This window comes from Paenibacillus sp. JQZ6Y-1, from assembly GCF_040719145.1.
Taxonomy (GTDB): domain Bacteria; phylum Bacillota; class Bacilli; order Paenibacillales; family Paenibacillaceae; genus Saccharibacillus; species Saccharibacillus kandeliae.
Map to the genome: position 1 here is coordinate 115,343 of NZ_JBFDUZ010000006.1, position 57,671 is coordinate 173,013.

Consider the following 57,671-nt stretch of genomic DNA (forward strand, 5'->3'; position numbering starts at 1 on the left):
GGTCGGAGACCATATTTTTCGGCTGCTTTTTCATCCTGTGATTGCTTCAAAAACTCCATCATGCGATTAACAGTTGTACGTTCTTCATCCGATAACGGCAAGTTTACGGGTTCCGTTACCTTGCGCAAAATCGGATCGCCTTCGCGTACAATTTCGTCCATCGTTACAAAGGGAAGTGATGATTGATTCAATGTAGCTGATGCCACCTTTTTCCTGGAATTGGGTTGAACATTCTCGTTCAATGTTCGGGATTTCATCGTCCAATCGGCGATATTGATAGTTAATTATAAAAAATGTTCAAATTTACGTCAATGACAACGGTTTTTTGTCTCAATCTGTCGAATTTGCATTGACGGAATACTGGTAACAAATTACTATATTGTTAAGGAAGTTTTAAGAAAAGGATCTCGACGATTTACGATTGATATCGTTATCCTGCATTCGTTACTCTCTATATTGGTATTTTGCTTCTACACATCCTGGCGATCTACATAATTGATTCGTGATAGCCAATCAACTCTGGTTGCTTTCATTATACCAATAATTAACTAACAGTTTTATTTATTTTATTGAGGAGGATTTACTATTGGAAACGTCTGGCGAACTCTTAAAAAGTTATCTCTTGCTGGTGGATCGGATGCCACGAATCATGGAACTGCCTACGCTTATGCGTCAGCTCAAATCAAACACTACCGAAATTTTCATTTTGCATTTTCTGCTCAATAACGGTAGTCAATACGGTACAGATATTGTGAAAGCAACGGGACTCACAACGAGTGCTGTTACCCAAATTTGTGACAAGCTGGAGCATGAGGAGCTGATCGAGCGTACCCGTTCGGATCAGGACCGCCGTTATGTCAGCATCTCCATCACCCGTAAAGGTGGACGCGCTCTGGATAAAATTTTCGGTACGATGGCTCACAAGCTGGTTGAGAATATTCGCGAATTGAGCGATGACGAAGCAGATGAACTGCTGCTGCATCTGCGCAGCGTAGAGCAATTGGTGCTCAAACGTCGTCAACTTGCGGTAAAATAATGGTTATTTTGAAAGAAAGATAATAATGTAATAACGTTGTTATCAACGCAAAAAAGCCCGTACAGAAATCATTCTGTACGGGCTTTTTGTCATGCAGCGATTCTGTATCCAAAGGCGGTGCTGTCTGCGCCTTCCGCCCCGATGGGCTAGTGCGCAGGCAGTACTGCCAATTCCTTATTCGCTGGCATAATCTTCATTCTGTCGATCTGTATTATTTCACGTCAGCCAAATATTCAGCTACTTGAGTAGGTGTTTTCGCAAATTTGCTATGCAAGTGGGCTATCTTCTCGCCATTACGGTAAACAAGCAGACTTGGAATGCCGCGCACTTCATTTTGCTCAGCGAGATCTTGGAACTTCTCAGCATCCATCGCATAGAAGCGCTTGTCTTGATTTTCTTCTATAATGCCGCCCATAAAGCGATCCAGTGTCTTACAGTCCGGGCACCAGTTGGTGTCGAACTTGATTACGGTGTATTCTCCTTCACCAATCAGCTGACGGTATTGATCTTCACTTTCAATGCGTTCCATATCAGAACCGCTCCTTTCTGCGACTATCTTAATTTTAAGAAATCTCTTTCCTTATTATCCGCTTTTGAGGCGAATTTGGCAAGACGGTTTCTTAAAAGAGATACTCTGACAGGCTTCTCACGGTTATTTGAGCAATCGTACCGTATTGCGGGCAAACAGCCAGTCCATCATTTCTGGGAAGCGTCGGTAAAACGAATCCGATTCATGGTCTTCCCCTTCATGACGAATAAAATGAAGCTGATCCGGCTGTAGCTCATTGCCAGATAGAATCAACGCCGCTTCATCGGTTAGTGACTGCATAAACCGCTGACGATTCGTTTTGCTAGTACCTTCCAGCGATCCGATATCCATATAGATGCGCAGATGGTGATCCAATTGGCGCTCCGCCATAAATTCGACGAAGCCCTCATACCAGAGTGATGCCGACATCGCGCCGATACGCCCGAATACTTCGGGATAGACATAAGCCGCAAACAGCGAGACGAGACCACCTAGCGATTTACCAACGATTCCCGTACACTCGGGGCGCGGATCGGTATAAAAGTTGCGGTCGACCCACGGCTTCACCTTATGGGTAATATCGTACAGATACTGGCTCGCTCTGCCGCCAAAGTGATCATAATGCCGCCCCGGCTCCAGCTTTTGCGCTGACCACGGAGTATATTCATGGATACGGTCATTCGGCACAATGCCCACCAGCATCATCTCCGGCAGCGTTCCCGCTGCAAACCGCAATTCCAAATGATAAATGTTGCCGTTCAGCACAGGATCGAATAGATCGCCGCTGTCCTGTACATACACGACTGGCAACGGATACTGCGCCTGATCATACGAAGGCGGCAAATAAATAAGCAGCTCCCGCCCAGCATGCCTCTCCACAAACAATGTTCCCTTCATAACGACTCCCCCTTTTCCGCACACCGATACGAGCTAACTTGTATGGATATGTGGACGACTGGTATGGATGAAATGGATGTGAATGATAGAATGATATACGGTAACACTCTTGCTGTACCTGTATACAGAGATATTCGGCATGGAGCGGCTTCATCCTGCAAAAGGCATTACAACAGAATAGTAACTCTGTCTAAGTCGACTTTAAAGTTATTCCATTTAAACTTTGATAGCTCCAGATAACGCAGGATCAAAAAAAGACGGCCAAATCGTAGAGTCGTCATAGATGGCATTTGTAAATATCGCATCAGAGATTCTCTCACAAAGCATGATCACTCCTTTAAGATTAGCGCCTGTAAAATCCGCTTTCCAAATATCGGCTTGTGTGAAAGTTGATTGAGATAGATTACTACCTTGAAAGTCTGCTCCTGCACATCTTGCCTGACTGAGATTGCTATACTCCAAATTGGCGTGTTGTAAATACGCAGTCATTAATAATGCAGAAGTTAATACAGAATGACTGAGATTCGTTTGGAACAGCTCGGCACCACGTAAATTGGTACAAACCAAACTACTATAACTTACATCCTGATGACTCAAAATAGCTCGGTGTAGTTCAAGCCCATTTAAATTCGCACCTTGAAGAGAAGATATATCCAATTGAATAGAGTCATTCCCTATACAGTTAATTGTGATCATCGGTATATAACCTTTCCAGTGTTTTGAAATACATTCTAAAATAACGGTTACTGTATCACAAAAAACCTTGAAAGACATACAGCCGCTCAAGGTTTTCCATGATTCTCTATATTGCAATGGCTGCCTACAAAATGCAGCTTTCCACATAGATTTTAAATACTCAACACCAGCGCTGCCAGCAAACCGAGTGAAGCGATCAGACCGACAATTGGGCCGCCTTCCTCGTACGCTTCGGGAGCCATTGTGGAGCAGAGCATCGCGATAATCCCACCGCCAGCAAAAGCGCCAATGCCTGCCTTAAATTCCTTCGGCAGCATCTCCAGAAACAGATAGCCTAGCATCGAGGCAGCCGCTGAGATGGCTAGCACGACAATCCACATCCAAAAGATTTTACGACGGGAGAAGCCGCTTTGCTGCATACCGACGGTGCTGGATAGCCCTTCTGGAATATTGCTGACGAAGATCGATACGACCAGTACCCAGCTTACGCCTTGACCAGTCAGTAAGCTGGCACCAATCATAATCGACTCGGGAATCGCATCCATCACGGTTCCGGCGAAGATACCAAGCCCGCTTTCGCTTTTGCCGCCTCCGTCTTTGCCATTTGCCTTCTGGTTGCCTGCATCGCCACGCTTACTGCCCGCTTGAGAACCACGATCTTCATGACGCGCTACGGAAGAAGTTCCTTGTTGCAAAGCTCCGTTAGAATCGCTAGAGCTCGCACCGTTTGCGCCATCACTGACAGCCGCGGCGATTCTGCCGGAAGCGACTTTGGCACGGTTGGATGCAGCTACAGACGTATCATGAAGTGCTGGATCGGTATCGTCATCCTTCGGATTGGAGCCGCGTCCATAATACGAGCGTTTACGGTTGGCACCACCCTTATTGGATATATACAGGTCAAACACAGTATACACCACCGCACCAACAACGAAGCCAATCGCTGTCGACACCAGACCACCATCCTCGATGGCATCCTCCAGCAATTCAAATGCAGCCGCACCGATCAGCGTTCCGGTACCGAACGCCATAATCCAGCCGATGATTCGTTTTGGAATTTTAAAAAAGGCCGCCACAACTGCTCCCAGCAATACTGCCGAGCCAGCGATGGCGCCCCACATTAATGCGCTCCACATCAACATCCACCTCCCGGTTACTTTTTCACTATTCCAGTTATTAACCAGAAAATGGAGTTGTATGTCACATTGCTATTTCTTTTGTTACATATCTTTGAAAGGAGAGCTGGAATGATCTTGCTCTACACTTCCAGTATCATAGGAAATGCGCCCAGTTTATCGGTGCTGCGCATACGTATTGGCTGGACGAAGCGAGCGAATGGCATTTAACTCTCCTTCAGTCAGCAGTGGTGCCGAAGCCGCCTCTACATTATGACGAAGCTGTTCAGACGAACTGGCGCCCGGAATGACTGCACCGACCGCCGGATGTGCGAGCGAATAGCGAATCGTCAGTTGGGTCAAGGTGCGTTCTGGATTGCAGAACTCTTCCAGATGACGACGCAACTTCACAATCTCCTCGCCATCGATGTCCAGATAGCCTTTTTCCGCTTTATCCTGACGACCATGAGCCAGCGCACCACTTGCCACTGGTCCGCGCACGATGGCGCTAATGCCGTTTTCCGCTAGCAATGGCAATACCTCTTCTTCGGGACGACGATCCAGAATGCTATACTGACTCATCACGCTCACCAGATGCGAACGTTTTACATATTCACGGATCACATTCGGGCGGATCGAGGAGATGCCATATTGGCGGATCAGACCTTCGCGCTTCAACTGCTCAAACGCTTCAATCGTCTCGTCGATATTGTCATCCAATGTACCGCCATGCAGCTGGTACAGATCGATATAATCAGTTTGCAGACGACGCAGACTGTCCTTAACCGCCTCCAAAATATATTCCTTCGACGCGTCCCATTCCCAGCCATCTTTGCCCGGTACACGACGATTGCCGACCTTGGTTGCCAAGACGACATCGCTGCGGCGACCTTTGATCGCTTTACCGACAATCTCCTCGTTGCGCCCCTCGTCATACAGATCGGCAGTGTCCAGCAGCGTTACGCCGAGATCCAGTGCCTCATGCAGCAATCGCGTTGCTTGTCGTTCCTCCGAGCCGAGTGACATACAGCCGAGTCCAATTTCACCGACCACTAGATCGGAAGCGCCCAGTTTGTTCTGTTTCATCATGTCATGCCCCTTTCGTTATCCATTGGTGCAGTCTTCAGTTAGAAGCCGCAATAATATGTTTTACCCGTCCTACCTGCCCTGACGCGAGCCGCACCTTGATGCCATGCGGATGATTCGGCGAATTGGTCAAAATATCTTTGACGATCCCGCGCGTTAGCTTGCCGGTACGCTGGTCCTGCTTGAGTACAATATCCACTTCCAGCCCTGCTTTGATATTAGCGCGTGTTTGTCCGTTCATCTGTTCATTTCCTTTCGTGTATATGCTTGCATGATGGGGTGTCAATGAAACGATTATGCCATCATCATCTGCATCGTATCGACTATCGTTGAAGTAAGCCTAACATTCTCATTATATACCTGACTTTGGTTGGGGATAAACATTTCCAGTTGGCAGCAGACAAAACATGCCTTTGCTACAGATATAATTATCTGCGCAAAGGCATGAGCATACTGCTTCTGATTCCTGACTTCTAACTTTGAACTCTAAAACTCTGAACTCTGAACTCTGAACTCTGAACTTCTTCATTGTGATTTCTTACTTCTTACTTCTTACTTCCACCCTCTTATTACGTTTTACCTCTTACTTCTGACTTGCCGACCACTGCTCTGCTCTCGATTGCAGTCGATCCAGCAGTGCTTGCACATCTGGCGAGCCACCGTTGGCAACCTCACTAATATAACCGTTCACTGCTGGCACGATCTCGCTGTTATAAAACGGATCGGCTTCGTCCATGAGGGTCGGCTTGCTGATCTCAGCCATTTTCATTGCATTTTTGATAAAGCCATTGTTGGACTCAACGAAATCTGCATTGGTCAGTGTCGGTGTCATATCAAAGTTCAAATATGCCCACTTCTGTGTATCATAGCTAGCGAGGAATTTCATAACTGCCCATGCTGCTTCTGGATTCTCGGCTTTTTTTGCCATGATGATTGGGTCGACCGCAACCCAGCCTGTGCCGTCTGGTCCCATATTCATGACGGGAATATATCGTTGCAGCAGTGCATCGTCTTTGTTGGCACGATATTCACTCATAATCGTCGTACCACTATTGTCGAGCACCATAGCGACATTGTTTTTGTCCAGACCGAAGTTCTCTGCACCATTACCGTTCACAAATGCAGGCGGTGCCAGCTTGGCAGCTTCGCCCAGCCATTGGACGGCTTTGACCATACCCGGTGTGTTCAGCTCCCATTGAATATCCGCTGGTTTATCCAGTGTACCTTCGCCGCCTTTTGCATCAAAATAATAACTAAGTGCCACCAGCGTTGCCTGATTGAGCGAATTGCCAGCAAAGTACAATCCGTAATTTTGCTCACCCGTTTTTGGGTTGGTGCCTGTCATCTTTTTCGCTTTTTCCAGAATTTCTTCTGGTGTTGGTACTTCGGACAATGGCTCTACGCCCCATTCGTCGAACAGCTGCTTGTCGTAAATGGTGACGCGCTTACCCAGTACTGCCGGAATACCATACTGATTTTTGCCGTCAGGGGAGCGTGTGCTGTAAGAATTGTTCCAGATGCCTTGCAGATAAATGGAAGGGTCGAACTCTTTGTCTTGTTTGATTAGATCGTCGATATTGCGCAGCAATCCTTCATTATAATACTGGGAAGCAAACGCCCCGCCCGTATACAGCACATCTACATCGCCCGACATAAGCAGGGCGCGCTGCTTTGCCTGCGCATTTTCCCACGGAACCTGAGTGACCTCTAACGTGATATTGGGATACATTTTCTTAAACGTATCCTGCACGTACTGGTTGAAGCCCGTCGTCTCCTGTCCGGTCACCGCGTCCATCCCATTTTCAAGCTGCCAACCGGCAAGCGCGACACGCACCGTACCGGAAATGTCGGATACCTTCTGGACATCGGAATTGTACGTTTCTGCTTCCGCACCACTGCTACCACTGCCCGAAGAACCACATGCAGTCAGCAACAGCACTAGAACGACAATAATCGTAGTTTGCCATGGTCTGTTCATAAGATCCCGCCTTTTCTGATTTGAAATGTTCTACCTGTTTATATAGTGGCACAGCATAACGGAGTAGAGCCGCTATCCATGCGAATGGATATACAGTAAACGTTCCCTTTGGCGTAACGAATAGGATGTACGCCGAATATCACATTCTCGCTTTATTGCTTAATCCCAGTAGTAGCAATGCTTTCTACAATGTACTTTTGCAAAAACATATACAGCAGCAGTACTGGAATCAGGCTGACACAGGTAGCTGCCATAATGATCGACGGCATTTGCCGCGTACCATTGTTATAATTGAACATCGCCAAACCGAGTTGGATCGTGTATTTGTTCGGATCATTCAGCGCCAGCAGCGGCCAGATCAATTCATTCCAGACACCGAGAAATTGTAAAATAATCATGGTAGCGACAATGGGCATACAGATCGCGAGATAAATACGCGGGAAAATAGAAAATTCGCTTGCTCCATCAATCAGCGCGGCTTCACGCAATTCACCCGGCAGCCCATCGATAAACTGCTTGCACAGAAAGGTACCAAACGCATAATTCAATGCTGGCAAGTAAAATACCCAGTATGTGTCCAATAAATGGAGTTGATTAAATAGCATATATTGCGGAATCATCGTCATCTCAAACGGAATCATCATCGTACTAAGCGCGAGCACCAACACAATGCCTGCACCTTTAAAGCGGATTTTGGATAGGGCATAACCGGACATCAGCGCCGAGATCAGGCTGATCAGAATCGTTCCGGCAGCAACAAGAAAGGAATTGAATATGTAGCGCAGCAGATCAACATTGGTCAGCGCGGCACGATAGGTGCGCAGCGAAGGATCATCCGGCCAGAAGCGCGGCGGGAAAGGGACATTCAGCCGTGCACCCCAGTCAAAGCTAGTCGTCACCATCCAAACGAATGGAATGACCATCGTAATCGAAACTAGACAGAGCACGAACAGAATGATGGCACTATTCAGACGACGCATGTTGCGATGACTGATACGCAGAGGCGAGGCGGCAGGAGAACGGGTACTTCGATCCATAGCAATGTTCCTCCTCAATACAATGTGAGTATGTCCATTTGTCATTCACGACGTTTTCATCATCGACGGTGTGCTTTCCATCAACTAAGGGGAACTTCTGATCAACTATAATGTAATTAAAATCATTAACAATTCGTTGTTTAAAGAATAATTTTCATTATATAGAGCGATGGAGCCGCAACTGTCTTTTATCAATTAGTCCGTTGCCCCTCGTCGATTCAGACGTAGAATGATCACCGTGAGAATTAGGATGAGAATAAACAGCAGATACGATGCAGCGGTGGCGATCCCCATTTGAGCCGACAGAAAGGCATTGCGGTAAATGTACAGCACCGATGTCATCAGCGAGCCAGCCGGATTACCTGCACTGCCGCCGATGAGCCATACATTGGTGAACTGCTTCATCCCGCTAATCACGCCCATAATAATCATGAAGACGAAGATCGGACGCAGAGATGGAATGGTGATATACCGCCATTTGCCTAGCGAGGACGCTCCATCAATATCCGCAGCTTCGTATTGCTCGCGCGGAACACTTTGTAGAGCAGCAAGGAAAATAATCGTGTTATAGCCAAGCGCTCCCCACAAAATCATAAGCACCACACTGAGGCGAGCAATGGACGGATCGGTAAACCAACCCACCGGATCAATATGAAACCAACCTAGTACATAGTTGATCACACCTTCACGACCGGGATAAAAGAGTAGGCTGAATAATAGACTGGTAGCTACTGCAGAGACGACATTAGGCAGGAAGAAAAGAGCTTTGAAGACATTGCGAGTGCGTTGCCAGGGCAGATGATGCACCAGACTGGCGAGGATAAAGGAGAACACAATACCGAGTGCGGCAGACAATCCACCAATGTAGACGGTGTTGTACAGGGAGTTCCAGAATAGATCGTCTTGAAGGACACGGGTGTAGTTGGACAAACCCACCCACGACGAGGAAGCTGCGCCATTGCCGTGGAAGCTTGTCCACAGTGCAGATAGCATCGGATACAGCGAGAAGCCGAGGACACCGACCAACAGGGGCAAGGCGTAACACCAGCCTGCAATATCTGCGGAGCTGAGCCACTTGCGCTTGATAACAGCCGATGATTTGTGCGTTAGCGATTGTGCATTTTCAGACACGATACTCCACCCTCTTTCAGCAAAAGTTAGGTTCATCAGCATCCTGAAGCATTCCTGGCATCGGTGTAAGGTCTTGATGAAGGACGAAATGCAACATCGTTTATATTGTAATTCATTATAACGTAATCATGAATTTTGACTAGAGGTTTCATACCTCATTTTGTAATTTTTTTTTATAAAAAGATTATTTATATGATTAATTTTATCACTTTCTTTTAAAATAAACAGTATATTCCATAAATTTATAGAGATATGGATAGTATCAAGTTAGTTTATATAACAAACAAAGAAGTACTTATGTAGCAGTTTGATAAGGCGGAAACAGCAAAAACACCGGCATTGCTGCTCCCTCAGGAGTCGTCAATACCGGTGCAAGGTTGCTACTATGCTTATTTGAATTTTTTCCAATCCTGCTTGCTGTTATCCAGCAAATAGGCAAAATCGTTATCGCGTCGCTTCTGCTCTGCTTTGCGCTCCTGCTCCACCTGAAGGCGCTGTTCTTCCTTGCGCTCCTGTTCGGCTTCGCGTAGCTCATTCGCCTGTGCCTTCAACTTGTCCAGCACATCTGCGCTAAGCATATCTTTTAATGTAGCCGGTTTGTCCTGCGCAGCAGCTGCTGGGCGAGCCGGTTGTTTGTTCCGTTTAGCCATATGTTCACCCCGTTGTATCGGTTTCTCCTTACTCATGGTCCGAATGATGCACCATCATCACTCGTTCTTTTATTATATCACGGTTGATCAAGGGCAGCCTTCTCAATCCAGCTCTGGATCTTCAGGATCGATATACGGCTGGACTTCGATTTTGCGAATATGCTGCTGCTCCATCACGGTTACCGTAAATTCAAACCCATCCTCCACAACAGAGTCACCTTCGCGGATATTGAATTTGCGTGACCAGATCCAGCCGCCAATCGTATATGCCTCTCCTGCCTCAATGTCGGTTCCAAGACGGCGGTTCACCTCATGAATGAGCGCCTGTGGCTGCAATTGGTAATGCTTTTCGCCCAGCTTGGTAATGGTCGGAGTAGGAGGCGGCTCAGTGTCAGATTTGGATGGAATATCGCCAACGATCTCTTCGAGAATATCCTCTAGTGTGACCATACCTGCTGTACCGCCGTACTCATCCAGTAGTACCGCCATATGAATATTCTCCTTTTGCATTCTGCCAAGCAGCTCACGCGCTGGTACCGTTTCGATCAATTGCAATACCGGGCGGATAAATGGAGCAATCACATCCTCCGGTACATGCTGCTTGTGGATAACATCGCGCAGCACTTCTTTGACATTGAGCAGACCGATAATTTTATCCTTATCGCCTTCCAATGCAACTGGGATTAGACTATACGGCTCCAACCGAATCACTTCATAAAATTGTGCCAGACTCGCATCCTGCGCGATATATACCATCTCGGTACGCGGTACCATAATCTCACTGCCGACTAGCTCGTCAAAATCAAATACATTGTTCAAATACCGATATTCTGTCGGCGTAATACTGCCGCTCTTGTACCCCTCGGATAATGCAAAACGCAGTTCTGCTTCACTCTGCGCCGCTTCATGCTCGGAAATCGGCTTGATGCCGAATAGACCAGTAATCAGACGCGACGAACGACTTAACACCCAGTTAAACGGATACGTTAACCGATAAAAGACGATCATCGGACGGGCGAAGAATAATGCCATTGGTTCGGCAATTTGAATGGCAAATGACTTCGGCACCAGCTCCCCAATCACCACTTCCAAATACGTCAGTAGTAGGAACGCTAGCAAGAACGACAAAATGGAGGTGAGTGTATCTGGGATATGCAGCAGTACAAACAGCGGATGCAGCAGCTCCTCAATCGTCGATTCGCCCAACCAACCGAGTGCCAGCGACGTTAGTGTCGTACCAAGCTGACAGGCAGATAGAAATTCATCCAATCGACTAATGATGGACTGCACCGCTTTGGCATTTTTATTGCCCTCTTCGGCAAGCTGATTAATACGCGAGATGCGCACCCGAATAATCGAATATTCCGACGCCACAAAAAAGGCAGTCAATAAAATAAGTAAAACAACCAGAATCACGTTCAGTGTTTCCATACGGGTCTATTTCTCCTCTCTCTATACGGACCATGATAAGCTGCCCGATCCTTTATAATATGTACGCTTTTACCCAACTTATTATTATATACCCATAATCACGCTTTTTTGCGAAAAAATACGTGTGGTTGTACGATTTTGCGGAATATCGTATCGTTGACTTCTGCTATCAATTGAATGCGACGTGTGGAATATATTCGTTGTAGCATCACATAGCAAAAAGCCTGACTTTTTCAAGACAGGCTTTTCATGTATGAGTACTCTGCAATTCGGTATATTCAGTCATTCAGCCATTCAGCCATTCAGCCATTCAGCCATTCAGCCATTCAGCCATTCAGCCATTCAGCCATTCAGCCATTCAGCCATTCAGCCATTCAGCTCAATTGTAACTTCTTTGCCTGTATAGGTCGTTACCATAATCTGTTCATTATTCATCTTCACCTGTAACAGCTCCGCAGGCGATTGGGATAGCAGATTGCGCACATGGGCTTCATCGGGAATAGCCGTACCTTTAGCAGGATCACCATGCACAGCAGCGATTAACCATTGAACTCCCGGCTCTACTGTCGCTTTGAGTGTAGGCAATACGGTACGTGGATGCAGCAGATTCGTATTGGCATTGGGCCAGATTAGCTCTGCCTGCTCATATCCACGCAGCCCGACGATACCGCTGCTACCATAAGCCGTCATCACCGCAGTTGCTACAGGCTGCGTATGCGCTTGCCATTGTCCTTGCTGTCCCAATGCGTAACCACCCTCTGCCACATCTAGCGCTCGCCCCGTTTCGATGCGATGAATACGCAGATGCCACGGCAGACCGGCAATCAGCCATGTCCGCACCTCTACATTGTGCCACGGTTGCCAGATCGCATGCAGTACATTGTCGGTAATACTCGTCTCGACATTGCGTCGCCGTACCCGATACAGATTGTCATCATGCTCGCTCAGCGCCAGCACAGAATCAAATGCTCCTTGTCCCAGCCCCCATTCTGACCGCGGTACACTGAATCCGAAGCCTGTAGAATATACGAATTTCTCGTACTTCGCTGAGGTATGCGTATGCTCATTCGTATACCGATGACCGCTATTGAAGGCAGCCACATGTCCCGTAGTCTGTTCACGCACGATCACCAGATGTGCTGGCTGCTGGACATGATAGGTATCCATTTCTGGTAAAGGCTGCTCCTCCTCACTCCAGAACGGATGCTCCTCTGAAAATGCCAAGGGCAAGAATGCCTTCAGCGCCCAATACGGCGAGCCGGGTGAATTGTAATTTTCCGCCATCACCAAATTGGGGTACGCATATCCAATCGTCAACACCCCGCGCCCATCCACAATTGGCTGCTCCATCCACCAACGCAGATGACGCAGCACCAAGCCTTTCAGTACCCCCGCAGGCAGCACATCTACACCTGCATAAGCGAGCGCACTCCAAAACGCCGATTGCGCAAATCGATACGACAAGCTACGCCCATACGGCAACGCCGATCCATCCGGTGCAAACCATGCCAGAAACTCAGTCGCAAACGCTACGGCACGCTGCTTGAATCGCTGACTGCGCTCTGGGTCTTCCTGCTCCATCAGACGCGCGTATACTAACCCATAATAATGAATGGCAAAAGGCACATAATAATCGCTATGCCCATTCACTCCATCGCTATACCATCCGTCTTCCAAATAAAAGGCATCAATGCGCTGTACATTCTGTTCCAATTGCACTGCATCATATTCCAGCCCGGCACGGCGAAACCCCACATTAACCAGCACATTGAAAAACAACCAGTTGCAATCATAGCACGGATGATGATTGATCTGGTTCAGCCAGCGATACAGATGATCCTGCTCCTCCGCCGACAGCGGTGTCCAGATCCGCTCTGGAATCAGTGCCAGCGCAAGCCCGAAGGCAGCCATCTCTACCAGCCGCTGATCATAATCATTCACATCACCCCAATATTCGGGGTGCGCCGGATTCGTACCGTGACGAATCCCCTCTAGCACGGTCTCCCATAACGAGCTGTCTCCGCCGCCCGCTAGCAGCGGTACCAATCCCCACAGTACCCGTGAGAAGCCCTCCATTTCGGCAACATCCGCCGGATAGCTCGCGCCTGTATGCCCGATGCGTAGGCGGGCTTTGCCTTCACTATACAGTGGTAGCAGCGGTTCCGTCAGTTGATGCAGCAGTGCAGCAAGATCATCACGTGTATGTAGCTGTAGCGTAGATTCCGTACCACTTGCCCCATACGTTGTATGCTGCGGTGAATTCTGCGCCGATCGCTCCGATAAGACATGTTGCGAGTGTCCCGATACATAGGGAGAATGTTGCGATGAAGACGTCATCTGTTTGCCCCTTTCTTATTCCCAGTAAAATGGACCTTTATCCTGCACGCGTGCCAATGCCTCAACGTAAAAAAAGTCACCGTAAATGAGCGGCACATCAATATTGCGCTGTTCTGGGTAATGGCTAGTGCCGTGTAGCAGCAAGCCCTGCTCGTTCGGATCATCCCAGCTACCATAGTTGCGATACAGTGATTCCAGCATGCGTAGCCCAGTACGTTTATAAACAAGCCCTTCGGAATCATCCACCAGCTTCGACAGCAGCAGCAGACCGCTGGCGGCGCAGCTACCCGCCGAGGTATCACGAATCTCTCCAATCTCCGCTGGCGCACGAAAATCCCAATGCGGCACATGATCATCCGGTAATCGGGTGATGAAGAAATGTGCTACCCGCTGCGAAGCATGCAAATAATCTACACGTCCCGTATGCTGATATGCTAGCGCCAATCCATACAACGCCCATGCTGCTCCGCGCGACCACGCTGATTCTGGCGCATATCCTTGCCCACCCAGCTTCTCCACGACTTCACCAGTCAACGGATCAAAATTCACAATATGATATACCGAACCATCTGGGCGAATAAAATGCTCCAACACTGTATCCATATGCGCTTCAGCGATATGACGGAAGCGCGGATCGCCACTTTCTGCCGATGCCCAGAACAGTAGGCTCGTATTCATTGAGCAGTCGATAATCGCAACACCGCTATTATCTTCGCCTTCCCGCCACGGGTTCCATGCACGAATATATCTGCCCTGCAAATTAAAGCGCGCTGCCAAATAATTCGCTGCCTTGAGCGCACGCACGCGGGATGGCTCATTGCCAGTCAGCTTGTAATTGGCTACACTGGTCAGCAGCCACATGAAGCCCAAATCATGATCCAGCTTCACATAGCCGTCCAGTACTTCATCCAGCCGCTGTTCACACTGCTCTGCCACATCGCGTAGCTGCTGCTCCCCACTATCTGCATACAATTGCCACAACATGCCCGGCCAAAAGCCTGCTGTCCACCAATGCGGCGGCTCCAACACATACGTCCCATTCTGACTCGCATGCGGAAATTCCGCTCCAATGATACCGCTGTTGATTCTCGTCTTATCTAATGCCTTTCTCCACGCTTCCTTCACCCATGCCGGATGAACTGCATTCATATCAAGCACCCCCTTTATTGAATTGAACGATTGAACGTCAATGGTACAAAACGAAACTCGAAGTGCAATGTTCCTTCTACCCCCAGCTGTATTGCTTCGAAATCCACACTGTACCACGCCGTATCCACACCAAAATGATTCCGATAATGGTGAGGCGTAATCACAACATGGCAGCGCTGCGGATCGTATTCGATTTCCACATGCCCTTTTTCTCCCGGTAGGATCACCTTTCCAGCATCCACCGCGCATTGCGGCTGCCTCCACGTGACAAACCGTTCACGCCAATTACTCGGCGTTCCATCATATCGATAGGAATCGCTCAGCTCCAAATACGGCTGTTCTCCTTTATGCCAGATTAACGAACGTGTCAGCGATTGTAGCTGCGGAATATCGTAAGCTCCGCGCAACTCCATCGTCCATTCATCACGCTCCGCTCCCATCTGTGCATGCAGCACCTCTGCCCGATAGGCAGCACCAGCGCATTGAAGCTGCCCATCAATAATCGGTACACTGTGTCCCTGCGAGCCATTGCAATCATATCCATATCGTCCTTCGCCAAAATAAGAGGCGGTATACTCACCACTACCCAGATCCGCCAAATACACCTCGCCATCTACACACCAGATCAACTGTCCCAGATCATTATGATTGTGCGGTTCATCGTTATCACCGCCTTTGACTGCAAAGCCATACGCATGCCCACTACTATGATGCCGCGAGATGAGCCAGCTCGCATCCTGCAAATGATAACTGCCATCCTGCCAATCTTCTATGATAGGCGCTTGCGTCATCGTCCAAAGCAGATTGCGCAGAGCGGGCGCCCAACGACTGCAATGATCTTCCCTGTACGTGGCCCGCAAATGCTGCGGCGGTATCTGCACATCCGCATATTCCTCTGCCAAATAATGAGACAGCCCCATATGTACATGCACATGCGGCAGTGAATCCGAGAAATTCGCCACCAGACTGCCACTGAGAAAGCATGTTTGCTGAAAAGTAGCGATTCGTGCCACCTTCGCATTTTGAAACCAATCCAACTCTCCATTGCTTCGTTTACGCAATAGATCACTATAATAGACAAAAAATCCAAACCCGTAATTCCAATATCCTACCCCTTCCAGACAAGCTCCATCATCGCCAAAACCATCCAAATAGCACGCCATACTATGCTGTGTTTTGACCAAAATATCCGCCAGCCGCTCCGCGTCATCCAGCAGCAATAACGCCGCTGCCCCAATGGAGCCAGCACATACCGCCGCCCAGTTGTGACGAGCTTCCTGCCAGTGATAGGACCGTTCACTTAGAAACGGCTGGAAAATACGCCGTTCCACTTCATATGTAATCCGTTCGCGTAGCAGCCTTGGTAGCTGCTCACCTAACAGCAACAATATCTCCGCCAGCGCAAAGCACGTTTCGGCAGCAAACAAATCAATCTGCTCCGCAATCTCCGCAGGATGATGATCCGTAGCAACATGTGCAGGCAAGCACCATGTATATTCATCACAAATTGCCCATAGCATATCGTGCAGTCTTTGCGCATATCCAGCTTGCTCCGGTTCCAGCAAGGTAAGCAGCGCATACGTATTCAACCGACAACGTCGCTCAAAATACACATCCTCATATTCCAGCCGCGAACCCTGTTCCGCAAAAATTGCAAATAGCGTATACGTCAGCTCCGGTATAGGCTGCTCCCACCATTCATTTCCTTGATCCACAATCTGCTGAATATCATTCGCCACTACAGCAGAATGTCGCAATTCATGCCAATACGTCTCATGTTGCTTGCCTCGATAATACCAGCGTCGATCTGGCGATTGCATTCGCGAGCTATAGTCCAGCAGCCGCTCTCGATTGTTCTCCATCCCATCCTCTCCCTTCACCTTGCTATATGACCGATTCATGCTAAGATCCGACGAACGATGGCTATCTTCTTTGCTATCTATTATAGAGAAAGCGTTTACAGTTTGCTTGATACAATTTTGCTGAAAATTGCTGCTATTTTGACTTTATATGCCTTTTTCATGCCTATACAAAAGAAAAAGCATCCGATCCTCCATCATTGGAGTGTTGGATGCTTTCTCTACCTAACCATAGTATCGTTCCCATATTCAGCTGCTGCATGATAAGCAACAGCTTCCTACCATTCTTGTTTGCGATTGAAGATCAACCATGCGCCACCCAGCACAAGCGCCATCGCTACCAGTGGCTGAACGAACACGAAGCTCGACAACACCGAATCGATAGAAAATACTGCAAAAAACAGCAGGGATAGTACTGTGAGCAGATTGATCGGAATCAATAGCCATTTGTTACGCGTACCGAACCAGTACAATTCAAACAGCCCGACGGCTACCGCCAAAATAAAGCCCGGCCACATCACATGCCATAATCCGAACATCTGCGCCATCTGGCACGTCAATCCGCTGACCAGCAAAATTCCGCCCGGTACTACTAGCCATAACGCCTTCCGTCCAATGAGCGAAAATACCATCCAGTGCAAAAACAGACTGAGTGGAATCACAAACAGCGTCGGCCAAAATATCGCAAAAATCGTCGCCGCATTGCCCGATCCCCCTGGATTCAAAAATAAATATACGCCCAGCAGCAGCAAAACCGGTGCAATAATCGCCCGTTTGATCATATGTATGCTCTCCTTTTCCATATTTTGCATTCCCGATGCAGTCAGCATATCATATCTGTCCATCTCGTGCTTCCGCCCACAGGGAATATACAACCTAGACTTTAGTCGGGGATTCAGATTAAGCAGCGCTTACGTGTGTTCTCTATGACCATCCAACGTTATACTCCATCTACGTGATCTATATACTCTACATGGAAACACTAGATACGAACAATTTCTATCAACAGCTACTACAAAAGCTACTATAAAGAATTTCATTTCACACAAAAAAACAGGCAACGGTTGATACCCGCAGCCTGTTTTTTGTGTGTGAAATGATCTATTAAAAAGCTAACATTTTAACGGTAAGCATTTGGTAAGTCGTAGGATCAAGATTCCTTTATCAAGACAGCCAACCTATTCCTTAGACTGCAAATTCGCTGGTCGCTTCTGCATCGGACGGAACCACTGCATCATGCAACTGCGCTTCCAGCTCGTCGATGTAACGACGTTTTTGCTCCGCGTTCCAATCCAGACGTTTTGCCATATATTCGATCACGGGTTGTTTCCATTGCTGCACCCAAGCGATATTGAAGAACAATGCGCCCGTACGGCGGATGAAGAAATCGACTGGTTTAAAGGTCATTTCCTCTTCAATCGCATACGCGATGCGTACACATACATCGGCTGGCAGACCCACTTCTTGAGCGATCTCGTCTTTGCGGTTAACCAGCGCAAACAGTTTGCTCACATTGGAACCGTAGAAGCTGGACAGATATTCTGCTTCTTTACGAGTCAGACCGACATTGGCGCCTGCTTCGGTATGCTGACGGATAAATGCTGGCAGACCCGCAGAGCCGCCTACATTCCCACCAGAGATGGACATATGCTTCGTTTGCGATGGTTTGAATGTTTTGTTTTGCTCTTTGCCCAGCAGCTCAGCAGCCAGATCGACAACCATTTCTGCCATTTTGCGATACCCGGTCAGCTTACCACCAGCGATGGTGATCAGACCGCTATCGGACTGCCAGATTTCATCCTTACGGGAAATCTCGGATGGCGATTTGCCTTCTTCGTGAATCAGTGGACGTACACCTGCCCAACTGGATTCCACATCGGCTGCGGTTACGTTGACACTTGGGAACATATAATTGATTGAGTCGATCACATAATCACGATCCGCTGTGGTCATACGCGGATGAGCTGGATCGGCTTTGTAGACGGTATCGGTTGTACCCACATACGTTTTGCCGTCACGCGGAATCGCGAATACCATACGACCGTCCGGTGTATCAAAATAAACCGCCTGCTCCAATGGGAAGCGTTCATGGTCGATTACAAGGTGAATCCCTTTGGTCATTTGCAGGGTTTTGCCTTTTTTGGAGTTGTCGATTTTGCGCAGTGTATCGACCCACGGACCTGCGGCGTTGATCACTTTATGTGCATAAATCGAGTATTCCTTGCCGCTGATGGTGTCTTTTACTTTTACGCCTTTCAGCTTGCCATTTTCATAAATGAAATCTGCTGCTTTGGCATAGTTCACTGCCATTGCGCCGCGCTCTACGGCTTCTTTGATTACTTCGATGGTTAGACGGGCATCATCAGTACGATACTCCACATAATAACCGCCACCTTTAAGACCGTCCTGTTTGATCAGCGGTTCTTTGGCAAGCGTATCCTGTACGCTCAGCATTTTACGGCGTTCGCTGCTTTTTACGCCAGCAAGGAAATCATACACACGCAGACCGATGGAAGTGCTAAAGCTGCCAAATGTACCACCTTGGTGAAACGGCAGCAGCATCCATTCCGGTGTGGTCACATGCGGACCATTTTCGTATACAATCGCACGTTCTTTCCCTACCTCGGCAACCATTTTCACTTCAAATTGCTTCAGATAACGTAGACCACCGTGGACAAGCTTGGTCGAACGACTAGAGGTACCTGCTGCAAAATCCTGCATTTCTACCACGCCGACATTCATGCCGCGCGTTACCGCATCCAGTGCGATCCCAGAACCCGTAATACCGCCGCCAATGACCAGTACGTCCAATGGAGCACTGCTCATTTTTTGTAACGTTTCTGCCCTGTGTTGTGCCGAAAATGAAGTATTCATATTGTATTGCCTCCCTGATTATGATGTGAATGTAAATGTAAGCTCAAGATGGCAAGGTCCTGTATGTACAGGATGCCAATTTGTATATTTTTCCAATGAAAGTCATGAAAAAAGAGACCACGAAATGTACACCATAACGGCAATCAGCCGAGTGTATTCGTGGTCTCTCCAAAGTCTAATGACGTATTTATTAACTTGTTAACGTTATTATAGCATACTGATGTTAGCAAGGCAAAGAAATCGTTCAAATTTTACAAAGATTTTGATACAACGTCAACGACTATGCTGCCGCCTGCGCATCCATTGCTATCGTTACGCGCCTGTCAGGCTTTTCACGATGAAATCAAGCTGTGCATTCATTGAGATCGGATCGTTGAAATAGTACGCGACCGGATCGATGTTGAATACATGCTTTTCTTTGACTGCCGGTAGCGATTTCCAAAGGCTGCTATTGTACAGCGTCGAACCAGTTGTCTCGCCATCGCCACCCCAAGGTGCAGTGAAGATATAGTCGCCTGCAAAATCAGGTACATTTTCCAGCGAAATGTCTACATAGCCCGGTCCGTTATCAATCGCTTCCTTCTGCGTCATTTCTGTACCTTTCAGACCCAGCTCTTGGTACATGATCTCACCGCCACGACCGTAGCTGTCGCCCATTACATAGACACCTTTGGCGTATGGTTGCAGGATTGAAACCGTTTTGTCGCCTACAGCTGCTTGTACTTTTGGCTTCCATTCCGCAATTTTACTTTCCCAAGCCGCGGCAACCTCTTTTGCTTTGTCCTCGGTTCCCGTCATTTTGCCAAATTCCTGCAATTGCTCTTTGTACGTATATTGTCCGTATTTGATCGCTACCGTCGGTGCGATTTTTTCATAGTTTTCCAGATTGGCATCGCCATCCCAGACTACGATCAGATCGGGCTTCAGCGCCATAACTTCTTCCACTTTAGGCGTTTCGCCCAGATTGGTTATGCCAGTTGTGGTGCTTTTCAGCATATCACTGGAAAAGACATGATTCACCGTTGCAATCGGCTGTAACCCCAGCGCGACGAAGAATCCGTAATAGCTATCCGCCAGCACAACAACACGCTTCGGATGGCTTGGGACTTCCACCTCGCCATTGGCTGCTTTGTAAGTGATGGTTGTAGATTGTGCTTCCGTAGACGTAGCTGCTTCGTTACTGCTATCTGTCGCTGTGGAGGCACTACTTGACTGCGACTGCGTTTGTGCCTGACCACAAGCTGCTAATACCCCTACCAGCAGAATGGTCATCAGGATCATACTGTACTTGCGAAATGTGTGCATGGTCTACCCGCCTTTTGAATATTAATTGATAAAGATAATCATTTTCAATCGTCATAGTACCACAGAATCTTAGCGATTGCACGGTCTGTTTTGTGACATACGATTGAAATTGTGGCAAACCATAGCAGCACAGTGAGCAGAAATAGAACTCGCCTATAGATAGCAGCCTAGCGCATACATCTAATGGACAGATTACAGTCTGCTATATATCCGCTGCATCGGCATCTGTTGCAATCCGTAACAGAACCAAGCGCAAACGAAGCGGTAACAGTGGACAACAAAAAGCCAGTTATCCTCGAAAGAATAACTGGCTCTCTGTGCTGAAGCCTATATTGTTGCTGCTCTGTAGCATCTATTCATAGGATACGGATAAAATGCGGCTGTATACATACAGCCAGCTTCCTACGACGACGTATTAGAATGCTATCGTTTTATTTGAATGCCATCGTTGCGTGAACTGCTTTTTGCCAGCCAGCATACAGTTCTTCGCGGCGTGCATCTTCCATTTTCGGCTCAAATTGGTCAACCAGATCGCTGTGTGTAGACGCAATTTCGTCCAAACTTTCCCAATAGCCTACAGCCAGACCTGCCAGATATGCAGCGCCAAGTGCTGTTGTTTCGTTAACAGCCGGACGCTCCACCGGTACGCCGAGGATGTCGCTTTGGAATTGCATCAGGAAGCCATTTTTCACCGCACCGCCGTCGACTTTAAGCGATCCTACGGTTACGCCGCTATCGCTTTCCATCGCTGTCAGTACGTCTTTTGTTTGATATGCAAGGGATTCCAGTGTAGCACGGATGAAGTGCTCTTTGCTGGTACCGCGAGTCAGACCGAATGCTGCACCGCGCACATCGCTATCCCAGTATGGGCTACCCAGACCTACAAAAGCAGGTACGATATATACGCCGTCTGTCGATTCTACACGGGACGCATAGTTTTCACTTTCGGAAGCGTCGCGGAACATACGCAGACCGTCACGCAGCCATTGAATCGCGGAACCCGCTACGAAAATACTACCTTCCAGCGCATAGCTGATTTTGTCGCCAACACCGCAAGCGATTGTGGTAATCAGACCATGCTCGGAACGGATCGGCTCTTCGCCAGTGTTCATCAGCATGAAGCAGCCAGTGCCGTATGTGTTTTTGACAGAGCCTTTTTCGTAACAAGCTTGTCCGAACAGAGCCGCCTGTTGGTCGCCTGCTGCACCGGCAATCGGTACATTTTGACCAAAGAAGTGGTAATCCACTGTATGCGCGTACACTTCGGAGGAAGGACGCACTTCAGGCAGTAGGGAAGCTGGAATGCCCAGAATATCCAGCAGTTCCTCGTCCCATTTCAGTTCAAAGATATTGTACATCAGCGTACGGGACGCGTTGGAATAGTCGGTAACATGCGCTTTGCCGCCGGACAGCTTCCAGATCAGCCACGTGTCGATGGTTCCGAACATCAACTCCCCGCGCTCAGCACGCTCACGCACACCGTCTACATTGTCGAGAATCCATTTTACTTTCGTACCGGAGAAGTAAGGGTCCAGCAGCAGACCTGTTTTTTTACGGAACGTTTCTTCCATTCCTTGCTGTTTCAGTTCATCACAGATGTACGCGCTTTGGCGGGATTGCCATACGAGTACGTTATAGACAGGATCGCCTGTTTTACGATCCCAGATGACGGTCGTTTCGCGTTGGTTCGTAATACCGATACCAGCGATTTGCGAAGGCTTGACATGGGATTCGGACAATACGGAAGCGATAACCGCCAGAATGGAACTCCAGATTTCATCCGCATTTTGCTCTACATGACCTGGTTTCGGGAAATATTGCGGAAACTCGCGTTGTGCCATATAGGCAATCTCGCCTTTTTTGTTAAATAGAATTGCGCGGGAGCTGGTAGTACCTTGATCAAGTGCCATAATATATTGTTCCATCTGAAATGTCCTCCTCGATATGGTTGGTTCATGTAAATTGAAATATCATGATTTGAGATATTATGCAGTCCAATCAGGCAGCAGCCCGCTTGGCAGTGGTGCGTTCGATTTTGCGTCCATTTAGGTACGCCAGCAGCAGGAATACGAGTGTGATTCCCAGTACAACCCACAGCATAGGCGCGCTTTGACCGAGGAATACATTTTTGTAGAACAATCCGCCTAGCGAACCGCCCAGCAGTGGAGAGATCACAGGCACCCAAGCGTATTTCCAATTGGATGATCCTTTGCCTGCAATCGGTAGCAGGAAGTGCATCAGACGCGGACCAAAGTCACGAGCCGGGTTGATTGCATAACCAGTTGTACCGCCGAGAGACAAGCCGATGCTGACGACAAGCAAACCAACGATCAATGGGTGAAGACCTTGTGTAAATTCATTCGCACCCATGGACAACAATACCATAACGAAGATAAATGTACCGATAATTTCACTCAGCATGTTGCCAACTGGATGTTTGATCGCTGGCGAAGTCGAGAATACGCTCAGCTTGGTTGCTGGGTCTGGAGTTGCGCCCCAGTGCGGCAAGTACTGGAAGTATACGAGCAGTGCGCCAGCCATTGCACCGATAATCTGTGCGATAATGTAGCTTGGAACTTGGCTCCACGGGAAGTCGCCGTTAAATGCCAGTGCTAGAGTAACCGCAGGATTCAAATGCGCACCGCTGACGCTACCTACTGCATAAACCGCCATCGCTACGGCAAGACCCCAACCAGCACCGATCACGATCCAGCCAGAATTTTGGGCAAACGACTTATTTAGCGAAACACCCGCACATACACCGCCACCCAGTGCAATCAAAATCATTGTCCCTACTAATTCAGCTAAAAACGGTGACATAACAAAACCTCCATTCGATTTTGAAAAACAGATTCGTTCAACCTGTTGCATTAAGTAAGTGAAACCATAGGATGTATAATCAGCTGATGGTTATACAGGTTATGAGAACACAAAAGAGCCATCGCAAATCTCCCCTTGGCAATAAAGGGGGTTCTGCGTGGCTCTCCTGTTCTCCGTCACATGTATTAACTTGTGTTCATCATATCGTAACATGTAAGCGGTGTCAACATGCTTTTTTTCATTTACTGTTCATGCAGTGTTATTAAAAAAAGCGATATAATGAAGGTTCTATGCTTTGCGGTAATGATGGAACAAGTCTTGATTGGACGTAGTCACAGCGGTTGCTCCGGCTTGCAGCGCACGCTCTACATCATCGACGGTACGGATCAATCCACCAGCAAATACTGGTACACCGGCACGCTCCACCACTTCCTTGATCATATGTGGCACAACGCCCGGTAATACTTCGATATAATCAGGCTGTGTCTTTTCCAATAGCGCATAGCTTTTTTCCAAGGCGATTGTATCCAGCATGAACACACGCTGGATGGCGATAACGCCTTTTTGTTTTGCCTTCATGATAACATTGCCGCGTGTGGAGATAATGCCGTATGGCTTGATCTCTTGGCATAAATATTCGGCGGCATACTCATCATTCTTCAATCCATGCACCAGATCGGCATGAAGAAACATCTGCTTGTTATGGGCATTCGCCATTCTATAGATGCTTTTCAATTGCGCGATATGGGTATCTAGAAATACACCATATTGATAAGGGCTGTCCAGCAGATGATCGAATTGCTTCATCGTTTTGGCAGCCGGTAAAATCGCCTGTCCCTGAAACATGCTAATCACTCATTTCATTATATTCAACATTCGTAATCGATCGTATAAAGCGATACAAATACATTCGCTATCGCTCCTTACGATTCGTTGGATCGCCAGTCATACTCCATTCGCTTCGCTGTTGTATTCGCCGCATCAGTACCTAAGTATCTGCCGACAAGATGCAGCGACATATGTATCCCCGCTGAGATACCCCCCGACGTAATAATCCAGCCCTGATCAACCAACTTCACATCTGACTGCACATCCACTGCGGGATAATCGCGTTCCAGTCGCTCTAGATCCATCCAGTGGGTTGTCGCCTTGAGACCGTCGAGCAGTCCCGCTTCCGTCAGCAGAAATGCGCCAGTACAGACAGAGGCAATCTGCACACCTTCGGCGGCATATGACTTGATCCAGTTCAGTACCTCTGGCTTGTGAATCTCGATCTCCTCTGCTCCATATCCGCCCGGAATAATGAGCATGTCTATCGGAGGCAGACTGGAAAAGCTATGCTCTGGCTGCACCTGCAAGCCATTACGCGCTGTAATCATCTGTCCATCTGCGGATACGGTATGCACGTTAAATCCCTTTACACCGGGGTCTGCTTCAGCGATCGAGAATACTTCAAATGGACCGGCAAAATCCAAAACCTCCACTTCATGAAACAAAAATAAGCCAATCTGATGTGGTTTGTATCCCTGTTGCTCCATTCTCCATACCCCTTTTCTCTATTATATGCTGTGAATGTAGCCATTATGCTCAACATAGTTGTCCCATATGCACAATGGAAATGCAAGATATTCAATAAGTGAGCGGTCAACCTGTAATGGATGTGAATTCATGATTGCTTTCACTATAGCTTGTTTTTTACTATATTGCTCTGTTCAAAGCAAAAAAGAATGTTTGGCTGTATAGCAATGGTAAAGCTTGTTGCAGCATCAATACATCTTTTCCAATTATTGAGATATAAAAGGGTAACATTTTGTGCATAACAGACAAATAATGCGAGATTCCCCTCTGTATTTTTTGACATGGGAACAATGGTGATGTCAGGTATTTTATAGTAAAATTCTGGTTACTGTTGTTTTGCGCTGTGACGCGCTGCTCTGTGTAGTCATAGGTAGGGTAAAGACAGACAGGGAAATGGATATGAAGGAGAGTTACATATGAATGCAGTTGCTAGAGTCAGTAAATTTGTCGGAGACACCTTTTCCGTCTGGGTCATTGTATTCGCGTTGCTAGGATTTTTTCTGCCCTCGTGGTTTATTGGGTTAAAGGGGCAGATTTCGCTGCTGCTTGGTATTATTATGTTCGGCATGGGGTTAACGCTATCATCTGCCGATTTTCGTGAGGTATTCCGTCGTCCACTGGATGTGGCACTTGGTGTGATCGGTCACTATATCATTATGCCGCTGCTGGCATTCGGTCTCGCTGTGTCGCTCAATCTACCACCGGATATTGCAGTTGGCGTGATCCTCGTCGGCTGTTGTCCAAGTGGTACGGCATCCAACGTGATGACATATCTCGCCAAAGGCGATGTAGCGCTCGGCGTCTCGATCGCTTCGGTATCCACGCTGATTGCACCGCTCGCAACACCTGCGATGATCTCGCTGCTTGCCGGTCAATGGATGCATGTGAGTGCCGCTAGTCTGATTTTGGATATTTTAAAAGTCGTGATCGTGCCGATTGTTCTTGGCGTCATTGTCAAAGCATTGTTCCGTAAGCAAGCGGAAGCTGCAACGGTCGCGCTGCCGTTTGTATCCACACTGGCGATTGTGCTGATTGTAGCAATTGTGGTTGGTCTGAACAAAAGTCATATTGTGGAATCGGGGCTGCTGATCTTCGCAGTCGTTATTTTGCATAACGGGCTGGGGTATCTGCTTGGCTATCTGTTTGCCCGTCTGGTAGGCATGGATGCTGCCAAGCGGAAAGCGATTGTATTTGAAACGGGTATGCAAAACTCCGGTCTTGGTGCAAGTCTGGCAGCGGCACATTTTAATCCGCTGGCTGCGGTGCCAAGTGCGATCTTTAGCGTGTGGCATAATATCTCCGGTTCGCTACTAGCGACGTGGTTTGCTCGCCGTGCTGCTCGACTGGAAAAGGATAATCCTGCGATACACAAACATTGATATGTGTTTTCTTTCCGCATAGCTGAATGGATGTCACTCTATACTGCTGTTAGCAGACATGCAAAAACCCTGTTGTTGCGATTCTCTTTCGCGTCAGCAGGGTTTTTGCATGTTCCCAAGTCTTCAGAGTTAGTCCTGAAGCTTTAGTTGACCTGCCTCCAGTTTCTTTCGATCATTGGCATCGTGTAGCAGATCCGATAAGGTGTAATTGCGCAAATATTCAATGGCTTGCAGCTCGGCGTCCATCATGACATGACTTAACGCATCACTGAGCGGTGCACAGCCAGATTTCTCTTCATCCCGATTCGCCTGATCCTCATGACGAATCGCCTGATAAATATCTGCTAGTGTTAGCGAATCGGCAGGGATACGCAAGGAATATCCCCCGTCTCTGCCTTCGCGCGTGTCGACAATGCCGTGATTAGCCAGTGTTGACAGAATTCTTCGCAAAAATGTGGCATGCGATTGAACCTGAGCCGCAATCACTGAGCTGGATACGGTTCCCCCATTGTGAGCCAATCCGGCTAAAGCGTGTACTGCGGTGTTAAATCGTGCAGGACCAATCGATCTGGTTCTGGATACAGTCATAGCGTTCCCCCTTCTAGTTCTTCATCTCAGATTTTAGCTCAGCAGTTAAGTTAAGGCAACATCAATTTACCAGACGTCCAATTCGGCAAATAGAACGTTTGCGCAACTGCACTAAGGGAAAACCGGTTGATGTATCCATTTACCCGCTAACTGACTGTTATAAACGAAAATAAACATAGTATCTGATTCTTTTTACCTAGTGACTTAGGTCTAAACCCAATGACTACAGACAGTAGAATCCAGATCGTCAAAATCACCATTGGTTTCAATGGTTTAAACAGCTTCCTCACCGGTTCGAATAAGCCACCAAATGCTTCTTCTGGCACCAATTTATCTTTTTTCTTTTTCAGCTTGTTCATTTCGACCGTAATCAGGGGAATGAGCATTTTGACCATCTCTATATCTGTTGTTCGATAATAGTCGCGAATCATCATTTGAGCGCTCTCGCCCATATGTAAACGAATCTCTGCCAGTTGATGAAACAATTCTTTCTGCGCATCTGGTGTCGGGTAGTGTCCAACATACGCAATCTGTGCCTCCAAACGAGCATACATCTTCAGCTTATTTTCTACAGTAGTGATTTTGCTTTGTTCTTCGCTAGTTACCATGACTTTAAACTCTTTATAGAGCCATATGAATAATGGTAACAGCAACGAGATATACACATTTTCTTTTATAAAAGAGACGATTGCGGTCATATCCACCTGTATATTTTCCCCTTATCTTCGTAGTGTTCGCGCTAGTTTGGAACATGTTTATGTCCAACCAAAGAGCCCGGAGCATTCACTCCGGGCTTTCTGTTGATGTTGCCTAATTTAACTGCTTTTGATTTTACGCAGTGAAGTTGTCGGTCAGAACCGGTACAACTTGAGATTTACGGGATACAACGCCTTTCAGCAGGGCAGTGTTGTTGTTCAGGGATACGCTGTATGCTTTCTCTACAACGTCCTGACGTTGACCCAGCGCCAGACCTACAGAGTCGTTGTTCAGAATATCAGTTACGACGAACAGGAACAGATCCAGCCCTTTGTCAGCGATCACTTTGTTGATCGCTGCTTCCAGCTCGGACTGCTTGGACAGCACATCGTTAACATCTACCGTATTCACTTGAGCGATTTCGACTTTCGCATCGCCCATTTGGAATTCTTTCGCATCCAGCGTGATCAGTTGCTCTACCGTTTTCTGGCTCAGATCCGCTCCAGCTTTCAGCATATCCAGACCGTATTTTGCTGTTTCTACGCCAGCGATTTGTGCCAACTCAGTAGCAGCCGCTACGTCCTGTGGTGTGCAGGTTGGGGATTTGAACAGCAGGGAGTCGGAAATGATCGCAGACAGCATTAGACCGGCTACTTCTTGAGAAATGGCTACGCCATTTTCTTTGTATAGCTTGTTCAGGATGGTCGCTGTGCAGCCTACAGGCTCAGCACGGTAGTACAGTGGCGCGCTTGTTTCAAAGTTAGCGATCCGGTGATGGTCGATCACTTCAGTAACAGTTACCTGATCGATATCGTCAGCGCTTTGCTGGCGCTCATTGTGATCAACGAGAATAACTTCTTTCACTTCGCTCACTTTGTCCACCAGACGTGGGGCTTCTACTTTGAAATAGTCGAGTGCGTATTGCGTTTCTCCATTGACTTCACCAAGGCGAACAGCTTCCGCGTCCACACCCAGCTTTTTTTTCAGTTCCGCATAAGCGATAGCGGATGTAATGGTGTCCGTGTCCGGATTTTTATGACCAAAAATCAATACCTGTGGCATAATGACACTCCTTTAATTGGATAGGTTTGCGGGAACAGTATATCTTACCTTCCCCGTTTTCTTCAATAGTATACCTTGATTCCAAATTAAAATGAAGTCTATTCTTACTAATTATATAGGAATTAACGAATTTAATGATAGGTTAGGGATACATCGATGCCACTTTGCCTTGTAAAAGAATTCCCTCTTCGGGATTCATCCGTAGCCCGGTTTGCTGAATACGTTCAACAATCAAGCCTTGATGCAAATCGGGATATGCCTGTAATTTCTCTACAATGGAATGTACAGCAGCGTGCTCGTCCAACACGGCACAGCCTAGATATGCAGTAAGCGAGCCTTCCAAGCCGTGCCAGCAAATTACGTATCCGTTACCTGTTTCCTCCAATGCCTGTTCGATCAGATGCTCCAGTCTATTTTGTTCTTCTTCGTTCATCTGTCCAATGCTTTTATGTTCGTTGTGAATCAGCAGATTGATATTTTGCTCCACCGGTTCGTATAGATCATAGCCATGCTCCTGATGCTCGTGCATGATCGTTAGGGCAGCATTAGGCGACAGCAGCTTTTTCCAAAAGCTTAATTCCTGCTCCTGAAATTCGCCACGCTGTCCAACCGGGGCAGACATCGTCTCTACCTTGCCGGGCTGCACACGAATGCGCCAATACCAGAGCTGATGATCGTGCATTTTGATAAACAATTTGTTCTCGCTGATCTCCATAAGATAGGCTCCCTTCACATCCATCACATCGCTTTGACTACAGACATGGCACATGACCCTCATACAACCATAGACACATGAATTACTTTTCTACTAATGGGATATAGATTTCGGTTCGTTACGTAGCACTTCAACATTCCGCTGACTGGCTGCGAATGCTTCGGCTGCGGGCGAACATTGCTGAGGATACAATAATTGAATATACAGATTCAGATCATCTTGCATCCAGCGGATCGCTTGCAGATTGGATGGCGGTAGAATCTCATTCAGGACGAATACAGGCAAAAAGCCAATTCCCCACTGCTTCTCCACTGCCTGTCGAATGGATTCGATACTACCTAGCTCCCAACGAATATCGATCTGGCTCTGCACCTGACGCAAGGCACGTAGCAAATACGCCCGATACGTACAGCCTTCTTCCGTCAAAATAAGCGGATAGGGTGCCAGATCATGTGCGGTTACGCCATCTCTAGAAGCCAGCGGATGCTGATGATGCACCAGTACTGCCATCTCAGTACGTAGTAATACAGAGCTGCGTAGCCCTTGCTCCTGCAATGGCTCGTCCAGTACCAATGCCACATCAATCTGTCCCTGCTTGAGCTGGACAACCAATTCCGGCTCTGAGCCAATGACGACCTTAACCTTGTACTGTGGATAGTGGTAACGGAAATGATCCAGCATATCTGGCAAATGATATAGCGATAGCGATTCAATCGTGCCAATCGTTAACACCGGTGCTATATCTGGCTGCGGCTGCATGACCAGATGAGCAGCTTGCTGCAATTCCAGCATCTGACGCGCATATGGCAGCAATCGCTCGCCAGCTGCGGTTGGCACCACCTGATTGCCGCTGCGCTGAAGCAACTTTTGCCCACCGTACAATTGCTCCAATCGCTGAATATGATTGGTAATACTGGACTGAGCATAATCCAGCTCCAACGCGGTACGTGTATAATTCCCCCACTGCACCAGCGCACAAAATGTTTTTAAATAAAGTAGCTCCATCGGCATACTCCTTTCATTACGGTCGCCGCTTTATCCGGGCAAAGCCATAGGTTGATATGTACGTTACCACACCGCCGAATGTTATTCCATATGCACAAGGGCGGCTATCGCCGTTTTTCGGCAAACAGCGGCGATTCAAGGCGTTTTTGTGCACGTTTTGCTATTGTTCCATAGTCATGTATCTTCCCCGTGGTGTCTTGCCCATCGATAAAATCGATAGCTTCTATTCATAGGATCACATCACTGCGCTCTGCATGTTCCCCTACAATGATGTTATACCCTTGCAGCCCGTTATACGGCGTTGCAGCACCATTTTATTGAAGGAGTTGTTGATCATGAATAACCGTCCACGCTTTTCCGCTGTATTGGAAGTTCCTGCCCTACCACCAGAGCAAGCACACAACTATTGGAGTATGCGATTGTCATGTGAAACTGATGTATCTGATGTCGCTACCGATTTGCAAAAAGGCAATGCCCCCTTCCAACTATTGGATGTGCGCAGTGCTTCTGATTATGAGCAGGCTCATATCGTCGGCGCAATCCATCTGCCCGGTCGCCAGATCAATGAACAAACAACCGCTAGTTGGGATCGCGAGCAATTAATCGTTGTATATTGCTGGGGTCCTGCTTGTAATGGCGCTACCAAAGCAGCTGCCAAATTGGCTCAGCTCGGTTTTCAAGTAAAAGAAATGCTGGGTGGAATCGAATATTGGCGCTTGGAAGGTGGTACGCTGGAAGGATCACTAGGCGACGATGCTCCAACCTATTGGCAAATGCCGCATTGCAGTATTACCAACCGTGGATAATGTGCATAACATGTGCGTAAATGCAAAGTTTGCAGATTTCATTTCGTGTCGATTGTGCATAAATATGCGTTTCAACTGTTAGCAATGCCCATTTTCACTATTTTACACTGCATAGCAAGCGTAAATGGATAGATAAGAAGCTAAAACAGCCGCCATGCGTACTCTTCGCATTGGCGGCTGTCTATTTATCCACAGTGGATAACTTTTTTAATTTTCTATCTGTTCACTACCTAGCGTATTCATAGCCAGTTGCAAATCCAACACACCTAAGTTGTTTTTACAATTATCACGATCACGATCACGACCACGACCACAACTACGGCTACGGCGATGATTACGCATTGATCTTGTTCAAAGATCGTGCAGTATAAATCGCCAGCATAATCGCAACTAGCAGCATACCTACCGCTCCTAGACGCACCGCACCAGCAATATCCCATACCTGTGCTAGCGTACCGATCACGAATACGCATACCATCTGAACTACTGCGATAATCAGACCGTATACACCACTAATTCGCCCCATCATGTGTACTGGTACATGCTGCTGGTAAAAGGTCGTAAACCCCGTATTCGCAAACGCAAGGAAAAATGCCAGTACAAAAAATCCCAACGCCACCATGCTAAACGATGCTCCAAACGCATACATCATATAGCCAATACCTACACCGATAGAGCCAGCCCCAATGAGTGTACGAATATGAAGTCGTTTGACTACCAACAGATTCACTAGCGCGCCCACACCCAGACCCGCTCCGGCAATACTGACGAGATAGCTGTACTGACTATCGGTGACCTGTAGTACCTGCTTGGTAAGCGCGACCTCCTGCGCATCCAATGCAGCAGTCAGCACCATAATCAAATAAAAGAGCAAGTAAATCATCATCACTTTCGGTACTTCATGGCTAAATTGGTACACCTGTCCCCAATCCTCACGCAAGATCGTCCAAGGTGAACGTGCACGGCGAATAGATTCTGGTTTGGCATCGGGTGTTGCTGAATCACTATCTACAGGCGCTGAATCACTGCCTACAGACGTTGAATCGGCATCTGTTACGGCACCGGATGTAGCTTCAGACATCGAAGAACGTCGAGATTTGCCTAGCTTCGGTTCCAGATCGGGCAACCATAACGTTAACAGTGCCGAGATCAAAAATCCGATTGCCGTTACAATAATCGTCGATTGTGGACTCATTACCAGAAACAATACTCCGGCAATGGCGGGACCGATCAGAAATGCACCGGAATTGATTAGACTTTGAATCGAATTGAAGCGCTTGAGCCGTACTTCTGGCACCAGATGAACAATATACGCCATGACTGTCGGACGAAACATGGAGCTGCTCATATACACAACTAGTACTACGGCATAGATCATCCAGACGTTATGTAGTAGCGGCAGTATGCCAATCAGAATCGCTCGTGTCAGATCAAGGGAAATCATCATTCTCCGCTTATTGGTACGGTCGATCATGCTGCCTGACCAGCCATTCGTACAGAGAGCCGCAAACGGCTTGAGCATATACAATCCAGCAATCGCCAACGCTGCGCCGGATAGATTCAACATCGTCAGATTAAGCGCGATGAGAAATACCCAATCGCCTGTATACGCAATACCAGAGGCAATCAGCAGAATAGAAGGGAACTTCCAGCTGTAAGGAGAATGACTGCCTGTTACATGGTGTTCAGACTTTCGGAAGGAGATACTCATATCTTTTTTCTCCTTGTAGGTATAGATTGGTTTTGTGCGTTATGTTCTATGTCGAATAGGGACAGCTCATATGTAGAATGGTTGCTCATCTTGGTATCATTCCTTATCCATTTAAATTTTATAGTATTCAAGCTCACATTTTGTGTATATTCCTGCTATTTGTCATCTTTAAGCTAAATCTTTATGTTATCATCTTTGATTATATGGGGCATATAAGATGACATCATTTTTATATATCACTTCGTTATTGTTGCATAATAGATCTCATAGGATCACTTTCCACTATCACCTACCCGACACTATCGGGATTAGAGGAGGGATTTGCTTGTACAAGGTTATGATTGTTGACGATGAAGCGATTATTCGTGAAGGATTGCGTAGTCGAATCGACTGGCAAGCGCACGGTTTTGAGCTGGTTGGAGATTATGCCAATGGACGTGAGGCATGGGATGCCATTCAGATTCAGCCGCCACATCTGATCATCTCGGATATTTGTATGCCGTTTATGGATGGGCTGGAGCTGGCAGCGCACGTGCAGCAGCATTGCCCAGATACGAAAATGGTCATGCTAACTGGCTTTGATGAATTTGAATATGCGCGCCGTGCCATTCGGCTGAAAGTATCTGATTTTATCCTCAAGCCAATTACGGCACGCGAGATTCGCGAATTGCTGCTTCAAATCCGTGTTGAGATGGATGAACGTAATCGCCAGCATGAGAATATCGGACAGCTACAGCAACAAGTCTCCCAAGGTCTACCGCTGCTGCGGGAACGATTCTGGGAACAGGTCTTCACTACTGGTCTGCCATTGTCCGAGTATACAGAGCAGCTGCATCAGCTGGAATTGCCATCCCTAAACGCGCCTTATTATGTTGCACTACTAGAAACGCTACAATCCTCCAATAAAAATCCACAAGCTGGGCAGTCACCAGATCAACAGCTGGAAGCATTATGCCAGTTGGTACGTACCTGTATCCAGTCGACACTGCCGCAACAGTTGATCTGCTTACCAATGGTCTTTCACTCGCGCTTGCTCGTGCTGTTTGCCGCTGCTCCGGGGCTGAATGTCTCTGCACGTTCGCTGCGCGGTGATGTTGAACAGCTGCTCACCACCGCCTGTGCTGCGGTCGAGGAATTAACCGGCGAAGCATTAAGCGGCGGAATGGGACATGGCTGTGATCAGCCTACCCAGCTACCTCAAGCCTATGCCGCCGCCATTCATGCACTAGACGAGAAGTTTCTGCTACCGTACACCTCTCCCTCTCTACATACTCTGATCAACACCACATCCACACACCATGATCCGGTGCAAGCTGCCGCTCGTCTGCATGATGCTGAGAAACAGCTGCTACAATCGGTACGCAGCGGCGATATGCGTCTCGTAACGGCGCATGTACAAGAGCTGGCTGCACAGCTGCGCGAACAGCAAGCAACACGTCATGAATGTATGCAGCAATTCGATACTATGGCACATCTGATCCGCGATTGGTTGGTACAGATCGGTGATGGCATTGACTTTTACGGTGCTTGGCAGCAAATGAATCTGATACCACCGCTTCATCTCGTCCAGCTAACCGAACGGATGGCGACTGCACTGACGGCGCTGGGTTTACAACTCCATACGGCGTCTAGTTCTAGCAGCCAGCATATTCAGCGCGCACTGCATCATATTGAACAATATTATGCCAATCCCCAGCTGTCGTTGCAGGATATGTGTACGCTCACTCTGATGAGCACGACACGCTTTAGTCAGGCATTCAAGCAGCATACCGGAGAAACGTATGTGGAGTATCTCACCCGCTTTCGTATGGACAAAGCCAAAGAATTATTACAGCTGACTGATTATAAATTTTACCAGATTGCGGAAAAGGTAGGCTATACTGATCCGAATTATTTCAGCGTTTCTTTTAAAAAGCATACCGGACTGACGCCCCGACAATATCGGGAACAGCAGCGCCGAGCAAAGGAGTTGTCCGGTTAAATGTTCCGCCGTCGATGGGTAAGCCGCATACCGTGGAAATGGCATAGTCTCACAACCAGCCTGCTGATCGGCTTCTCTGGATTGATTCTCATTGTGATTGCCTTGATCAGTCTGAACAATTATCGCTTGACGCTGGATGCTGCCGAGCAGAACTCGCAGGTGTACATTCGCGAGATTATCCGCCAAGTGAACAGCAATTTGCAATCCTATGTCGACAATATGCAGAATATCTCCCTGCTCGCCATGACGAACAAGGATGTCACCTATTATATTTCCAGCAACAGCTTTATTGATGAAAATGACAGCCGACCGTATGAGAAGCGCATCTCTGATCTATTTCAAAATATTTTGTACAGCCGCAATGATATTGCTTCGATTATGGTGTTTGGCTATAACGGGCGTATTGTGTCTGACCGCCGCATTACCGATCTGAATCCCAATGTCGATGTAACCAAGCAGTCGTGGTATACACAGGCACGCGATATGGATGGGCGCTCAATCGTCTCCGCTCCCCATGTGCAGAATCTGATCCGCGGGGAATATCGCTGGGTCGTCTCGCTCAGCCGGGAATTGAAAAGCAATGATGGCATTACGCCGCAGGGCATCTTTCTCGTCGATATGAACTTAAGTGTCATTGATGATATATGCAGCCGCATTTATCTAGGTAATCGTGGATATGTGTTTATTGTCGATAACGAGGGAAATATCGTCTATCATCCGCAGCAGCAGCTGCTGTATAGCAATCTGGCGAGTGAATCGATTCCGAAGGTGCTGACGACCGCCAGCGGACAATCCTTCACCGTGGATGATGATAAAGGAAAGCGTATCTATTCGGTGCAGGATACCGGCTTCGGTTGGAAAATTGTTGGCGTTACCTATACCGGCGACCTGATCTCCAATCCTACCTCCATTCGTCATTCCATTGTGCTGTATGCGCTGCTGGGCTTAGGCATCGCTATCCTTGTCTCGCTCATGTTATCGCTCTATCTGACCCGTCCACTCAAACGACTCCAGCGGGATATGAAGCAGGTCGAGCAGGGCAACTTTACAATTCGGACTCCTGTAGAGGAAACCAATGAGATCGGTCAACTGGGGCATTCCTTCAATGTAATGGTCAGTCAGATCAAGCAGCTGATGGATCAAACGGTTATGGATAGTGAGCAAAAGCGCAAAACGGAATTGCTGCTGCTTCAGGCGCAGATCAATCCGCATTTTCTGTACAATACGCTGGATTCGATTATCTGGATGGCAGAGCAGGAAAAGCACGAGGAAGTGGTCGATATGACGGCAGCGCTTGCCCGTATGCTGCGTGCCAGCATTAATCGCAAACAGGAGCTGGTGCCGGTGATGACTGAGGTGGAGCATGTACGCAATTATTTATTCATTCAAAAGATGCGCTATCGGGATCAGTTGGATTATGTGATTGATATTCCGCGTGAGCTGCTGCCCTATCCCACGCTAAAAATTTTGCTACAGCCTTTTGTGGAAAATGCCATTTATCATGGGATTCGCAATCGCGAGGAACGCGGGCTGATTACAGTGCGTGCATGGCAGGATCAACAGGATCTTGTATTTGCTGTTATCGACAACGGGACCGGCATGACAGAAGAACGCGTACAGCAGGTGCTTCGCGGCGATCTAGATCATCGCAGCCCAAGTGGCATCGGGGTTGGCAATGTGAATGAACGGATTCGGCTTCATTTTGGAGAGCCGTATGGGATTACGATTCATAGCTCTCCCGATGAAGGTACTACCGTATACATCCGAGTGCCGCTGATTGAGGAAGTGACGGTATCATGACCAATCGACGCTTATTTTGGTGGATGGCTGCTCTGCTGCTGGTAGGTAGTCTGTATATTATCGCGTACTTTATGCTGCTCACTTCCGGTACAGAGAAGGATCGAACACTGATGATTATTTTAAAATCCAATAGCGCGCAGTCCGATTTCTGGCAGACCGTGCGCAGCGGTGCTGAAGAAGCCGCGCGTGAGAACGATGTGCGCTATACGGTCACCGGTCCGCTGGATGATCAGGAGGTCAATGTGCAGCTCAACGCATTACAAGAAGCGATACAAACAAAGCCAAGTGCCGTGATTATTGCTCCACTAGCTGATCAGCGCGTCCTTACAGCGATCCGCCGGGTAATGGATGCCGGTGTACCCGTAATCGTCATGGACACACCGCTGTATGGACCGGAAGCACCCATATCGGTAGCCAGCGATCACTTGCAAATGGGAGAACAAGCCGGACGGATGGCATCGTATCAGACCAGCGGTATCCCGCACACGGTTGTATTGGGCGATTATCGCTCCTCTGCCATTTTGCAGGCGCGGATGACGGGGATTCACAATATTCTTGATTCTGTACCGGGCAGTGTGACCGAGTTGTATTACTGCGGCGAATCAGAACAACTCGCCTATGTCATGATGAACAAGCTGCTGCAACAGGAGCCGCAATTGAATGCGGTCATTGCTGCCAATGATGTGATTGCGGTAGGAGCAGCGCGTGCGCTCAAGGAGCATCCACAGCATAAGGTGAATTTGGTCGCGTTCGACAGCTCCTTTTATGAAATCCAACTGCTGGAGGAACGTACGATCCATGCTCTGATCGTGCCGAAACCTTTTAATATTGGTTATCTGGCTGTTCAACGTGCGTTAAAGCATGATGAAAGTAACAGTTCCCACGAACGACTCACGCTCATTCCGTCTACAGTCATTACGCCGTCGGATATGTATGCACCGGAAAATCAGAAATTGCTGTTTCCATTTGACGAAAAATAAGTCGGAGGCGATCTGCTGTGTTATTGCGTTTGACCGTCTGGCTCCGTGCTGGGCTACCTGCTTTGCTGTTATGTCTAACCGCCTGCTCGGCGCCCACTTCCCTGCCAGAGCCTGAACAACAGCAGCAGGCGGTGATCAAATTTGTTGCTGCCGATTATAGCTCCGGCACTAAGCCTATGCTAGAACAACTGGTGCGCAACTTTATGCGTGAGAATCCATCCATCTCGGTGCAATTGCAGGTGGTGAACTGGGATATCATTGATGGCGTGTACACGTCGATGATTAGCGAAGGTGATCCGCCTGATCTTCTCAATATCAATATGTACGCCCGCTTCGCAGCTCATGGCCTATTGAATGATATGAATACGCTTATGTCAGATGAGCTGAAGTCCAAGCTCTCCCCCCGCCTCACCTTTATGGATCGAATGAACGGTAAGCAGTACGCCATTCCGTATTTTGCGACGCAGCGGCGACTATATTATCATCCGCAGCTTTTTCAGCAGGCTGGCATTGCCGCACCTCCGCGTACATGGTCAGAACTGGAACAGGATGCTGCCAAGCTCAAGCAAGTCGGTGTAGCAGGCTTTGGCGTCGATCTGACTGAAAATGAAATCCCGGCGTATTTGTCGTACTTTTTCTATGGTTCCGGCGGCGGCTGGATCAAGGACGGACATTGGACGATCAACAGCCCGCAAAATGTCGCCGGGCTAACCTATTTAAAACGTCTTGTGGATCGCGGGCTTACCGATGCCGAGCCAACCGTTACGACGCGCGATGAAAAGCAGCGTATTATGGGTGCTGGGCAACTCGGTATGATGATCAGCGGCAATTATTTAACAACGATTAACAGTCGTGAATTTCCCGGCTCTCATTGGGCGAGCAGTCAGATTCCTGTGCGAGATGGACAGCCGGGCATGCATTTTGGCGTACAGGATGTATTGATTTCGTTCAAGACTGATCATACCAATCCAGCAGCATTGTCCAAATTTCTAGATTATCTATACAATGACGAGCAGTATGAGCAGATGGTTCGCCAAGAGGGGATGCTGCCGGTAACGACGACTGTAGCAAGCAGAATGGTGCTACAAGACCCATCCCTTGAGCAAAATATGAACGAGCTGGATCAGGCACTCTTTTACCCGATTCAGCAGCCAGAATGGGGAGACATTATTGATATGACTCGCAAAATGGGCGATGCCGTTCTGTACAACGGTATCACTCCACAAGCGGCGCTGGATCGGGTACAGCGGTATGCCGAGCAGCAGCAGGCGTTGTATGCGCACAGCCGTGACATCCCATCGGACGACTCGCCGTGATTTGCTAGGCTATATATCGACCTGTGGGAATGGGAACATTTTAGCTAGTATTTTACATTTTCATGAATACCATCATTGTTTCATGTAAAATAAAAGTCATTTTTCATAACATCAATTCATATGATTTGTTTAGATTTGAAAGAAATTAAAGATTTTTAGCAAGATATTCAATATATACGTTAGCTTAAATCCCCTATGATGAATAAAAACGCCGATCGTATCTACAATGTGCAGCATGGCGTCATTATTACATTACATAGGGGGTTTGATTTATATGTCATGGAAAACGAAACTTTCTGCCCTGAGTGCTACGGCACTGTTATCCGTTTCGCTGCTCGCAGGTTGCGGTAACGATGCTGGCTCCAGCAACAGCGCTAGCAGCAGCGGCTCTGGCGAATCATCCGGTACCGGCTTGAGCGGCGATTTTGAGATTCAATACTTTGTCGGTGGTTATGGCGACGCATGGTGGAAACAGGTAACGGAAGACTTCCAGAAAGCGAACCCCGATTTGAATATCAAGGTCAGTGCTGGTCCCAAAATCAATGATCAAATGAAACCGCGCTGGGTAGCGGGCAATCCGCCCGATTTCGTTTACGTGGATGGTGCGGGTCTAAATGTGCGCCAGATGATTGAAGACGGGCAACTGGAAGATATGACCGATTGGTTTAAAACTGCCAAAAATATTGATGGCACGCCAATCTCAGATGTGCTAAATCAGCAGCCGGAGCAATATGACGGCAAAGTGTACAGCATCCCACTGGCGCTAAGTTCATGGGGCGTGTTCTGGGATCAGAAATTTTTCGATGACAAAGGATGGACAGCGCCGAAAGACTTCGACTCCTTCCTCTCTGTCAGCGACAAGATCAAAGCGGATGGCGTCTCGCCATTTATCCATACGGGCATCTATCCGTACTATATTAACAACTCGATTCTGTATCCGGCGATTGTATCCGCGAACAATGATGATTATTCCGTACTGCAAAAGATGGCTGCCAACGATGTAACTGCCTTCCAATCTCCTGCCGTAATGACGGCGCTGAACCAAATTGTGCAGATGCGTGACAAAGGCATTATCGATCCTGCATCCGTACAGCTGAATCACACCGATTCGCAAATGCTCTTCCTACAACATAAGGATGCGTTTATCGCCAACGGTCTGTGGATGCCAAACGAAATGTCCAAGGATGTACCAGATGGCTTCGAGTTTGCCTTCACTCCATCCATTACGCAAAAGTCTGGCGGAAAAGCCGTTGCTGTTACGTCAACTGCGACCGTCGGTGTAGCCTCCAAAGCGAAAAACAAAGAAGCTGCGTATGCCTTTATCCAATTTATCTTTGCTAAAGCACAGGCTTCGCAATGGGCAGAGCTGGCTGGTGCGCCATCCAATATTAAAGGCGATATCAGTTCATCCAAAGCACCTGAATTTGTAAAACAAGCGGCGGCGGCACTAAGCTCCGATCAAACAGTCGTCGTACCGACAATTACGTTTAATGCCGATGTGGAAAAAGCGATGAATGATGCAACGGTCGCGCTGACGATTGGCACAATTGACCCGAACGGATGGGTCGAACGCGTCTCAGCAGCTGCACAAAAAGCAGCCCAGTAACTAGGCAATGTCAGCAGGAGATCGCCAACCGGCTGTCTCCTGTTTTCATGATCTGGACTCCAGAAAGGATGGTGGCTGCATATGGCGGCAAAATCATGGCAACGGTACGTGTTTATCGCTTCGTTCATTATTCCTGCGCTTCTGCTCTACTGCGTATTCATGGTATATCCGATTATCGAAGCGCTGTATTACTCATTGTTTGACTGGTCTGGCTCATCCGAGAACAAGGATTTTGTCGGTCTCGATAACTTTGTCAATCTATTCAAGGACCCGATCATGTGGAAGGCAATCGGCAATGACTATTTTCTAGTGGCTGGAAAAATGGTAGGGATTATGCTGCTGGCAACTTTCTTCGCGGTAGCTCTTACTCGCTTCCGATTGAAATTCGCCCAGTTTTTCCGCTCGATCTTCTTTATTCCGAATGTTATCTCGGTCGTTGTCATCGGGGTACTGTGGGCGTTTATTTATAATCCGCAGATTGGCTTTCTCAATTCGTTCCTGTCATTAATTACCGGTACGCAGGTCACCACGGCATGGCTCGGATTTCCGTTTCATACGATTTGGATGCTGCTGCCGCCGACAATCTGGGCAGGTATCGGATTTTACATGATTCTGCTTATTGCAGCGATTCAGGGCATTCCCGAATCGTATTACGAAGCATCTGCGCTGGAAGGCGCGAGTCAATGGCATCAGTTTACGCATATTACGCTACCGCTAATCTGGGAACAGATTAAAGTATCGGTGCTCAATATTATGATGACCACGCTGAACGGCTCATTTGTCATCGTTATGATTATGACCAATGGCGGACCAGATAACTCGACTCAGGTTATGGGCTCATATTTGTACCAGATGGCTTTTCAGCAGTTTCATTTCGGTTACGGGGCTGCGATTGGCGTCGTGATCTTGATTCTGTCTCTCATTACAACCATTGCCCTACAGCGCATTATGCGACAAGAACATGTGGAGTTGATCTAATATGGAAGACAATATGAAAAATAACGGCAATCCGTACGATCAGCGTCCATCGGTTTCCTTTTCTACCTCGGCGAACGGAACCACTGCCGCTCCTCGCAAATGGTCGTTGCGCAGACGCAGTATGGATGATTCGGTTATGGGCTTACGCCATCCGATATTCAAGATTATTTTCTACATCATTCTCGTGCTCTGGGCGATTGCAGTGCTCTATCCGCTACTATGGACGCTGCTGGATGCGCTGAAGGATAACGAGCAGTTTTACACCAAAGCACCGTGGGCGCTGCCAGATGTGCCGCTGCTATGGAGCAATTTCACCTATGTATGGAGCGAATACAATTTTGGCACGTATTTTATCAATTCTATCGTCGTTACGATTGGTTCCACATTGCTCGGTTTGATTTTGTCCGCGACCAGCGCTTATGTTATTGCACGTTATCCGTTCAAAGGCAGTAATGTACTATTTCTATTCTACATCAGCTCGATGATGGTGCCGTTTAGTCTGGCGCTAATTCCGCTGTTTTTCCTGATGAACCGCTTGAATCTGGTCAACACCTCCATCGGTTTGATTCTGGTGTATGCAACAACTCTAATTGCGTTTGGCATTTTTATTCTGGTTGGCTTTTTCAAAGGATTGCCGAAGGAATTGGAAGAAGCGGCAGCGATGGACGGTGCATCTTATTTTGGAACCTTTTTCCGAGTGATGCTGCCGTTGTCGCAACCGGGGCTGGTTACGGTCGCCATCGTCAATGTACTGAATATTTGGAATGAATATTTTGTTGGACTCGTGCTGGTGAATGATCCAGAGCATTATACGCTGCCGATCGGCATCGCAGTCATGCAGGCAGAGATGCAATATCGTACGGAGTGGGGACCGCTGTTTGCGGGATTATTTATCAGTATTGTGCCAGTGCTGATCATGTACATGTTCTTCCAGCGTCAGATTGCTAGTGGCATCACGGCAGGTGCGGTGAAATAGCATCATTCGCTCCTGTTTTCAAAAAGCAACTCCTGTAGCAGGGGTTGCTTTTTTGACGATCCTCCATAAATTTGAGCGTTACATGTTTAGGTTGTGGTGCAAAAGTATAATAATCAGTAAGTATACATTCTATATTCTACCAATTTTATTTATACAATTTACTTGTATGCGTTACAACCTATAAATTTTCGAGGAGGAGCTTCTATGCTCGAAACACTGGAACCGCAATTTTGGAGCATGACCTATCAAGATCGTATTACACCGCAGGAAGCCTTTGATCTGTACGACGAGCTGGATGCCGTCGAACTGAACGATATGATTGGTGTATGGCGCGGCTTCGAGCTGCATACGGGACATCCAATGGAGGGTGCGCTGGAGAAATTGCACTGGTATGGCAAGGCATTTCATTCGGCTGACAATGTAGATCCGCTGCTGTTCTACAAACGCAACGGTCAAACGTTTGCTGCCGATCCGGGTCGCATTTTCGATAAAATGAAGATTGTACCGAGCGATGGTGGTGAAGGTAGACTCCGTATGGTCGAGCATCGCGGTCGTATTACAAGCACGCTTGTATATGATCATTTGCCGATTATGGATCACTTCCGCAAAGTGAGCACGGACGTGATTATGGGCATCATGGATATGAAGGGTAGCCGTGATCCGTACTTCTTTTACCTGAAAAAGATCCGTTGATCGTACTATAGCCAAATAAGCGAAATATAATGGACTCGCTTGGAGACCTACGGATGCAACCGTATCCTCGATCCGTGGCATATACGCCTATTGCAGATACACTCTATACCACCCAAACCCGGCACTGTCGTTGAGACGGAGCCGGGTTTTTACTTGAATTTCACTACTTTGTTATGCTCTATCCAGCATTTTGTTATGCTCTTATCTAGCACCCTGCCTCCACTTGATCTTCTTTGCTATATGATTCTCTTCCGTGTACAGCACCCTATCCTAACCCAGTTTATAAAAAGTTTATCTTTTGTTTAACTTCTACATAGAATATTCAGCTATTTATTTATCTTCACTTTATTTCCTCCCTATATGCTAAACCATGACTTCAACTTACATGGATAACGATATAGAGATCGAACAAATGGGAGGAACATTAATGAAGAAACATCATGCCTATCTCGTATTGCTTGCCGGAATCGTGGCGGTTGGCAGTACATCTGGCTTTGCCGCGCTGACGTCTCCAGCTAGTGTATCGGCAGCCGCCCCTACCTCAGCAGGAAGCTCGCTGAATAGCCTGCCAGCGATCGGGCTGCAATCAGGAATCAGCGTGCGATTGAGCGATATTCAGCTGTCCGCACGCAACGCTGGCAGTATTCTCACATACACACTCACCTATACCAACCGTACATCCAGCCCTTACAAGCTGCTGAATACATTTTCCAAAGTACAAACACAGCAAAATGGCGCAATCAAAGGCATAGCTGTGCCAGAAGACAAAGACCATATCACTATTTCCCCCGCTACCAGCCAGTCCATTACGTACTATATCAACGCGCAAGATCAGAGCCGACTAAACGGCACGAAGATTAGCATCTACGGCTGGGATTTTAACAGCAGCAATTATGAAAAGAAACTAGGCACATTCACGCTACCCTCTGGCTATTCCGCATCGGTTCCTATTCATCAGCCACGCAAAATCATGATTGGGCATACACCGCTGAAGCTCAAACCAGAGCAGCTGCAAATCGTCAGCTTCAACGGTAAGCAATATGCCCGCATCACCTTGCAGATGACCAATCTCGGCACCGAATCGCTAGAATCACCCGGCTATAACGCGTATCTGCTGTCATCCAACGGCTCTAGCTATGCACTAGGTCTAGATCGCTCTAGTCAAGAGCTGGACATTCAGCCGGGCGCTACAACACGTATTAGCTATATCGCTGCGATTCCAGCACATTTATCAACATCCAATCTATCCTTACAAATTACACATACAACTGGCTCCGCTTCCAGCAGCAGCGATGCTAATTCCAGCACAGCATCCACCAATCTGGAATTGCCGATCATTTCCTTCCGACTACCTGCTGTCAGTTCTTCTAGCCTGACCGTCCCTGTATCCAAATCGCGTCAGCTGTGGATCGACGGCAATGCAGTCACGTCGATGCTGAAAAACGCCACCCAATCCACTAGCGGTGACAAAGCGGTATGGACGATGCAATTCAGTCTCAAAAATACAGGCAGCAAAGCGATGACCATTCCCGCGTATGAAGCATCTATCACATCGGCGGAAGGTTATACCTTTCCGATCCAGACCAAAGCCTTTTCCAATCTGACCCTCAAACCGCTGGAAGAAAAGCTAATCCAGCTGTCTGCCGAAGTGCCGCTGCAATTGAAGCAGCAGCAGCTCAAGCTGCAACTACTGGAGCCTACGACAACAACAGCAGCGAACGGTACAGCCAACAATGCGGAAACAGCAACTGCCACTGCTAATCACAGCAGTCCGATTTTGCCAACTGCCTTTTATATGATTCCATACAGTCAAGAACAGAGCCAATCTGCACAGACGGAATATACCTTTACTAATAACGATGGCAGCTTCGGCGTAACGCTAGAATCACTGCAACGGATGCCGTGGACTACAGACGATATCGTAGCCGCGAAAATCACGCTGCGCAATGCCGGTTCGTCTTCTGTGACTCTCCCTGAACTGGGCGGCTGGATGAAAGCACAAAACAACCGTATCAGCAGCCCTGTCCAAATTGTCACCGAGCAAAATGATCATTCGCTGAATGCTGGCGCAAGCCGCGTCTACTACATCGTCGGACGCTTCAACTCTGATGTGGACCTCACTCAGCTCAAAATCGAGCTGTATCCAACTGCCAATTCAATTGGAACGTCTTCAGCAACCCCCGATGACACAAGCAAAGCTAGCACCAGTAACAACATGCTGGACAGCGACAATCCATTTCTATCGCTCAATGTGGGACAAACGAACGTTGCTGTTGCCAAAATCGCCCGCGGCTCTTCTTTCCACATTCAGACCAACGGCAAAAAGGCAGAGATCAAGGAACGTCGTACGATCACATACGAAGGCTCCAGTCAGACAATCGCTTATACCGAACTCGATATGAAGAGTGAGGAGAAGCGTACTTCTCTACCATCTCGTTTAGTTGCATATTATAAAACACCAGACAACGAATATTACGAAGCTACTGTCAATCAGTCCGATAAAACAGTCGGTCCAGATGGTAAGAGTCTAATCACCGTTTGGAGCAAGCTACCATCCTCAGTCCATACATCCGACCTGACCCTGTACATCGGCGAAGGAATCAGCAACGGCAACATGTCCACCCCAGCCACCGCGCCGACTGGATATATCAACGCCGTCGAACTGGCGCTGAACAAGCAGTCGACACCAGTAACAACTAGTGTCAGCAGTGAGATGGAGCTATTCCCTTACCGCTTTGCTATTACTGGCGCCACTGGCTCGCTGGCGGAAGGGCAGGAAAGCATCGCTATCAACATGACTTATAACTTGAGCAAGGATAACACGTATACAATGGGTACATTTGGTCACAATCTGATCATCCAATGGGTTGATCCATCCGGTCAGATGCAAGAGAAAACGATGGTTCCGGGAACCGAGCTGACACTGGGCAAATCGGTACCATACGCTACCACCTTATCCAGCAGCGCCTACAAAAATGTCAAAGGCGGTCATTTTACCATCAATGTATACGACGAGTTTGAAGGCGAGCGTATTCTACTAGGTACACAAAGCTACCGGGTCGATTTCACACCGAATATCGTAAATACACCGACCACATCGCCGACCACTACACCGTCCGACCAACCGACGACGAACCCGGATACCGGCACGTCCAAAGGCAAGACAGATACAGGCAAAACGGACAACGCCGGCAATGGCAGCAAAACCGGCAGTACCGATTCCCATGACAGCGAAAGCGCTGCGAAATAACGGAGGAACCCCATGACCAATACCAAGAAAATCTGGATATCCGCGTCCATCTTCGTCGCAATCGCCATTGCAGGCATTGTCGTCTATCTGCTCTGGCCACGTTCATCCACAGAAGCGATTGTGGAAACTACACCATCCGTATCGGTGCAAAAAGGTGATATTACTGTCCGCATTAAAGGCTCCGGTGCCGTCAAAGCGACCAGCCAGACGATGGTCTATACCGACAAGGAAGGCAATATCAATCAAGTGCTCGGCAAGCTGAACAATACCGTCAAAAAAGGACAAGTACTACTCACCTACAAGCCAAAGGACAATTCCAAAGACCTGACTCAACAGCAGAATACCTTGCGTCAGCAGCAAAGCGATCTCCAAGACAAACAGGAGCAATACAAGCAGCAGATGATGGACAATGCTGCCCAGACCGAATTGGATAGCACGCGTCTAGCGATTGAAAAAGCCAAAGACGACATCGCCACTACGCAAACCGAGATTGCCCGTTTGCAAAAGGATCAGGCAGCGCCAGCACCGCTAGTAGCTCCAACCGACGGTACAATTACCAAAGTGAGCGTATTCGCGGGCGGTGCTTCTAGCGCTGGTTCCGAAGCGTTTACCATTATTAACTATCAGGATCTTAGCGCCACCATTCAGGTAGACGAAATGGATATCCTGAAGGTGCGCGAAGGCATGAAAGCAACGATGCAGCTGGATGCGCTGCCCGATCAAACCTACACCGGTCACGTCGCCTCTATCGCCAACGAAGGCTCTGTGAAAAATGGCGTGTCCACCTTTGGTGTGACGATTCATCTGGATCGCCCCGGTCAGATCAAAGCAGGCATGTCTGCACAAGCAAGCATCCTTGTGCAGCACAAAAAAAATATTCTCGTCCTGCCTATCGAATCGATTATCCAGCAGGGCGACGCTTATATTGTACAAAAATTAAATGTATCCGCTGATCAGCAAAATCTCACCTCGCCGATCACCGAGGATAAACCGATCCGAGTCGGTATTCATGATGAGAGTCATGTCGAAATATCCAGCGGTCTCAAAGAAGGCGATCTGGTGAGCGTACCATCTTCCGATATGAGCGGAATAAGCGCGCCAACCAGTGGCAGCAGCTTTGATATGAGCGGTTCGGATTCTGTCAGCGGCTCTACCAGTGACGGTAGCAGTTCGTCCGATAGCACAGGTTCATCCAGCGACAGCAGTACTACCGATAACTCTGGTTCATCCAGTGACGGTAGCGCATCGGGCAGCTCGTCCAATAGCTCCGGTTCAAGCACCTCCACAGACGGTAGCACGTCGAGCAGCGATAGCAGCTCATCTACCGGAGGTGCATAAGCATGGAGCCGCTGATCCATATTGAACAGATGTCTCATAGCTATATGATGGCAGGACAGCGGATGCCTATTTTGCAGGATATTTCGCTAACTGTGCATAAGGGCGAGTTTGTGGCTATCATCGGTCCATCCGGTTCGGGCAAGTCGACGCTGATGAATATGATCGGCTGTCTGGATGTACCGAACAGCGGCAGTTATACACTAGATGGCAGCAATGTACGCAAGCTGTCCGACAATCGGCTTGCCCGTATCCGCAACGAGAAGATCGGCTTTATTTTTCAAAGCTTCAATCTGCTGCCCCGGCTGTCTGCTATGGAAAATGTCGAGCTGCCGCTGATTTACCGTGGACTATCTCAGCGGGAACGGCGTAAACGTGCCACACTTGCCTTGGAGCAGGTGGGCTTGCAGGAGCGCATGTTTCACCGCCCCAATCAGCTGTCCGGCGGTCAACAGCAGCGTGTCGCGATTGCCCGCGCTCTTGCTGGCGATCCGCCGCTGCTGCTAGCGGACGAGCCAACTGGCGCACTGGATACCCAGACCGGACGCGAAGTGATGCAGATGATTCAAACTCTCAACGCACAAGGGCATACGATTATTCTAATCACCCACGATCTCGATATTGCCGATCAAGCGCGCCGCGTGATTCGTATTCAAAGCGGCGTGCTGACCGAAGATCGGAGGAACGAGTCATGATTCTGTTTCAAAGTATCCGTATGGCGCTACTAAGCGTCATCGGTAACAAAATCCGTTCTTTTTTAACGATGCTAGGCATTATTATCGGGGTCTCATCTGTCATTTTGGTCGTTTCTGTCGGTATGAGCTACAACAACCAGATCAGTGATCAGTTTAGCGGGCTTGGCACCGATCTGCTGACGATCAGCATTATGGGTTATGGTGCCACCACCTCATTAACTACCGAGCAAACGATGGCATATGGACAGCTTCCCGGCGTGGGCGGTGTATCCCCTGTCATTTCCAGTAATGTTACCGCCAAACATCGCGGTCGCAATGCGGATGTACCACTGGAAGGCGTAATGCCCTCCTATGAACGCGTCAAAGACTTTCACGTACAATCCGGTCGCTTTCTACTCAATATCGACAATCAGTATCGCCAGAAGGTAGCACTAATCGGTTCGGAAACTGCCACCAAATTATTCGGCATGGAGAATCCAGTCGGAAAAGATATTCGTCTCAATGGCGATACCTTCACCATCGTTGGCTTGCTGCGAACGAAAGGCTCTAGCCTGATGGGGTCCAATGACGATAAAATCCTAATCCCACTCGCAACAGCCGAACGCTTTTTACAAACAAAAGGGATTCAATCATTCGAGATCAAAACGACATCACCCGATCAGATTCCGGCGGTCAAAGAGGAATTACAAGAAGCGCTGACTGCCGCCTTAGGCGATCCGTCCGCTTATGATATTTTCGATGCCAAGGAAATGATTGAATCTATGGAGAAAACAAGCGCCTTACTGTCCGCCTCTCTGGCAGGCATCGCTGGTATCTCCCTGATCGTCGGCGGTATCGGCATTATGAATATTATGATTGTATCGGTCAATGAACGTACCCGCGAGATCGGTATCCGCAAAGCAATCGGCGCGCGTAAAAGCAATATTTTGCTGCAATTCATGATCGAATCGGTGTTTCTAAGTACGCTCGGTGGACTGCTAGGTATTGGTACCGGATTAGGTCTGGTATGGATCGTTGGACAGTTTATTCCGTTTCCGATTCAGTATGCGTGGAATATGGTAGTGATCGCCTTCGCCTTTTCGTTTGCTATCGGTGTATTATTCGGTATTATTCCGGCTAACAAGGCTGCACGCCTACGTCCAATCTACGCCCTGCGCACCGATTGATACAAGTCTTGCTAACAAGCTCGAGTTGGTGGTTAATCTTACATCTTGGATGTGCGGAGAATATGCTACAATGAAGCCGTAACAGGCAAACATCGCAAAGGAGCAACGGTATGACAATTAAGCATCGCCTGATTATCTCCAACATTTTGATGATTGTGATACCGGTACTCATCTCCGCCATCATTATCGGAGCCGGTCAGTACCTCTCTTATCAATACTGGAAAAATCAATACGACAAAACAAGCTCCGTTTACGATGTACCTGACAAAATCATCTCGGTTGCTACCGAGTTAATCCGCGATCCTCAAAGTCGTAAAGCCGCGGAAAAGCAGCAGCTCGAAGCCTATTTACAAAAAAATCATATGCGGCTTGCCGTCAATGATTTCAAAACCCATAAGCTACTGCTCAATATGGGCAATCCCAGTATCGACTCTGGGGGTAATTTACTTCAAGCGGTCTGGGCACTCAATGGCGAAGGTAATGCCTATGCAGGTAATGACAGCGTGTATAGCAAAAAAGCAATCGTCGATGGCAATGTGTACGTTATCTCCACGTTTAGCACGTATGACGATAATGCGACCAGCGACGACCCGTACTATAGCGAATACAACTCGCTGATTACACTATTTATGATCCTGTTCGGTGTTGGTATTCTCATTACCATTTTCTTTACAAACCGGTTTTTGACGTATTTTGTATTCAAAAAAATCAGCCAGCCACTCGGCACACTTGGCGAAGGCGTGCAGCAGATTCGTGACGGCAATCTGGATACGCGTATCCGGTATGACAATCAGGATGAATTTGCCGCCATCTGCCATGATTTTAATGATATGGCAGAGCAGCTCAAGCAATCGATGCAGCTCATCCACCGTCAGGAGGAGAACCGTAAGGAGCTGCTGGCAAGCATCTCGCATGATCTGCGTTCCCCGCTCACCTCCATCCGTGCTTATTCCGAAGGGCTGCTGGACGGCGTAGCCAGTACACCCGAAGCTCGTCACAAATACATTACGATGATCAACACCAAGGCGGAGGATATCGACCGTATGGTCGGCAAAATCTTTTTGTTCTCCAAAATGGACATGGGCGACTATCCATACGATCCCGAGCTGCTGGATGTGAATCAGGAGCTGGAATCGCTAATCCGTGCTACCACCGAGGAATATCGCAGCAAAGGGCTGGATATTCAGCTTGACCTATCAAGCGAATCTACACGAATCTTCGCCGATCCACTACAATTGGACAGTATCTTTACCAATATTATTGAAAACAGCCTGAAATACAAAAACAAAGAACGCGGCATGATCCGTATTCAAACGATGGTGCATCACGAGCAGATTATTATCTACCTGACCGACGATGGTCCCGGTGTACCGGAGCAGTCGCTAAGTCAGCTGTTCGACGTCTTTTACCGCAGCGATCCTTCGCGCAACAATCCCAACAAAGGCAGCGGGCTCGGTCTGGCAATTACTGCCAAAGCCGTAGAGCGTCTGGGCGGCAGCATCAAAGCGATGGCTGCACCGTCTGGCGGACTGCGCATCGTTATCCGTTTGCCGCTGATCAGGCAGGAGGAAGGTCAATGAAACATATACTCATTATCGAAGACGACGAAGCCATTGCCGCGATTGAACGCGACTACTTGGAGATCAACCATTTTGCTGTCGAGATTGCCGACAATGGCATCACAGGCGCAGAGCGTGCCTTATCCGGTCAATTTGACCTGATCCTGCTGGATCTGATGCTGCCCGGCGAAGATGGATTTTCCGTCTGCCGTCGACTACGTGACAAGCTGGATATTCCAATCCTGATGGTCACCGCCAAGCAGGACGATATTGATAAAATCCGCGGCTTGGGTCTGGGTGCCGACGATTATATCGTCAAACCATTCTCCCCCAACGAACTGGTCGCGCGCGTCAAATCCAATCTCGCTCAATATGCCCGTATCCAAGCCAAACTTGGTACCAACGTCAATCGTAGTCATCTGGAAGCAGGACCGTTTCTCATCAATACCGAAGCGCATCGCGCCTATCTGAAGGGGCGCGAGTTAGAGTTGAAAAAGAAAGAGTTCGACCTGCTGCATTTTCTCGTCGACAACTCCAATATCGTATTTAGCAAGGATACGCTGTATGAGCGGATCTGGGGCTTTGACTCTATTGGTGATAATGCTACTGTAGCCGTTCATATTAATCGACTACGTGAAAAGATTGAGGATGATCCCAGCAACCCACATTATATCCAGACCGTCTGGGGTGCGGGGTATCGGTTTCAATTGTGAGAGAATATTAAATAGAGCTACACAGTACTAAGTATCTACTGTGTAGCTCTATTTTTACGTTTTATAAGATCTCAATTAACAAATAAAGCAGGGTTAGTTCATTGAACTAACCCTGCTTGTATTTAAACCTACTCTACCGTTACACTCTTCGCCAGGTTACGTGGTTTGTCCACATCATGCTCCAGCGCCAGAGAAGCGTAGTAAGCGAGCAGTTGCAGCGTAACAACCGACAATGCCGGTGTTAGGATTTGCAACGTTTTTGGAATCGTCATCACATAGTCAACCGATTTTAGCAGGTCTTCGCGGTGTTCATCATAAGAGATGACCATCACTTCGCCGCCGCGCGCTTTGACTTCTTTGATGTTACTTACTGTTTTCTCCAAAACATCTTCCTGTGTTGCCAGTGCAATCACTGGAATACCGTCTTCGATCAGCGCCAGTGTACCGTGCTTCAGTTCACCCGCTGCATACGCTTCGGAGTGAATGTAGGAGATCTCTTTCAACTTCAGAGAGCCTTCCTGTACAACTGCATAGTCCACACCGCGTCCGATAAAGAAGAGATGCTTGTGCTGAGCGATATGCTCGGCATATGTTTTGATTTCTGGAGCCATTTCCAGAATCTGCTCTACTTGCTCCGGCAGAGATTCCATAGCTGCCAGTGTCTCCGAAATTTCTTCCGTTGTCATAGTACCGCGGATTTCTGCCAGATGCAGACCGAACAGGTAGAATGCGATCAATTGAGACGTATACGCTTTGGTAGAAGCTACCGCGATTTCTGGACCAGCCAGAGTCGCGATCACATCGTTCGCATCACGAGCGATGGAGCTACCCACTACGTTTGTTACCGCGATCACATGTGCGCCGTTCGCTTGTGCTTCGCGCAGTGCTGCCAGTGTATCTGCTGTTTCACCAGATTGGCTAACGACGATCACCAATGTATCTTTGTTGATGATTGGGGAACGGTAACGATACTCAGAAGCAACATCCGTTTCAACTGGGATTTTTGCCATTTTCTCGATGATGTTACGTCCAACCAGACCTGCATGATATGCCGTACCGCAGGCAACGATTTGTACATTACGGATATTGCGGATTTGCTCGGCAGTCAGTTTCAGATCGCTGAAATGAACGCCTTTGCCATCGTCATTGATCCGTCCAAGCATCGTGTCGCGGTATGCTTTTGGTTGCTCGTGAATTTCTTTCAGCATGAAGTGGTCAAAACCGCCTTTTTCTGCGGTTACTGCATCCCAATCCACATGAATCATTTCCCGAGAAATAAAGTTGCCTTCGATGGTCATCAGTTCCACTGCATCCTGTGTCAGAACAGCCATTTCGCCGTCATTCAGAATGTAGACGTTACGTGTATATTTAAGAATCGCCGGAATATCCGAACCGATAAAGTTCTCGCCTTCACCTACGCCGATAACAAGCGGGCTAGCTTGACGTACAGCTACCAGTTTGTCTGGCTCATGCTCAGTCAGTACGCCCAGTGCGAATGCACCGCGCATAAAGGTTACTGCTTTTTGTACTGCTTTAACGATATCGCCTTCATATTCGCGTGCTACCAGATGGGCGATAACCTCTGTATCTGTTTCGGACAAAAATTCAACGCCGGAGCGAATCAGTTCATCTTTCAGTTCCAGATAGTTCTCGATAATCCCGTTGTGAACAACCGAGAATTTGTGCTGTGCATCCATATGTGGGTGAGAGTTCTCATCCGATGGTTTACCGTGTGTTGCCCAGCGAGTATGACCGATCCCTGCTTTACCTACCAGTGGATGATGCTCCAGCTTGGATTCCAGGTTAGCCATACGTCCTTGTGCTTTTACTACCTGTAGACCTTTATCTGTAAATACCGAGATACCCGCGGAATCGTAACCACGATACTCCAATTTACGCAGACCATCGATCAAAATAGCTTGTGTGTCCTTATCTCCAATATATCCAACAATACCGCACATGTTTATATTCCTCCGTTCAATAGTTCGCCGATGGATGTTAACAAGGCATAAGGGATACGTGGAACGCGCTGTCCATATTTAGTTAGGAATGCACATGCAATTGGCGTTCGTCCGTAATCCTGTAAGTCTTATGCACATGCGTATTCATCATCTGATCGTATGAGTATGGGCAGCTGGTGCATACGTGCAGCCAATCTGCCTCTGTACCGATAGAAATCTTTGTAGCCGGGATCGCTCCCCACATTTGGATTTCTGTTTGCGGTCTGGTACATCACCGGAAGGTCCCCGCCGAATGTTTCGAACACCTTCACCTCGTCAGCTCGATTCTGTTTCCGTCCGTGATTCGAGCTCTGGCGCTTGATCTTGCAAAGGGTAACAAACGATCCTCACTTTCTGTATCGAAGTCATGCCGCCTTTATAATATCTCCAATGTTACAGTTATATTACAAATGGCAACTCGTTCATTATATTCATCTTTGGCGCATATGGCAATGATAAAAATGTGACAGCGGTGTTATTGCCCTGCTGACACCGAAAAAAAGCCATAATTTACGCTCTACCCTTTACAACTCACCTGCTGCCAGCGCTATGGAACCGACATAGCAACAATAGGATGCTGTTGCTCATATAGCCATGAGAACTGCCCTAGATTGTCCAAAAAATCGTCTGACCTCACTCCCTCCATCGTGTTGGTACGTACATCCAATCGGCATGAGGCACCTCTTTCTTATTCATAATGCTGTAGATGAGAGCTGCATTATATTACGGCTGAATGACAGAAATAAAACCCGCTTACAAATACCATAATATTACATTTATTAACCTTTTAACCACTCATAGTAACTGTATATGTACAGGTTATAGCAAAAATTTTTAATATCGTTAAGCAGATAATTCTTCTATTCCAGCTCACAAGAATCATAAGATTCCTCTCTGCTTCTATTTATCTTCTGCCTTATACTTTGACGTCTCCCCATCTATAGATCATCCTAAACAAAAAACCTGCTGGCACATGAGGATTCATGTACAACAGCAGGCTTTGCCATTCCATTTTCTATATTATGCAAGAATCGGTTTAAACGAGTTCCTTTTTCACGACATCAGCAATCTGAGCAACGAATTGCTCCAGCTCGTCCTTGTCTGGACCTTCTGCCATAACACGAATCAACGATTCCGTACCAGATGGACGCACCAGCACACGACCGTTACTGCCCAGCTTGCCTTCTACGTCTTTCACCGCAGCCGCAATGCCTTCATTGCCTTCATAGCGCGCTTTGCTTTCTACACGCACATTGACCAGCACCTGTGGGTATTTGCTCATCATGGATTTCAGCTCACTCAGCTTTTTGCCAGAACCAACCAGTGTGTCTACCAGTTGTACTGCCGTCAGAATCCCGTCACCCGTTGTATTATAATCTAAGAAAATCACATGACCAGATTGCTCGCCGCCGAGCGTATAACCGCCACGTCTCATTTCCTCCATTACATAACGGTCACCGACAGCTGTTTGTGCGGTGCGCAGAGACAGCTCTTCGGTCGCTTTGTAGAAACCAATATTGCTCATAACAGTGGAGACGATAGTGCTGTCCTTCAGTTTGCCTGCACGGTTCATCGCGTCACCACAAATGCACAAAATGTAGTCGCCATCTACTTCTTCACCTTTATCATCAATAGCGATCAGACGATCCGCATCGCCGTCAAAGGCAAGACCGATTTGCGCCTGATGACGGATCACTTCTTCTTTCAGCTGCTCTGGGTGTGTAGAGCCGCAATGATCATTGATGTTCAAACCATTTGGCTCTGCACCGATAGCGATCACTTCCGCGCCCAGCTCTTTGAACAATGCTGGAGCAAGTTCATATGCCGAACCGTTAGCGCAATCCATTACAATTTTCAAACCTTCAAAGGAATGCGTAATGGTCGATTTCAAATGCTCCAAATACTTGAACTTGGATTCATCATCGTTAACGATCGTTCCCAGTTCTGCACCGACTGGACGTGGCAGTGTATCCTCTTCTGCATCCATCAGCGCTTCAATGCGCAGTTCTGTTTCGTCAGACAACTTGAAGCCGTCGCCGCCAAAGAATTTGATACCGTTATCTTCAACCGGGTTATGCGAAGCCGAGATCATTACACCTGCATCTGCTTTGAGCAATCGTGTAATATATGCGACTGCCGGTGTGCTTACGACACCCAGACGCACAATATGTGCACCGATAGACAGCATCCCTGCGATCAGCGCCGATTCCAGCATCAGACCGGAAATGCGCGTATCCATACCAATCACGACGGTTGGTTTCTCCGCACCGTGTGTCAGTACATAGCCGCCACAACGACCAATTTGATATGCCATCTCTGCTGTCAGTTCTTTGTTGGCGACACCACGTACGCCGTCTGTTCCGAAATATTTACCCATGAATTGTGCTCCTTATGTTTGATATTCAGTTGGAATCTCATATCCGTATTGGGTATTCATCCCATGTGTAGAGGTTATAGGTTTCCATGACACAATCGGTCATTTATGCAAATGACCGATTGTGCATCATAACCTTTCCTTTATACGTCTTTACCCTTGGTACTGTCAATACTGTACTGCTTATATCCATGCAATCAGTGATAGGTACTCGATGATACAGCAGGTACTCCTAGCGCCTGATCAATCATCTGATTCTGAGGCGGCGGAGCAGCAGTAGAGGTGCCGCTACCTGCGGCAGCTCCTTCGGTTGTACCGGAAGGAGCTGCTTCATTATTCGTATTCCCATCTGTATTGCCATTCGTCCCATCTGGCGCAGGCTCAGCACTATTGCTGCTATCTGTATCGCCAGTGGAATCGGGATTACTGCTGTCTGGCGGTGTTGTGCCTTCTGAACCGCCGTTATCATTACCTGTATTGCCATTTGTGGCACCACCGGTGCCTGTTTCGCTATCATTTCCGTTACCGGTTGTGCCGCCATTTTGCCCATTATCCGGCGGCGTTGTTGTAGCACTCTCCGTCACCGTTACGGTCACGGTAATCTGCTCACCCGGATTGGACAAGCTAACCGTTTCCGGTAGAACGACCTGTACTGGCAGCTTATACGTACCTGCTACACGTCCACTCAGATTGACAGTTGCCGTAATGTCCTCCGGTCTCACCGCCTGAATCGCATCAGGTGCGCCTTTGATGCTGACAGATACCTGCTGACTGTCCGG

At 47.9% G+C, this 57,671-nt stretch carries 48 protein-coding genes (2 of these 48 running past the window's edge); 17 read left to right on the top strand and 31 right to left on the bottom strand.

What is annotated here, in order from left to right; translation table 11 throughout:
- Positions 1-191, bottom strand: the 5' end (the start) of a protein-coding gene (def, locus tag ABXR35_RS22050) for a peptide deformylase (protein ID WP_367064224.1). Its footprint begins 385 nt before the window's first position; 191 of the gene's 576 nt are visible here — the first part of the coding sequence; it begins with the start codon at positions 189-191; its stop codon lies off the left edge, out of view.
- A gap of 395 nt (positions 192-586) precedes the next feature.
- On the opposite strand from def, the gene ABXR35_RS22055 reads away from it, so the two are divergent.
- Positions 587-1,036: a MarR family winged helix-turn-helix transcriptional regulator gene (locus ABXR35_RS22055; protein WP_367064225.1), complete on the top strand. Its 450-nt coding sequence runs from the start codon at positions 587-589 to the stop codon at positions 1,034-1,036.
- A gap of 211 nt (positions 1,037-1,247) precedes the next feature.
- On the opposite strand, the gene ABXR35_RS22060 is transcribed toward ABXR35_RS22055, so the two are convergent.
- The 21 genes from ABXR35_RS22060 to ABXR35_RS22160 all read right to left on the bottom strand — a co-directional run bounded on the left by ABXR35_RS22060 (position 1,248) and on the right by ABXR35_RS22160 (position 25,468).
- Positions 1,248-1,565, bottom strand: coding sequence for a thioredoxin family protein (locus tag ABXR35_RS22060; RefSeq protein ID WP_367064226.1), 318 nt, complete (start codon positions 1,563-1,565; stop codon positions 1,248-1,250).
- A gap of 123 nt (positions 1,566-1,688) precedes the next feature.
- Complete coding sequence (locus ABXR35_RS22065; RefSeq protein WP_367064227.1) at positions 1,689-2,462, bottom strand: alpha/beta hydrolase; 774 nt, start codon at positions 2,460-2,462, stop codon at positions 1,689-1,691.
- Between the two features lie 216 nt (positions 2,463-2,678).
- Complete coding sequence (locus tag ABXR35_RS22070) at positions 2,679-3,158, bottom strand: pentapeptide repeat-containing protein (protein ID WP_367064228.1); 480 nt, start codon at positions 3,156-3,158, stop codon at positions 2,679-2,681.
- A 152-nt stretch (positions 3,159-3,310) separates the two neighbouring features.
- Positions 3,311-4,294: a ZIP family metal transporter gene (locus ABXR35_RS22075; protein WP_436669402.1), complete on the bottom strand. Its 984-nt coding sequence runs from the start codon at positions 4,292-4,294 to the stop codon at positions 3,311-3,313.
- Between the two features lie 156 nt (positions 4,295-4,450).
- Positions 4,451-5,359 carry an aldo/keto reductase gene (locus ABXR35_RS22080; protein WP_367064281.1) on the bottom strand — a complete coding sequence of 303 codons (909 nt, stop codon included), beginning with the start codon at positions 5,357-5,359 and terminating at the stop codon, positions 4,451-4,453.
- Positions 5,360-5,396: 37 nt separating this feature from the next.
- The gene (locus ABXR35_RS22085) at positions 5,397-5,600 is read right to left on the bottom strand and encodes a YwbE family protein (protein ID WP_367064230.1); all 204 of its coding nucleotides are present in this window, start codon (positions 5,598-5,600) and stop codon (positions 5,397-5,399) included.
- 342 nt (positions 5,601-5,942) lie between these two features.
- Entirely contained in the window at positions 5,943-7,337 is a 1,395-nt protein-coding gene (locus tag ABXR35_RS22090; protein ID WP_367064231.1) for an extracellular solute-binding protein, read from the bottom strand.
- A gap of 152 nt (positions 7,338-7,489) precedes the next feature.
- Positions 7,490-8,317 carry a carbohydrate ABC transporter permease gene (locus tag ABXR35_RS22095; protein WP_367064282.1) on the bottom strand — a complete coding sequence of 276 codons (828 nt, stop codon included), beginning with the start codon at positions 8,315-8,317 and terminating at the stop codon, positions 7,490-7,492.
- 252 nt (positions 8,318-8,569) lie between these two features.
- Complete coding sequence (locus ABXR35_RS22100; protein ID WP_436669404.1) at positions 8,570-9,541, bottom strand: carbohydrate ABC transporter permease; 972 nt, start codon at positions 9,539-9,541, stop codon at positions 8,570-8,572.
- A gap of 353 nt (positions 9,542-9,894) precedes the next feature.
- Positions 9,895-10,155 (bottom strand): YqkE family protein, encoded by a 261-nt coding sequence (locus tag ABXR35_RS22105; protein WP_367064233.1) that lies wholly within the window; start codon positions 10,153-10,155, stop codon positions 9,895-9,897.
- A gap of 102 nt (positions 10,156-10,257) precedes the next feature.
- Positions 10,258-11,586 carry a hemolysin family protein gene (locus ABXR35_RS22110; protein ID WP_367064234.1) on the bottom strand — a complete coding sequence of 443 codons (1,329 nt, stop codon included), beginning with the start codon at positions 11,584-11,586 and terminating at the stop codon, positions 10,258-10,260.
- Positions 11,587-11,952: 366 nt separating this feature from the next.
- The gene (locus ABXR35_RS22115) at positions 11,953-13,923 is read right to left on the bottom strand and encodes a DUF2264 domain-containing protein (protein ID WP_367064235.1); all 1,971 of its coding nucleotides are present in this window, start codon (positions 13,921-13,923) and stop codon (positions 11,953-11,955) included.
- A gap of 15 nt (positions 13,924-13,938) precedes the next feature.
- The gene (locus tag ABXR35_RS22120; RefSeq protein ID WP_367064236.1) at positions 13,939-15,072 is read right to left on the bottom strand and encodes a glycosyl hydrolase; all 1,134 of its coding nucleotides are present in this window, start codon (positions 15,070-15,072) and stop codon (positions 13,939-13,941) included.
- A 14-nt stretch (positions 15,073-15,086) separates the two neighbouring features.
- Positions 15,087-16,934, bottom strand: coding sequence for a hypothetical protein (locus ABXR35_RS22125; protein WP_367064237.1), 1,848 nt, complete (start codon positions 16,932-16,934; stop codon positions 15,087-15,089).
- A 275-nt stretch (positions 16,935-17,209) separates the two neighbouring features.
- Entirely contained in the window at positions 17,210-17,713 is a 504-nt protein-coding gene (locus tag ABXR35_RS22130; protein ID WP_367064238.1) for a hypothetical protein, read from the bottom strand.
- A 403-nt stretch (positions 17,714-18,116) separates the two neighbouring features.
- Positions 18,117-19,805: a glycerol-3-phosphate dehydrogenase/oxidase gene (locus ABXR35_RS22135; protein ID WP_367064239.1), complete on the bottom strand. Its 1,689-nt coding sequence runs from the start codon at positions 19,803-19,805 to the stop codon at positions 18,117-18,119.
- 312 nt (positions 19,806-20,117) lie between these two features.
- Positions 20,118-21,110 carry an ABC transporter substrate-binding protein gene (locus ABXR35_RS22140; protein WP_367064240.1) on the bottom strand — a complete coding sequence of 331 codons (993 nt, stop codon included), beginning with the start codon at positions 21,108-21,110 and terminating at the stop codon, positions 20,118-20,120.
- 431 nt (positions 21,111-21,541) lie between these two features.
- Positions 21,542-23,035, bottom strand: a complete 1,494-nt coding sequence (gene glpK / locus ABXR35_RS22145) for a glycerol kinase GlpK (RefSeq protein WP_367064241.1) — start codon at positions 23,033-23,035, stop codon at positions 21,542-21,544.
- A gap of 73 nt (positions 23,036-23,108) precedes the next feature.
- Positions 23,109-23,930: an MIP/aquaporin family protein gene (locus ABXR35_RS22150; RefSeq protein WP_367064242.1), complete on the bottom strand. Its 822-nt coding sequence runs from the start codon at positions 23,928-23,930 to the stop codon at positions 23,109-23,111.
- Between the two features lie 288 nt (positions 23,931-24,218).
- Positions 24,219-24,776, bottom strand: coding sequence for a glycerol-3-phosphate responsive antiterminator (locus tag ABXR35_RS22155; RefSeq protein WP_367064243.1), 558 nt, complete (start codon positions 24,774-24,776; stop codon positions 24,219-24,221).
- A gap of 77 nt (positions 24,777-24,853) precedes the next feature.
- The gene (locus ABXR35_RS22160; protein ID WP_367064244.1) at positions 24,854-25,468 is read right to left on the bottom strand and encodes a GlxA family transcriptional regulator; all 615 of its coding nucleotides are present in this window, start codon (positions 25,466-25,468) and stop codon (positions 24,854-24,856) included.
- Between the two features lie 456 nt (positions 25,469-25,924).
- Here ABXR35_RS22160 and ABXR35_RS22165 point away from each other — a divergent pair, with 456 nt between their 5' ends.
- Complete coding sequence (locus tag ABXR35_RS22165; RefSeq protein WP_367064245.1) at positions 25,925-26,887, top strand: bile acid:sodium symporter family protein; 963 nt, start codon at positions 25,925-25,927, stop codon at positions 26,885-26,887.
- A 129-nt stretch (positions 26,888-27,016) separates the two neighbouring features.
- Here ABXR35_RS22165 and ABXR35_RS22170 read toward each other — a convergent pair whose 3' ends face one another.
- The 5 genes from ABXR35_RS22170 to ABXR35_RS22190 all read right to left on the bottom strand — a co-directional run bounded on the left by ABXR35_RS22170 (position 27,017) and on the right by ABXR35_RS22190 (position 30,953).
- The gene (locus ABXR35_RS22170) at positions 27,017-27,475 is read right to left on the bottom strand and encodes an RrF2 family transcriptional regulator (protein WP_367064246.1); all 459 of its coding nucleotides are present in this window, start codon (positions 27,473-27,475) and stop codon (positions 27,017-27,019) included.
- A gap of 146 nt (positions 27,476-27,621) precedes the next feature.
- Complete coding sequence (locus ABXR35_RS22175) at positions 27,622-28,179, bottom strand: hypothetical protein (RefSeq protein WP_367064247.1); 558 nt, start codon at positions 28,177-28,179, stop codon at positions 27,622-27,624.
- A gap of 127 nt (positions 28,180-28,306) precedes the next feature.
- Entirely contained in the window at positions 28,307-29,233 is a 927-nt protein-coding gene (locus ABXR35_RS22180; RefSeq protein WP_367064248.1) for a manganese-dependent inorganic pyrophosphatase, read from the bottom strand.
- A 142-nt stretch (positions 29,234-29,375) separates the two neighbouring features.
- Positions 29,376-29,948: a hypothetical protein gene (locus ABXR35_RS22185; protein WP_367064249.1), complete on the bottom strand. Its 573-nt coding sequence runs from the start codon at positions 29,946-29,948 to the stop codon at positions 29,376-29,378.
- A gap of 93 nt (positions 29,949-30,041) precedes the next feature.
- Positions 30,042-30,953 carry a LysR family transcriptional regulator gene (locus tag ABXR35_RS22190; RefSeq protein WP_367064250.1) on the bottom strand — a complete coding sequence of 304 codons (912 nt, stop codon included), beginning with the start codon at positions 30,951-30,953 and terminating at the stop codon, positions 30,042-30,044.
- A 335-nt stretch (positions 30,954-31,288) separates the two neighbouring features.
- On the opposite strand from ABXR35_RS22190, the gene ABXR35_RS22195 reads away from it, so the two are divergent.
- Complete coding sequence (locus tag ABXR35_RS22195) at positions 31,289-31,759, top strand: rhodanese-like domain-containing protein (protein ID WP_367064251.1); 471 nt, start codon at positions 31,289-31,291, stop codon at positions 31,757-31,759.
- A 334-nt stretch (positions 31,760-32,093) separates the two neighbouring features.
- Here ABXR35_RS22195 and ABXR35_RS22200 read toward each other — a convergent pair whose 3' ends face one another.
- Positions 32,094-33,470 carry an MFS transporter gene (locus tag ABXR35_RS22200; protein ID WP_367064252.1) on the bottom strand — a complete coding sequence of 459 codons (1,377 nt, stop codon included), beginning with the start codon at positions 33,468-33,470 and terminating at the stop codon, positions 32,094-32,096.
- Positions 33,471-33,795: 325 nt separating this feature from the next.
- Here ABXR35_RS22200 and ABXR35_RS22205 point away from each other — a divergent pair, with 325 nt between their 5' ends.
- The 14 genes from ABXR35_RS22205 (at position 33,796) to ABXR35_RS22270 (ending at position 52,518) form a co-directional block, all read left to right on the top strand.
- Positions 33,796-35,451 (top strand): response regulator, encoded by a 1,656-nt coding sequence (locus tag ABXR35_RS22205; RefSeq protein WP_367064253.1) that lies wholly within the window; start codon positions 33,796-33,798, stop codon positions 35,449-35,451.
- Positions 35,452-37,251, top strand: a complete 1,800-nt coding sequence (locus tag ABXR35_RS22210; protein WP_367064254.1) for a sensor histidine kinase — start codon at positions 35,452-35,454, stop codon at positions 37,249-37,251. It abuts the gene before it with no gap.
- Complete coding sequence (locus ABXR35_RS22215) at positions 37,248-38,231, top strand: substrate-binding domain-containing protein (protein WP_367064255.1); 984 nt, start codon at positions 37,248-37,250, stop codon at positions 38,229-38,231. Before ABXR35_RS22210 ends, ABXR35_RS22215 begins: the two co-directional genes overlap by 4 nt.
- 17 nt (positions 38,232-38,248) lie before the next feature.
- A complete protein-coding gene (locus tag ABXR35_RS22220; protein WP_367064256.1) occupies positions 38,249-39,547 on the top strand; it encodes an extracellular solute-binding protein in 1,299 nt (432 codons plus the stop codon).
- Between the two features lie 274 nt (positions 39,548-39,821).
- Entirely contained in the window at positions 39,822-41,153 is a 1,332-nt protein-coding gene (locus ABXR35_RS22225; protein ID WP_367064257.1) for an ABC transporter substrate-binding protein, read from the top strand.
- Positions 41,154-41,234: 81 nt separating this feature from the next.
- Positions 41,235-42,131 carry a carbohydrate ABC transporter permease gene (locus ABXR35_RS22230; RefSeq protein WP_367064258.1) on the top strand — a complete coding sequence of 299 codons (897 nt, stop codon included), beginning with the start codon at positions 41,235-41,237 and terminating at the stop codon, positions 42,129-42,131.
- 136 nt (positions 42,132-42,267) lie between these two features.
- Positions 42,268-43,107 (top strand): carbohydrate ABC transporter permease, encoded by an 840-nt coding sequence (locus tag ABXR35_RS22235; protein ID WP_436669405.1) that lies wholly within the window; start codon positions 42,268-42,270, stop codon positions 43,105-43,107.
- A gap of 204 nt (positions 43,108-43,311) precedes the next feature.
- The gene (locus tag ABXR35_RS22240; protein ID WP_367064259.1) at positions 43,312-43,800 is read left to right on the top strand and encodes a DUF4334 domain-containing protein; all 489 of its coding nucleotides are present in this window, start codon (positions 43,312-43,314) and stop codon (positions 43,798-43,800) included.
- Positions 43,801-44,227: 427 nt separating this feature from the next.
- The gene (locus tag ABXR35_RS22245; protein ID WP_367064260.1) at positions 44,228-47,050 is read left to right on the top strand and encodes a hypothetical protein; all 2,823 of its coding nucleotides are present in this window, start codon (positions 44,228-44,230) and stop codon (positions 47,048-47,050) included.
- Positions 47,051-47,062: 12 nt separating this feature from the next.
- A complete protein-coding gene (locus tag ABXR35_RS22250) occupies positions 47,063-48,388 on the top strand; it encodes an efflux RND transporter periplasmic adaptor subunit (RefSeq protein ID WP_367064261.1) in 1,326 nt (441 codons plus the stop codon).
- Positions 48,389-48,390: 2 nt separating this feature from the next.
- Complete coding sequence (locus ABXR35_RS22255) at positions 48,391-49,080, top strand: ABC transporter ATP-binding protein (RefSeq protein WP_367064262.1); 690 nt, start codon at positions 48,391-48,393, stop codon at positions 49,078-49,080.
- Positions 49,077-50,246 (top strand): ABC transporter permease, encoded by a 1,170-nt coding sequence (locus ABXR35_RS22260; protein WP_367064263.1) that lies wholly within the window; start codon positions 49,077-49,079, stop codon positions 50,244-50,246. Before ABXR35_RS22255 ends, ABXR35_RS22260 begins: the two co-directional genes overlap by 4 nt.
- A 110-nt stretch (positions 50,247-50,356) precedes the next feature.
- Positions 50,357-51,826: a sensor histidine kinase gene (locus ABXR35_RS22265; protein WP_367064264.1), complete on the top strand. Its 1,470-nt coding sequence runs from the start codon at positions 50,357-50,359 to the stop codon at positions 51,824-51,826.
- The gene (locus ABXR35_RS22270; RefSeq protein WP_367064265.1) at positions 51,823-52,518 is read left to right on the top strand and encodes a response regulator transcription factor; all 696 of its coding nucleotides are present in this window, start codon (positions 51,823-51,825) and stop codon (positions 52,516-52,518) included. The genes ABXR35_RS22265 and ABXR35_RS22270 overlap by 4 nt, the downstream gene beginning before the upstream one ends.
- Positions 52,519-52,646: 128 nt before the next feature.
- Here the strand turns inward: ABXR35_RS22270 and glmS are convergent, their stop codons facing one another.
- From glmS to ABXR35_RS22285, 3 genes are all read right to left on the bottom strand, one after another.
- Positions 52,647-54,479: a glutamine--fructose-6-phosphate transaminase (isomerizing) gene (gene glmS / locus ABXR35_RS22275; RefSeq protein WP_367064266.1), complete on the bottom strand. Its 1,833-nt coding sequence runs from the start codon at positions 54,477-54,479 to the stop codon at positions 52,647-52,649.
- Between the two features lie 1,075 nt (positions 54,480-55,554).
- On the bottom strand, positions 55,555-56,895 hold the full coding sequence (glmM, locus tag ABXR35_RS22280) for a phosphoglucosamine mutase (RefSeq protein WP_367064267.1): 1,341 nt from the start codon (positions 56,893-56,895) through the stop codon (positions 55,555-55,557).
- 194 nt (positions 56,896-57,089) lie between these two features.
- Positions 57,090-57,671 carry the end of a CdaR family protein gene (locus ABXR35_RS22285; RefSeq protein ID WP_367064268.1) on the bottom strand. 1,041 nt of this gene lie beyond the right edge of the window, so only the last 582 of its 1,623 coding nucleotides appear in the window; its start codon lies off the right edge, out of view; it ends in the stop codon at positions 57,090-57,092.

Excerpts from the sequence above, each read along its gene's own strand:
- ABXR35_RS22075 (WP_436669402.1), bottom strand. The coding sequence starts at position 4,294 with ATGTGGAGCGCATTAATGTGGGGCGCCATCGCTGGCTCGGCAGTATTG.
- ABXR35_RS22135 (WP_367064239.1), bottom strand. The coding sequence starts at position 19,805 with ATGAATACTTCATTTTCGGCACAACACAGGGCAGAAACGTTACAAAAA.
- ABXR35_RS22125 (WP_367064237.1), bottom strand. The coding sequence starts at position 16,934 with ATGGAGAACAATCGAGAGCGGCTGCTGGACTATAGCTCGCGAATGCAA.
- ABXR35_RS22270 (WP_367064265.1), top strand. The coding sequence starts at position 51,823 with ATGAAACATATACTCATTATCGAAGACGACGAAGCCATTGCCGCGATT.
- ABXR35_RS22225 (WP_367064257.1), top strand. The coding sequence starts at position 39,822 with ATGTCATGGAAAACGAAACTTTCTGCCCTGAGTGCTACGGCACTGTTA.
- ABXR35_RS22160 (WP_367064244.1), bottom strand. The coding sequence starts at position 25,468 with ATGGAGCAACAGGGATACAAACCACATCAGATTGGCTTATTTTTGTTT.
- ABXR35_RS22110 (WP_367064234.1), bottom strand. The coding sequence starts at position 11,586 with ATGGAAACACTGAACGTGATTCTGGTTGTTTTACTTATTTTATTGACT.
- ABXR35_RS22210 (WP_367064254.1), top strand. The coding sequence starts at position 35,452 with ATGTTCCGCCGTCGATGGGTAAGCCGCATACCGTGGAAATGGCATAGT.
- ABXR35_RS22085 (WP_367064230.1), bottom strand. The coding sequence starts at position 5,600 with ATGAACGGACAAACACGCGCTAATATCAAAGCAGGGCTGGAAGTGGAT.
- ABXR35_RS22255 (WP_367064262.1), top strand. The coding sequence starts at position 48,391 with ATGGAGCCGCTGATCCATATTGAACAGATGTCTCATAGCTATATGATG.
- ABXR35_RS22230 (WP_367064258.1), top strand. The coding sequence starts at position 41,235 with ATGGCGGCAAAATCATGGCAACGGTACGTGTTTATCGCTTCGTTCATT.
- glmS (WP_367064266.1), bottom strand. The coding sequence starts at position 54,479 with ATGTGCGGTATTGTTGGATATATTGGAGATAAGGACACACAAGCTATT.
- ABXR35_RS22170 (WP_367064246.1), bottom strand. The coding sequence starts at position 27,475 with ATGACTGTATCCAGAACCAGATCGATTGGTCCTGCACGATTTAACACC.
- ABXR35_RS22265 (WP_367064264.1), top strand. The coding sequence starts at position 50,357 with ATGACAATTAAGCATCGCCTGATTATCTCCAACATTTTGATGATTGTG.
- ABXR35_RS22165 (WP_367064245.1), top strand. The coding sequence starts at position 25,925 with ATGAATGCAGTTGCTAGAGTCAGTAAATTTGTCGGAGACACCTTTTCC.
- ABXR35_RS22150 (WP_367064242.1), bottom strand. The coding sequence starts at position 23,930 with ATGTCACCGTTTTTAGCTGAATTAGTAGGGACAATGATTTTGATTGCA.
- ABXR35_RS22130 (WP_367064238.1), bottom strand. The coding sequence starts at position 17,713 with ATGATCAAACGGGCGATTATTGCACCGGTTTTGCTGCTGCTGGGCGTA.
- ABXR35_RS22195 (WP_367064251.1), top strand. The coding sequence starts at position 31,289 with ATGAATAACCGTCCACGCTTTTCCGCTGTATTGGAAGTTCCTGCCCTA.
- glmM (WP_367064267.1), bottom strand. The coding sequence starts at position 56,895 with ATGGGTAAATATTTCGGAACAGACGGCGTACGTGGTGTCGCCAACAAA.
- ABXR35_RS22250 (WP_367064261.1), top strand. The coding sequence starts at position 47,063 with ATGACCAATACCAAGAAAATCTGGATATCCGCGTCCATCTTCGTCGCA.
- ABXR35_RS22065 (WP_367064227.1), bottom strand. The coding sequence starts at position 2,462 with ATGAAGGGAACATTGTTTGTGGAGAGGCATGCTGGGCGGGAGCTGCTT.
- ABXR35_RS22115 (WP_367064235.1), bottom strand. The coding sequence starts at position 13,923 with ATGACGTCTTCATCGCAACATTCTCCCTATGTATCGGGACACTCGCAA.
- ABXR35_RS22140 (WP_367064240.1), bottom strand. The coding sequence starts at position 21,110 with ATGCACACATTTCGCAAGTACAGTATGATCCTGATGACCATTCTGCTG.
- glpK (WP_367064241.1), bottom strand. The coding sequence starts at position 23,035 with ATGGAACAATATATTATGGCACTTGATCAAGGTACTACCAGCTCCCGC.
- ABXR35_RS22105 (WP_367064233.1), bottom strand. The coding sequence starts at position 10,155 with ATGGCTAAACGGAACAAACAACCGGCTCGCCCAGCAGCTGCTGCGCAG.
- ABXR35_RS22095 (WP_367064282.1), bottom strand. The coding sequence starts at position 8,317 with ATGCGTCGTCTGAATAGTGCCATCATTCTGTTCGTGCTCTGTCTAGTT.
- ABXR35_RS22240 (WP_367064259.1), top strand. The coding sequence starts at position 43,312 with ATGCTCGAAACACTGGAACCGCAATTTTGGAGCATGACCTATCAAGAT.
- ABXR35_RS22200 (WP_367064252.1), bottom strand. The coding sequence starts at position 33,470 with ATGAGTATCTCCTTCCGAAAGTCTGAACACCATGTAACAGGCAGTCAT.
- ABXR35_RS22260 (WP_367064263.1), top strand. The coding sequence starts at position 49,077 with ATGATTCTGTTTCAAAGTATCCGTATGGCGCTACTAAGCGTCATCGGT.
- ABXR35_RS22245 (WP_367064260.1), top strand. The coding sequence starts at position 44,228 with ATGAAGAAACATCATGCCTATCTCGTATTGCTTGCCGGAATCGTGGCG.
- ABXR35_RS22100 (WP_436669404.1), bottom strand. The coding sequence starts at position 9,541 with ATGAACCTAACTTTTGCTGAAAGAGGGTGGAGTATCGTGTCTGAAAAT.
- ABXR35_RS22080 (WP_367064281.1), bottom strand. The coding sequence starts at position 5,359 with ATGAAACAGAACAAACTGGGCGCTTCCGATCTAGTGGTCGGTGAAATT.
- ABXR35_RS22060 (WP_367064226.1), bottom strand. The coding sequence starts at position 1,565 with ATGGAACGCATTGAAAGTGAAGATCAATACCGTCAGCTGATTGGTGAA.
- ABXR35_RS22235 (WP_436669405.1), top strand. The coding sequence starts at position 42,268 with ATGGGCTTACGCCATCCGATATTCAAGATTATTTTCTACATCATTCTC.
- ABXR35_RS22190 (WP_367064250.1), bottom strand. The coding sequence starts at position 30,953 with ATGGAGCTACTTTATTTAAAAACATTTTGTGCGCTGGTGCAGTGGGGG.
- ABXR35_RS22180 (WP_367064248.1), bottom strand. The coding sequence starts at position 29,233 with ATGCCACAGGTATTGATTTTTGGTCATAAAAATCCGGACACGGACACC.
- ABXR35_RS22120 (WP_367064236.1), bottom strand. The coding sequence starts at position 15,072 with ATGAATGCAGTTCATCCGGCATGGGTGAAGGAAGCGTGGAGAAAGGCA.
- ABXR35_RS22185 (WP_367064249.1), bottom strand. The coding sequence starts at position 29,948 with ATGGAGATCAGCGAGAACAAATTGTTTATCAAAATGCACGATCATCAG.
- ABXR35_RS22215 (WP_367064255.1), top strand. The coding sequence starts at position 37,248 with ATGACCAATCGACGCTTATTTTGGTGGATGGCTGCTCTGCTGCTGGTA.
- ABXR35_RS22070 (WP_367064228.1), bottom strand. The coding sequence starts at position 3,158 with ATGATCACAATTAACTGTATAGGGAATGACTCTATTCAATTGGATATA.
- ABXR35_RS22155 (WP_367064243.1), bottom strand. The coding sequence starts at position 24,776 with ATGTTTCAGGGACAGGCGATTTTACCGGCTGCCAAAACGATGAAGCAA.
- ABXR35_RS22090 (WP_367064231.1), bottom strand. The coding sequence starts at position 7,337 with ATGAACAGACCATGGCAAACTACGATTATTGTCGTTCTAGTGCTGTTG.